This window comes from Pseudomonas sp. Fl5BN2 (assembly GCF_009908205.1).
GTDB lineage: Bacteria > Pseudomonadota > Gammaproteobacteria > Pseudomonadales > Pseudomonadaceae > Aquipseudomonas.
This window is the reverse complement of record NZ_JAAARL010000013.1, coordinates 55,822-113,255: the sequence shown is the minus strand read 5'-3', so window position 1 is coordinate 113,255 and position 57,434 is coordinate 55,822. Positions and strand designations below refer to the sequence as shown.

Sequence of the window (57,434 nt, the reverse complement as noted above, 5' to 3'; positions counted from 1 at the left end):
CTGGGCATTGAGAAACAGTCCGCCGTTGACCCCGATAATTCCGCCGGGGGCAGCAAAGGCGTTGAGCTGTGGGCTGTTGATCAGGATGAACTCGAGGCGCCGGTCGTTGACCTGGCTGGTTTCCACCAGTTTGTAGACGCTGGTTTCGACGTAGTCCTTGAGTTGCGGGTCGTTGAGTTGCGAGACCTGGCTGCGCAGCAGCGCCAGCCAGGCACGGCCCAGTTGGTATTCCTGTTGCGGGGAGACGATGGCTGAACTGGCATCACCGAGTGACGGCAAGTCGTCGGCGAAGCCCGGTGAGGCGAGCAGGCAAGCGAGCGTCAGCAGGGTAGGGCGCAATAAATTCATGCACAAAGCCTTAATCGACAAAGGCTCTACTGTAGCTGGACACCTGGCTGGGGACCAGACAAAGGCAGTGAAAACTCTCGCGATAAAACGTGCTTTGTGGAGAATCGCAGCGTCTATTCCATCAGCGCCATAAAAGCTTGGTTCAATGCTCTGTAGTCGGGCTTCTTTATTGCAGCTCCGCGGACCTTGCAGGGTATTCTAGGCGCCTTGAATATGTGACCGGAGTAACGGCAATGACCGATGTTGTAGCCCATGATGCCGAGCTGGATGCCAGTGGGCTGAACTGCCCATTGCCGCTGCTCAAGGCCAAGATGGAACTCAATCGCCTGGCCAGTGGCGCGGTGCTCAAGGTCATTGCCACCGATGCCGGGTCCCAGCGTGACTTCCGCACTTTCGCCCGGTTGGCCGGTCATACCCTGCTGCGTGAAGAGGACGAGGCTGGGGTTTATCGTTATTGGCTGAAAAAGGCCTGACTGCCGTTCACCGCTTTCATCTAAGGATCATTGATGTTCAAAGTGCTACGTGACTGGATACAACGCTATTTCTCGGATGAAGAGGCGGTGGTGCTGGCGGTCTTGCTGTTTCTGGCCTTCGCTGCCGTCCTGACCCTGGGCGGAATGCTCGCACCGGTGCTGGCGGGCATGGTCCTGGCTTACCTGATGCAGGGGCTGGTGCTGAGCCTGGAGCGGCTGCGCTTGCCCGGAGGGGCAGCGGTAGGGTTGGTGTTCGCCCTGTTCATGGGGTTGCTGCTGGTGTTCATCCTGGTGGTGGTGCCGCTGCTCTGGCATCAGTTGATCACCCTGTTCAACGAGCTGCCTGGCATGCTCGCAAAGTGGCAATCGTTGTTGCTGCTGCTGCCCGAGCGCTATCCGCACTTGGTGTCGGATGAGCAGGTGCTGCAGGCCATCGAGGTGGCGCGAGGCGAGATCGGCAAGTTCGTGCAGTGGGCGCTGACCTTCTCTCTGTCCAGCCTGCCCTTGCTGGTGAACATCATGATCTACCTGGTGCTGGTACCGATTCTGGTGTTCTTCTTCCTCAAGGATCGGGCGATGATCAGCCGCTGGGTCATCGGTTATCTACCGCGGGAGCGAACGCTGATCACCCGGGTGGCCCAGGAGATGAACCGGCAGATCGCCAACTACATCCGTGGCAAGGTCATCGAGATCGTGATCTGCGGTGGGGTGACCTACATTGCCTTCGTCGCGCTGGGCCTCAACTATGCGGCCCTGTTGGCGCTACTGGTGGGGATTTCGGTGGTGGTGCCCTATGTCGGGGCGGTGGTGGTGACGGTGCCAGTGGCGCTGATTGCTCTATTCCAGTGGGGTTGGAGCGATCAGTTCATCTACCTGATGGCGGTCTACGGGATCATCCAGACCCTAGACGGCAACGTGCTGGTGCCACTGCTGTTTTCCGGGGCGGTGAACCTGCATCCGGTGGCGATTATCTGTGCAGTGCTGTTGTTCGGCGGGTTGTGGGGGTTCTGGGGGATATTCTTTGCGATTCCCCTGGCCACCTTGTTCAAGGCGGTGCTGGATGCCTGGCCGAGGAAGGACCCGGTGGTGGCGCCTTTACTCTAGATAATGCGGGGCGGCTGATTCAGCCGCCCCGCTGCTTTCAGGCCTTGTTCAGGGCCTGGGCCGCGGCCAGTACGGCGTCGACATGGCCAGGAACCTTGACCCCGCGCCACTCCTGGCGCAGCACGCCGTCCTTGTCGATGAGAAAGGTGCTGCGGTCCACGCCCAGGTATTCCTTGCCGTAGAGCTTCTTCAGCTTGATCACGTCAAACAGTCGGCAGACGGCTTCATCCTTGTCGCTGATCAGCTCGAAGGGGAACTCCTGCTTGCACTTGAAGTTTTCGTGGGATTTCAGGCTGTCGCGGGAGATGCCAAAGATCTCGGTGTTGGCGGCCTGAAAGGCGGCGTATTGATCACGAAAGCCCTGGCCCTCGGTGGTGCAGCCCGGGGTGCTGTCCTTGGGGTAGAAGTAGATCACCACTTGCTTGCCCTTGAGGTCGGACAGGCTGACGGTCTGGCCACTGGTGGCTGGGGCCTGGAAATCGGCGACGGGTTGGTCGATAGCAACGGCCATGGGAGCTTCCTTACATGGGGTTCTGTGGGCGCCAGGGTTCGATCAGCGCATCGAGGTTCATGGCGTCGGCAAAGTCCAGGAACTGGTCGCGCAACCAGCTGATCTGGGTGCCGGCGGGCAAGGTCACGGTAAACGTGGCGTTGAGCATGGTGCCGCCGGTTTGCGGAGCCTGGTAGGTATCGCAGGTGAGGTTTTCCAGCTCGACTTGATGATCGATGAAGAACTGGCACAGCTCATTGATGATGTCCGAGCGGTACGCCGAGCTGACGTAGGCGACATAAGGCAGGGCTTGGGGACGGTTCTCCAAAGCGGCGCTGCGCACCACGTTGACCGTGAAGGCGTGCTTCTTGGCCAGGAACGGCAGGCCACCTTCCAGGCGTGCCAGGGCGTCCCAGCTGCCGGAAATCTCTAGAACCAGCGCGCTGCACTCGCCATGCCGGGTCAGGCGCGAGGTCACCACGGCGCAGCGATTTTCATGGCTGGCGCGGCACAGGACGTTGGTCAGCTCCATGGGGTTGGCGCCGAGGGCACTGATGACAAGGAATTGTTCGCGAACTGTGGGGGTGGACATGCAGCATTCCTAAAGCGATGAGCGGTCGATACTTTTAACAAGTCGGTGTCGGACAAGTCCGGCAAGCGAATCTTCAAGGCCTTGAACCACAAGCCGGCGCCAGGCCCCGAAACTCTCGGAACACAGGCTGGCAACGCAGGAATGGGGCTTTAGAGATCCAACAGGCAGGCAATAACCCGGTTTACACGCTTATCAGTAGCGATCAAAGCCTGAAGGGTAGCGAAAAGCATCGCTCAGGGGAATGCTCAAGGCGCGGGACTTCGCTTGTGCAAGGAACTTGGCGCCAGTACCATTACCGCTCTCTTTTTCCGGCAGGAGCGGTTGCATGATTGCGGGCAGTATGGTGGCACTGGTCACACCCATGGATGCACAGGGGAATCTCGACTGGGACAGCCTGAGCAAACTGGTGGACTTCCACCTGCAAGAGGGCACCAACGCCATCGTGGCGGTCGGCACTACAGGTGAGTCGGCCACCCTGGATGTCAACGAACACATCGAAGTGATTCGTCGGGTGGTTGCCCAGGTTGCAGGGCGTATCCCGGTGATTGCCGGTACCGGTGCCAACTCGACGCGTGAAGCGATCGAACTGACCACCAACGCGAAGAACGCCGGCGCCGATGCTTGCCTGCTGGTGACCCCGTACTACAACAAGCCGACCCAGGAAGGCCTGTATCAGCATTTCCGCGCCATTGCCGAGGCCGTGGACATCCCGCAGATCCTCTACAACGTACCGGGCCGCACCGCTTGCGACATGCAGGCCGAGACCGTGATTCGCCTGTCCACCGTGAAAAACATCATCGGAGTCAAGGAAGCCACCGGCGACCTGCAGCGCGCCAAGGACATCCTGGCAGGCGTGAGCAGCGACTTCCTGGTGTATTCCGGCGATGACGCAACGGCGGTCGAGCTGATCCTGCTGGGCGGCAAGGGCAATATCTCGGTGACTGCCAACGTAGCTCCGCGTGCCATGAGCGAGCTGTGCGCGGCAGCGATGGCCGGCGATGCTGTCAAGGCCCGAGCGATTCACCAAACATTGATGCCGCTGAACAAGACCTTGTTCATCGAATCCAACCCTATTCCCGTGAAATGGGCCCTGCACGAAATGGGCTTGATGCCGGACGGTATCCGTCTGCCGCTCACCTGGCTCAGTGCAGCCTGTCACGAACCGCTGCGGCAGGCCATGCGCCAGTCCGGCGTCTTGGTTTAATTGAGGAAGTACAACGCATGAAGCGAATGGCCGGACTTTCCGCACTTGCCTTGATTATCTCCAGCACCAGTGGCTGCGGTTGGATCTGGGGCCCGGAAGGCTACTTCCGTGACCGGGGTAGCGATTATCTGCAAGCGCAACAAACAGCACCGATGCAATTGCCGCCGGATGTTCAGACTGCCAAGCGTCTGGATCCGTTGCTGCCGATTCCGCGCAACGTAGCGGATGACAACGTCAAGGGCGAGTACCAGGTACCGCGTCCGCAGCCGCTGTCGGCAATTGCCGATGCCAGCGATTACACCTTGCAGAAAAGCGGGGATTCCCGTTGGGTCATGGCCCAGCATCCACCGGCCGAAGTCTGGCCGGTCGCGGTGCAGTTCTTCCAGGACAACGGTTTCCGCCTGGATCAGCAGCGTCCGCAGACAGGTGAGTTCACCACCAGCTGGCAGCGTTCCGACGAGCTTTCCACTGCTGTGGCCAAGCGCCTGAGCAGTGCCGGTGTTGCCGCCGGCAGCGAGACCCGTGTGCGGGTGCGTATCGAGCCGGGCGTCCAGCGCAACACCAGCGAAGTCTACGTGGTCAGCGCCGAGCGTCCCGCCGGTAGCACTGCCGATGTGGACTTCACCAACCGTTCGCTCAACACCGGCCTGGACGCTGCGCTGGTGGATGACATGCTGGCAAGCATGAGCCGTACCTCCGAGAAGGGTGGTTCGGTTTCCCTGCTGGCGGCACGTGATTTCGATACCCCGAGCCGGGTCAGCCTCAGCGAAGACGGCAGCGGCAACCCGGTGCTGAACCTGGGCGCCGATCTCGATCGCGCCTGGTCCAGTGTCGGCCGCGCCCTGGAGCAGGGCGAGTGGCGGGTTGAGGACATCAACCGCAGCCTGGGCCTGTACTACATCAACCTGGCGGAAAAAGCCGAGAAGAAAAACGACGAGCCAGGCTTCTTCGGCAAGTTGTTCGGCAGCAAGCCGGCCAAGGAAGAGATCGAAGCCCGCGCCGAGCGTTATCAGGTTCGCCTGAGCAAGGTGGGTGAGAACGTACAGGTCACCGTCGAGAAGAACATCAACACCGTGGCGCCTGCCGATGTGGCGCGCAAAGTGTTGGGCGTGATTCAGGACAACCTGGGCTGATCAGATGCGTTTTGCCGTTCTCGGCAGTGGTAGCCAAGGGAATGGCACGCTGATCGCCAGTGCTGACACTTACGTTTTGGTGGATTGTGGTTTCTCCTTGCGGGAAACCGAGCGGCGCCTGCTGCGCCTGGGAGTCGATCCCGCACAGCTGAGCGCCATCCTGGTGACCCACGAACATGCCGACCACGTGCATGGCGTGGGTTTGCTGTCTCGGCGCTACAATCTACCGGTCTACCTCAGCCAGGGTACTTTGCGCGGGATGCGCAAGCCCGTGGAGCCCACAGGGTTTGTCAGCGCTGGTGAGTCATTGCAGATCGGCGCTTTGTGCATCGATGTGATTGCCGTTGCCCACGATGCCCAGGAGCCTACGCAGTTTGTCTTCAGCGATGGTCAGCGCCGTTTCGGCCTGCTGACCGACCTGGGTTCCTACTGTGCTGGTGTGCTGGACGGTTACCGTGGGCTGGATGCCTTGATGATCGAGGCCAATCACTGCCGCGACCGGCTGGCTCGTGGTCATTACCCGTACTTTCTCAAGCAGCGGGTTGGCGGCGATCAAGGACATTTGAACAACCATCAGGCCGCAAGCCTGGTGGCCGAATTGGGATGGCAGGACCTGCAGCATCTGGTCCTGGCCCATCTGAGCAGCAAGAACAACCTGCCGCAGCTGGCCCGGCAATGTTTTGTCGACACCCTTGGGTGCGACCCGGACTGGCTGCAACTGGCCGATCAAGATTCAGGGCTCGACTGGCGTCACATCGCCTAGCCCACCTACTTAGCAAGCGGAGCCCATCATGGAAAAACGTGAAGAACTCTACCGCGGCAAAGCCAAATCGGTTTACAAGACTGATGACGCCGACCGCTTGATCCTGCTGTTTCGCAACGACACCTCGGCGTTCGACGGCAAGCGCATCGAGCAGCTGGACCGCAAGGGGATGGTGAACAACAAGTTCAACGCCTTCATCATGCAGAAACTCGAAGCCGCCGGCGTGCCGACCCAGTTCGACAAGCTGCTGGGCGACAACGAGTGCCTGGTGAAGAAGCTCGACATGATCCCGGTCGAATGCGTCGTGCGTAACTACGCTGCCGGCAGCCTGGTCAAGCGCTTGGGCGTGGAGGAGGGCATGAAGCTCAACCCCTACACCTTCGAGCTGTTCCTCAAGGACGACGCCAAGGGCGACCCGTTCATCAACGAATCCCACGTGGTGGCATTCGGCTGGGGCACTGCCGAGCAACTGGTACGCATGAAAGAGTTGTCGCTCAAGGTCAACGAGGTCCTCAGCAAGCTGTTCGACGATGCCGGCCTGCTGCTGGTGGACTTCAAGCTGGAGTTCGGTGTGTTCAGCGACGGCTCCATCGTCCTGGGTGACGAGTTCAGCCCGGACGGCTGCCGTCTGTGGGACAAGGCTACCAAGAAGAAAATGGACAAGGACCGCTTCCGCCAGGGCCTCGGTGATGTGATCGAAGCCTACGAAGAAGTCGCCCAACGCCTCGGCGTACCGCTGTAATCGACGCAAGCATCTGATAGCACGGAAAAAAATTGCTCGGGGGCTTCGCATCCGGCAAAGGTGCTGTTATGATGCGCGCCGTTGGAGAGATGCCAGAGTGGCCGAATGGGACGGATTCGAAATCCGTTGTACCTTCACCGGTACCTAGGGTTCGAATCCCTATCTCTCCGCCATTATTGAACAAGACTAAGCCCCTGTAATCGTTGAAGATTACAGGGGCTTTTTCGTTTCTGTAGTATTTGTTAGGGCATTTTTAGGGCAAAAAGAGTGCCGCTCTGGTCCGCCCGGCCCCCGAGCATTTTCGATACGTTACCCGCCATGCTCTTGGCGTCCTTGGGTATTCAGCGCCCGTGGTGCTTGCTGATGATCATGGTGGCGGGTAAGCCATGGCATTACTCGGCACCGCAAGTTCCTGCGTCCTATAGAGAGCAGGTGATCTGCATGGTTTTTTCATCTTCTCTGGTTTCGAGCCGGATGCCGGAAGTAGTGGCGGGAGGAGGCGATGCCGGCAGGTATCCTGTCCTTCAAGTTTGCTGACAAGATACGCCAACGTCATTTGAAGGCCGCAAGCAGTGGTGTTGATGTTCTGGCTCTTGCCAGGTACCGCTCCTGCATCAGGGTCAGTACGACGGTCAGGCTCATGAAGGTCACGCTGGCCCAGAAGATGGCCGTGGGGTGCCCTTGGTCCAGCATCCAACCGAAGCCGATGGGCCCGATTGCGCCACCGATGTTGAAACCGGTGGAGACGATGCCGAAGGTTTTGCCTTCAGCCCCTTTGGGCGATGCCGCCCGCACTAGCATGTCGCGCGAGGGTGCGATCAAGCCCGTCAGAAACCCGGTGGCGCCAAGAGCGATGATCAGTGCCAGTTCGCTCAAGCTGGTCGTGGCAACAATGGCTGTCAATACGGCGGCCAGTGCAAAAGCAGTGGCCGCAACCACCCCATGGCGCTGGGTACGATCGGCCAGCGCACCACCGGCCAGTACGCCAAAAGCGCTGGCAAACAGGAACGCCGTCAGCGCCGAATTGGCCCAGGGCAACGTCGCACCTTGCCCTTGCATCAAGGCGGCGACAGAGAATTTCTCAATCGCACTGGTGCTCAGGTTCAACAGCACGAACAGCAAGGTCAGGCTCAGGATCATCGGCGAGAGCAGTGACAGCCGTCGGGTGCTGGCGATATTGAGTACAGGCTCTGGTGCGCGGCGCACGTGGACAACCCGTGCCAGCCCCGAACCGGGTATCAACAACAGCCCCAGCGCGACAAAACCTACCAGCGCAGCGCCAACGAATGCGAGCCTCGGGTCGCTCGCGGTGGCAATTCCCAGCAGAAACACCGGAGCAATGGCGGCGCCCAGAAACCCGGCAAAGGTATGGACAGAGAATGCCTTGCCGATGTGGGCCGGATTGATCTCTTGAGAGAGCAACGCATAGTCGGCCGGGTGGTAGACGGCGTTGGCAACCCCGGCCAACGCCATGCCAATCAGTAAACAGCCGTAGCTTGGGAATAGTGCGATCAGCAGGAAACTGATGCTGCCCAGGGCAACCCCGGCGATCAGCAAGCGCCTGGCCCCGTAGTGATCGACGACAAAGCCCATGGGGGCCTGCACCAGTGCCGTGACGATATTGAAGACGCTCAGGGCCAGGCCCAGTTCCACATAACCCACGTCAAAAAAAACCGGCAGCACGGGAAACAGGGCCGCCAGCACCATGATGTGCAAGTGACTGACAAAGTGCGCCGTTGCTACCTGAGGAAGCAGTCCGACATGAACAATTGACATGGATAAACCTGTTCGATGAGCGTCAACGCTCTGGCAAGAAGTATTTTGCTAAACCGGCTGAGTCGTTGCCTGTCGGCGGTAGAAAAATACAGGGGCGGGCCAGCTCGGCGCTGATCTTAAGCACCTCATGCTCTTGCGTGATAGTCCATTGCTGGCGATGTAAACAGACCACTTTGGTCAGTGGCCGGAGTGACGCACATACGCCGAGGCAGCGCTGCGCTCGCTCATTTGGATGGGCAGGCACTGCCGGTTGTCTCTGCCGTTAATTTGCACCAGGCGAACCGGGCGACATGATCCTTGTGTGGATTGCCGCCCAGGCACAACGCCTGTTGCTGAGCTATGCCCCGAGCTACCGGCTGCCAGACCTTGCCCTAGCGAGTTTTCAGTGCATTGGCCAGGCGCAGCATGGCCGCTTCGATTTCATGAGCGGTCAAAGACGAGTAACCCAATAACCAGCCTTGTTTCTTCTCCTCGCCGGCGTACAAGTGGCTCAGGCCGGAAAGTTGCACGCCGGCGCTGGCTGCTTGGCGGATGGTTTTTTCTTCAGACCAGCCATCGTGCAGCAGGCAGGGAATTTGTAGTCCGCCGGGAGGGCGCAAGGCAGTGACGATGCCGTCCAGGTGCTTGCCGATCGCGTCGAGCATGATGGTTCGGCGCCCGGCATACAGCTTGCGCATGGCCCGGACATGGGCGTTGTAATGGCCGTCCTCCATAAAGCGCGCCAGGGTCAGTTGCAAGATTTGTGGCGTGTGGCCGTCCATCATGCTGCGCGCGTAGGTGAAGGCTTTGATCAACTCGTGAGGCAGTACCATGTAGCCCATTCGCAACCCAGGATAGAGGGTCTTGCTGAAGGTGCCGATGTAGAGCGTACGCTGGTACTTGTCCAGGCCCTGTACACAGGCGGTCGGTTGCCCGTCGTAGTGGAACTCGCTGTCGTAGTCGTCTTCGATGACCCACTTGCCCTTCTGCGCTGCCCAGTTGATCAACTCAAGACGACGTTCCAGCGGCAAGGTCGCGCCGGTGGGGTATTGATGAGACGGCGTGACATAGACGCAATTGGCGCCGCTGCGGTCGGCATACAGCAGGTCGGTGCGTATGCCCAGTTCATCGACATCGATGGGCAGAACCTTGGTCTCGGCGGTCTGAAAGGCCTTCTTGGCGCCGTAGTAGCCCGGGTTTTCCAGCAGAATCGGTTTGCCGACATCCACCAACAACTGGGCACACAGAAAAAGCGCCTGGCGCGTGCTGCTCAACACCATGATCTGGTCGGGGGAGCATTTGGCCCCGCGCTCAAGGTTCAAGTAGGTGGCAATCGCCTTGCGCAGCGGCTCGGCTCCTTGCGGGTCACCGTGCAACAGCACGTTGGCGCGATAGTCCTTCAAGACCTGGCGTTGCAGGCGCTCCCAGACATCGGTGGGAAAGCTGCGGGTTTCCGGCAGGCCGGTGGCAAATGCCTTGATCACCTGCTGATCGTTCACACCGCCACTGTCGAAGATCATCCGCCCGCGCTGGCTCAAGCCCGCCCCCGGTGCTGCCTGGCTGCTTTTGACCTCTTGCGCCTTGATGCGGCGGCGTGCCGCGCCTCGCAATTCGGTTCCCACCGTTTCGCAGACATAGCTGCCGGCCCCTTCGCGCCGCACGATAAAACCGTCCCGATGCAGCTGCACATAGGCGTTCTCCACGGTGTCACGGGCAACGCCGAGTGACTTGGCCAGCACCCGAGTCGCGGGCAGCTTCAAACCGGGGTCCAGGGCGCCGTCGAGGATCAGCTCACGCAGTGCGCGCTGAATCCGCTGGTGCAGATCCAGCAACTGAAACTCAACATCGTTGAGGCGCATTTTCAGCGTTTCCAGCTCGAACGTTTTCGCCATGCGGTCTGCCTTACTTTAATAAATTGGCCTGCAAAGGCAGTCCAGTCTATCCGTAGAATTCACTCCTCGTCATTGCCTTTGTGCCGGGCGAGCAGGCGTGTTGCCAGCGATTTTGAACAGGGCTTAGTCAGCTATGGCCAGCTCACGCTGGCGGCTGTCGAGGTGTCGAGCAACTTCATGAAGGGTTTTGTCCGCATGCATGGCTGAGACAGGGAACGCTTCAGTCGCCGCCGACGGTTCGGAAAGTGGTCTGGTTACCTATGAAAACGTGCCGAGGAAAAACACGCCATTTCAGCCTTATAAATTCCCCCTGATCCGAGGCCAAACACCTCGTTTTGCAAGGAGCAAAGCCATCATGTCTTCTTCAGTATCCCCATCGGCCCTGCGTCTAGGCGACCTTGTGCATCCGGTAATCGCCGGTCTGATTTCAGTCATCGTCAACTATGGCGGCACGTTCATCCTGGTCTTTCAGGCCGCCAAGGTCGCCGGGCTCAGCCCAGAGCTGACGGCGTCGTGGGTATGGTCGGTGTCGATTGGCGTGGGTATTACCGGGCTGTTTCTGAGTTGGGTGAGCCGTGAGCCGATCATTACTGCCTGGTCGACACCCGCCGCGGCCTTTCTGGTCGTTGCGCTGTCCACCACGCCTTACGTCGAGGCAGTGGGTGCGTACATCATTTCGGCTGTCGCCTTCGTGCTGCTGGGGTTGTCCGGTTGCTTCGAAAAAGTCATCCGCCTGATTCCCCCTGGCGTGGCTGCGGGCCTGCTGGCCGGTATCCTGCTGCAGTTCGGTATCGGCGCGTTTGCTGGCATGAGTATTGACCCGGTATTGGTCGGGGCGCTGGTTGCCGCTTACGTTGTGCTCAAGCGCTTTACCGCGCGCTACGCGGTGGTGGGCATTCTGGTGCTGGGGCTGGGGTTTCTTCTGACGCAGGGCCGTGTGGATCTTTCGGGGTTGGCGCTGCAATTCGCGGCACCGGTATTCACCCGGCCTGAGTTCTCGATCAATGCGTTGCTCAGCGTGGCGCTGCCGCTGTTTCTGATCACACTCACCGGCCAGTACATGCCGGGCATGCTGGTGCTGCGCAACGATGGCTTCAGCACCAGCGCCAACCCGATCCTGACAGTCACAGGGCTGGGCTCCGTGCTGATGGCGCCCTTCGGTTCCCATGCCTTCAACGTCGCAGCCATCACGGCGGCCATCTGCACCGGCAAGGAAGCCGCGGAGGATCCGTCCAAGCGCTGGATCGCCGGGGTCGCCGCAGGCGTGTTCTACATCCTCGTGGGGATTTTCGGGGTAACCCTCGCCGCGGTGTTCATGGCGCTCCCGGCCACCTTCATTACGACGCTGGCGGGGCTAGCCCTGCTCGGCACTATCGGCACCAGCCTGGCCAGCGCCATGGCTGAGGTCAAATCCCGCGAAGCCTCGCTGATCACTTTTCTGGCATCCGCCGCGAACATCACCTTGCTGGGGATCGGTGGGGCGTTCTGGGGCTTGCTGATCGGCCTGGCGGCCTACGCCTTGCTCAATGGCCGCTTGCCGACTCGCAAGGCGGAGATCATTCCGGCAGCCGATGCTGTTGTGAAAACCCAAGGAACCCGCCACTGATGATCACTCAACTGCAAGACATCACCACCCTGCACGAGGGTCATGGCCGTTACCCGCAAGCCACCAGCGTCGAGGACTTTTGTCGCAACCTGGCAGCCGTGCAGCAGCGTATCGCCAACGCCTGTCAGCGGGTCGGGCGTGATCCGGCGGGTGTGCGCCTGCTGCCGGTCAGCAAAACCTTTGACGAAGCTCATCTGCGTCTGGCCTACGCGGCCGGCTGCCGGTTACTGGGTGAGAACAAGGTGCAGGAAGCGCAGCAAAAATGGCAGGCCATGACCGATCTGGCCGACCTGCAATGGTCGGTCATCGGCCACCTGCAAACCAACAAGGCCAAGCAGGTGGCGCGTTTTGCCAGTGAGTTTCAGGCATTGGACAGCCTGCGCGTGGCCGAGGCCCTGGATCGTCGCCTGCACATTGAGGGGCGCCAACTGGATGTGTTCGTCCAGGTCAATACCTCCGGCGAAGTCAGTAAATACGGCCTGGCGCCCGAAGCCGTCGCGGACTTTTTGCACGCCCTGCCGGCGTTCTCGGCGTTACGGGTGCGCGGGCTGATGACGCTGGCGCTGTTTTCCGCCGACGTGGCCCGTGTCCGGCCTTGCTTTGTACGGCTGCGTGAATTGCGCGAGCGCCTGCGCCAGCACGCCCCGGCGGGCGTCGGGCTGGAGGAGTTGTCCATGGGGATGTCCGGTGATTTCGAAGTCGCCATTGAAGAGGGGGCGACCGTGGTGCGTGTCGGTCAGGCCATCTTCGGCGCACGTGCCATGCCGGATGCCTACTACTGGCCAACCGCGGATGTCCGTCCGGGAGGCGATGTTCCCCCAGCAACTTGATTCACCCATTACAGGCAGCCATGCGATGTCCAGCGGTTATCTGTTGGCCCTGCGAATGCTGATGCGGTTGATCTGTGAAGGCTCGCAAAACAACGACATTGCAGTGTGTCTCTCTCGGCACTTGCCATGAACCGGCTCACTTTCCCAACCAAGGACTCCTTCATCATGTACGACTCAACGCTGACCCTTAAAGCATTCGACGCCGAGCTGTATGAGGCGATTCATGACGAAGAACATCGTCAGGAAGACCACGTCGAACTGATCGCTTCGGAGAACTACGCCAGCCCTCTGGTGATGAAAATCCAGAGCACCGTGCTCACTAATAAGTACGCCGAAGGCTACCCAGGCAAGCGCTACTACAGCGGCTGCGAGTATGTCGACGTGGCGGAACGGCTGGCGATCGAGCGGGTCAAGACCCTGTTCAACTGCGACTACGCCAATGTGCAGCCGCATGCGGGTGCCCAGGCGAACGCCGCGGTATTCCTGGCCTTGATCAATCCCGGCGACACGGTGATGGGCATGAACCTGGCCCAAGGTGGTCACCTGACCCACGGTAACCCTTCAAACTTCTCGGGCCGTCATTACAAGATCGTTCCTTATGGCCTTGACCCCAAGACCGGCTTTCTCGACTACGACGAGATGGAACGCATCGCCCTGGAAACTCGACCGAAGATGCTGATCGGTGGTTTTTCTGCCTACTCCCGGTACAAGGACTGGGCACGCATGCGGGCCATTGCCGACAAGGTCGGGGCTATTTTCTGGGTCGACATGGCTCACGTCGCGGGACTGGTCGCCGCAGGCGAATATCCGGACCCATTGCCGCACGCACACGTGGTCACCAGTACCACTCACAAGACCTTGCGGGGCCCGCGGGGTGGCTTGATTTTGTCCAAGGGGCAAGACGAAGCGTTCTACAAGAAACTCGATTCTGCGGTATTCCCCGGTGTGCAGGGCGGCCCGCTGATGCACCAGATCGCGGCCAAGGCCGTGGCCTTCAAGGAAGCACTGGCCCCCGAGTTCAAAATCTATCAGGCGCAGGTGCTGAGCAACGCCCGGAGCATGGCCGCCGTGCTGCAACAGCGGGGTTACAAGATTGTCTCCGGTGGCACTGATAATCACATGATGCTGATCGACCTGTCCGACAGACCTTACACCGGCAAGGACGCCGATGCGGCCCTGAGCAGGGCTTACATCACCGCCAACAAAAACTCGGTGCCCAACGACCCACGCTCACCGTTCGTGACCTCTGGATTGCGCATCGGTACCCCAGCCGTCACTACCCGAGGTTTCGGTGTGCTCGAATGCCAACAACTGGCGGGCTGGTTGTGCGACGTACTGGATGCTCTGGAAAGCGGTCGCGGCGACGAGGTCACGCACCACGTGCGCGAACAGGTGGTAGGGCTCTGCCGCCGTCATCCGGTCTATCGTTAATTCTTTACCCCGAGCTATCGCCGTCGAGCTGATTTCCAGAAGACCAAGGGCTGTCCCATGATTCCCATTCAAGACTTACTCGTGTTCGTTGCCGCTGCGCTGCTCATGGTGCTCACGCCCGGACCGAACATGATCTACCTGATTTCCCGCTCGATCTGTCAGGGGCGCAAGGCCGGCATCATCTCTTTGCTGGGGGTGGTAGCGGGTTTCTTCGTGCACCTGTTTGCCGCCGCCGTAGGTTTGACGGCCGTGTTCCTCACTGTACCGATGGCTTATGAAGTGCTGAAGTGGGCCGGAGCGCTGTACCTGATGTGGCTGGCCTGGCAGGCGCTCAAGCCTGGGGCTCGCTCGCCGTTCGAGGCCCGGCAACTGCCGCCGGACTCGTCGAGGAAACTGATCCTGATGGGGTTTCTCACCAGTGCCCTGAACCCGAAAATCGCGGTGTTCTACTTGTCGGTGTTTCCGCAGTTCATCAACCCCGAGCACGGTTCAGTGTTCACCCAGAGTATCGTCCTTGGTCTGACCCAGATCAGCGTAAGCTTTTCGGTCAACCTGCTGATTGCGTTGTTCGCCTCCGGGATTGCCGCGTGGTTCGTCCACAACCCATTGTGGCTGGCGGTGCAGCGCTACGTTATGGGGTTTGTGCTGGCGGGGCTCGCGGTACGTTTAATGCTCGAACAGCGCCGTACCGCGTGATGTGCTGATCGTTACCAGGCTCCAGGTGCACACCGTGTCTCGGCTTTCAGGGTGGGCTAGAAGACTTCGCATCCCAAAGAACTCAACACAAATCGGTTAACGGGAAGCTGGCCTACGAGATTGCGTTGCTCCAAGCAGCCAAGCCCGAATCAGGCCAGCGTGCTCGACGATTTGAGCGACACCGATATCACCACGCTAAGAAGCCGAACTTGAGGCGCTGCAACCGGCAGCAGTCGAAGCCCAAGTTTGCGATCCCTCTTTTCAATACGCCAGCGGCCTTCAATGGGTAATCGGAGCGCTCGCTCAGCTCCCGGTAAAACTCCAGTACCTCCCGGGGCCGGACCACCTGGCAGCGTCGCTCATCAGCCACGCCTTTTATCGCCCCCTTCACTGAACTCTAGCTGTTGAAGCCTCAAGCATAAGTATTCCAAGTTTGTCGGCTCTTACTTGGTGTGCAGTGTGTTGACGGTTATTCGTGGTTTGCAAGTAGGTTAATGACTCTCGCCGGGCATTCAATGACGGTGCCTGCCCGTTATTTTGTAGGTGGTAAGTGCTGCGTTGTGAGTTGTAGGAATTTTCCTGTTGCTCAATCGGAGCATTCCTTTAAATCAAGTCGACGTGGTCTTGATTCAAATCAATCGGCGCTTCGGTATCGTTGCCGCTGCTGACAAACCTGGCTCGCTCTTATCGTTAAAGTTGGTCGTAGTATTAGAGGTCAGCAGTATTAATAAACTTGCAGTGAAAGCGGGTGGGTCTGTTTCTCCTAGGGTGATGGCATAACTTGTCAATCTCTTTAGGTGAAAGGAATTTTGACTCTTGCCCCCTTTGAGCCATTTGAAAAAGGAAATCAGATGAAACATAAGTATCTCCTCTCCATTGCGACTTCCGGCTTGATGCTGGCAGCGTTGACTCCAACTTTTGCTCAGGCCACTGATGGTATTGTCAAGTTCAGCGGCAGCATCTCCGACGTCACTTGCGAGATTAACGGCAAGACCCCCGGCGAAAGTAACGAAATAAACCTTGAACTCGGCACTTTCGCACCGGGTGATTTCAAGAAGGTTTCCGATACCTCCACTCTGAAAGATTTTGAACTGAATCTTACGGGCATCAACTGCACTTCCGATAAAAAGGTCTCCATCGAGTTCGATCAACTCGGTAACGTCGATCCTGCTTCTGGCAACCTCAAGCTGATCGGCAGCAAGCCGGCAACCGGCGTACAGATCCAGGTCTATAACGCCAACGGCACCCAGCCACAGAAAATTGTCTTGGGCCAAGCCGAGGCAGCTCCGCAAGTCGCCACGATCTCGAAGGATAATACCGCGACCCTGAAATACAAGGCTGCTTATGTTGCTACGGCAATACCGGTGGGCGCAGGTTCGGGTATTTCCTACATCCGCTACACCCTGGCCTATCAGTAACAGTCGTTAGTTATTAAGGGGCTGGTCATGACGCCGACAGCGCGTTTTGTAAATCTTCTCGTTATCGGTGTCATGTTTCTGGGGCTGTTCTCTGGGGCTGCGCATGCTGGGATAGTCCTGCAAGGCACTCGGCTGGTTTATCCGGAAGATGCCCGGGAAGTTACATTGAAAATAAGTAACTCCGGCTCTTCAGCTCTTTTGGCGCAAAGTTGGATCGACGAAGGGGATGCCACTAAGTCCCCTGAGGAGATCAAGGTGCCTTTTTTCCTGGCTCCGGCCGTCAGTCGGCTGGAGTCCGGAGGTTCTGCAGTATTGCGCCTGTCTTATTCAAAAGAACCGCTGCCAAAAGATCGTGAGTCGTTGTTCTGGCTGAATGTGCTGGAAACGCCTCCACGTCAGAAAAATGATGAAAACGTACTGCAGTTTGCGTTCAGAACACGCATCAAGATTTTCTTTCGCCCTCAGAACTTGCCTGGCAATGTCGACTCCGCTGGCGAAAAGCTCAAGTGGGAGCTAGTTCGGGCTGGCGGTGCGAAGTCGTCGGTTATCAAAGTGGTTAATCCAACTCCGTACTACATCTCTTTCGGTCGCATGGAAGTTGATCTTGCAGGCCGCCGCTTCGATTTGAAGCCCGGTATGGTCGCGCCCTTTGGGCAAGAGTCTTTCCTCTGGCCGGCTACGGCCCCGACAACTCCGGCAAAGGCTTCTATTCACTATGAAGTGATTAACGATTTCGGTGGCCGTGGGGCACTGGAAAAGCCGCTGCTTTAGTTGGATTTTTCATCCGCTGTAGTTCGAATCCAGCGATTTGGCTTTTGTGGGAGTGTAAGGGACCTCGTTATGTTGAGTATTCAGTGCCGTCGGCACGAATTACCGAGGTGTCCATTTTTATTGTACGGGCGGGGCTTTGCTCCGGTTGCGCAGTCACTTTGTCTGGCGGTCGTGCTGATGGGCAGTTCAATGGCGGTGGTGGGCGAAGAGCGTACTGCGTCCGAGGCGGGAGAGGACCTTGATAATGCCTCCAGCCTGGAGGTGCTGTTCGACAGCGACATGTTGTTCCAAAGCCAGGGAAAGCCCATCGACACTTCGCGCTTTGAGCACCTGGGTTATGTCGCTCCGGGCAAGTACCTGCTTGATCTGGTCGTGAGTGGCCAGTGGCGGGCACTGCAGGAGATCGAGTTCCGCGCCAGCGATGAATCGCCAAACAGCCAGCCCTGCTTCGATCGTTCGTTGTTGCAGAAGTTGGGGATCGATCTGCAGAAGACCGATGCGGCGTTGGGCGCCGGTGTTTCCCATCCACTGATGGGCGAGGGGCTGTTCTGCGGCGACCTGGGTACCTACATCTCCAGAGCAACCACCCTGGTCAAAATCTCGGAGCAGAAGATCGAGCTGTCCGTGCCGCAGATTTTCCTGCAGCCGAACCTGTCGAAAACCTATGTCGATCCTTCGAGCTGGGACACAGGGATTACCGCGGGCGTGCTCAATTACAGCACCAGCCTGTTCAGCTCGCAGAGCGCTGGGCAACGTCAGACCAATGGCTATGCCGGGCTCAATATGGGCTTGAACCTCGGAGCTGTGCGTTTGCGCCACAGTGGCACCGCAACCTGGTCGCCGGACGCTGGCAGCAACTATCAGCGTGGCTATATCTATGCCCAGACCGATTTGCCGACCTGGCGTTCGCAATTGCTGGTGGGCGAAAGCACGACCGATTCCGATCTGTTCGATGCGGTGTCGTTTCGTGGTGTGCGCATGGCCAGTGATTCGCGCATGTTGCCCGATACCCAGCGCTTCTACGCGCCGCAGGTGCGGGGCACGGCCAACTCCAATGCCAAGGTGTCGGTGTATCAGCGTGGATACCTGATCCACGAGACGACGGTTGCCCCGGGGCCGTTCGAGATTTCCGATCTGCAAGCTGCCAGCTTTGGTGGGGACCTGGAGGTGATGGTCACCGAGGCCGATGGCCAGACCAGCCGCTTCACTGTGCCTTTTGCTACCACTGTGCAATTGCTGCGCCCGGGCACCTCCCGCTACAGCTTGACCGCAGGTGAGGTGAATGACCCGGGGCTGGGTGGCAGCAAGCAGTATGTGGCCCAGGGCACCATGCACTATGGGCTGGATAACCAGGTGACCGGTTACGCCGGTACCTCATTCACCGGCAGTTACATGTCCGCCCTGATCGGCAGTGCGTTGAATACTACCGTGGGGGCCTTTGGTGTCGACCTGACTCAGGCCCGCACCGAGATACCCCGAGACGGCAGCATGCAAGGGACCAGCCTGCGTCTTTCCTACAGTAAGAACCTGCCCCTTAGCGGTACTCAATTTTCCTTGTTGGCGTATCGCTACTCCACTCGCGGCTACCTGGGGTTGCATGACGCCGTTGCCCTGCAGGATTACGTCGAGCGTGGTGACAGCGCCGAGTCGTTCGCGCGGGTGCGTGACCGCCTGGATGTGAACATCAACCAGCAATTGAGCGGTACAGGCGGCCAGGTCTATGTCACCGGCTCCAGCCTCAAATACTGGAACCGCAAGGGCCAGACCCTGAACTTTTCCCTGGGCTACGGCAATCAGTGGCGGGGTAACAGTTACTCGTTCACGGCCCAGCGCATGCGGGCCTCCAGCTCCGGAAGACAGTCCGGCCCGGGCTCGGACAACACCTATTTCAGCTTCAGTCTGTCGGTGCCCCTGGGACGTGATGGACAACGTGGAACAACGATCAACTCCTATGCCAGCCATGACCGCAAGTCCGGTGCGCACTACACCAGCGGCATTTCCGGATCACTGGACGAGCGTGGAGATGCCACGTATGCCGTGTCGGCCTCCCATGATCAACGCCAGCGAGAAACTTCGGGCAACGCCAGCCTGAACTATTACCTGCCTGAGGTTTCCCTGAGCTCGAGCTTTTCCCAGGGCCGTGATTATCGCCAAGAGTCCCTGGGGGCTTCGGGAGGCATGATTCTCCATTCGGGGGGGCTGACGCTCTCACAGACCATGAGTGAAACCATGGGCCTGGTGTATGCCCCAAATGCCCAGGGCGCCAATGTCGGGTCCGGCAGAGCTCAGGTGGATCGGCAGGGATACGCCGTGGTAGGCAGTCTGAGCCCCTATCAATTGAACACTGTGGATATCGATCCGAGCGGTATCCCCGACGACGTCGAGTTGCAGCTCAGTTCACGTAATGTCGCACCCGTGGCGGGCTCGGTGGTGATGCTGGCTTATCCGACCCGCCGGGCCAGGGCTTTCCTGGTCGATAGCCAGCAGCCCAATGGCCAGCAATTGCCGTTTGCCGCGATCGCGACCGATGCGCAGAGCGGTGTCGAGCTGGGTGCCGTGGGGCAAGGCAGTCGCCTGGTGCTGCGGTCCGAGCAGGAGCAGGGAACGATCCGGGTGGAGTGGGGCGGTGAGCCCGATGAGCAGTGCCTGATCGACTACCTGTTGCCGCCCCGTGACCAGGCCTCCGCTACCGGTTATGTCCTGCTCCAGCAACCTTGCCGGGCCGTGCCCGCTGACGATGCCCGGGCCATCAAGTCAGGAGCGCAATCGTGATGCGCTTCGCTGCGGTGCCTCGCCAACCCTGTCAAGGGCAGCGCTGGTTGGTTGCCGGGTTGTTGGCGGCATTCAGTGCCTGGGCCCAGGCGGACCTGTCGATTGTCGGTACGCGGTTTATCTATCCCGCCGGCAAGCCGGCCATCAGCATCCGGGTCGGCAATATCGGCCAGGCACCGATTCTGTTGCAGGCCTGGTTGGACAAGGGCGATGCGCAAGCCGATCCCAGTGCGCTGGTGGTGCCGTTCGTGCTGTCGCCGCCGATATCTCGACTCGAGCCCCGGCAGAACGCAGCGCTGCTCCTGCGCTACAGCGGCGAGCCGCTGCCCGGCGATCGCGAGTCGGTGTTCTGGATCAACTTTCTTGAAGTACCGCCCCTGGCGGCCGCGAAGGACAACCTGTTGCGGCTGGCATCGCGGATGCGCATGAAGCTGCTGTACCGGCCTCAGGGCTTGTCCGGCAAGGCTGACGAAGCGGTCCACCAACTGCGCTGGCGCCTTGCGGCGGCGGGGCAGGGTGGCGCTGCGCTGCTGGCCGGCAACCCGACCCCGTACTACGTGTCCTTTGCCGGGCTGGCACTGGGCGGCGGTACCCGTTCGATCACCTTGCAGGGGATCACCGTGGAGCCCTTCGGCTCGGCGCGGATCGCCCTGCCCGACATGCAGGGAATTACCCCGGATCAGGCGGTGGTTCATTACCAAGTGGCAACTGACAGCGGGGAGACGCTGAGTGGAAGTGCGCGGATACAAGACTGAAGTTGCCTTGGAGAAATCATTCAATGGCCAGGTTTCCAGGTGCCCTGACGGGACTCGGCAACACTTGTCCAGAAGCTGTTTGAGTTTGCTTCTGATGCTGCCGGGACTGGCGACTGCTGCGGTAAATGTGCCCAACGTGGGGCAGGCTGCGGTGTATGTGCCCAACGCCGGGCAGGCGATGCGTGACATTGAGGCCACGCAACCGGCCTTGCCGGAGCCGCCGGCGCCGGAACTGGACCTGCCGGCGAAGCCGCCGAGCGCCCCTGCCCAGGCTCCGGATACCTCCGGCATCCGCCTGCAGGTCAACGATTTCGTGATCGTCGGCAATCAGGTGTTCAGCAACGAGACGCTGCAGGCTGAGCTGGCGGACCTCAAGGGTCAGGAACTGGATCTGAACCAGCTGCGCGCGGCTGCCGAGCGTCTGACCACCTATTACCAGAACCAGGGCTACATGCTGGCCCGGGCCTTCCTGCCGGCCCAGGACATCGAGGACGGCGTGGTACGTATCGAGGTCATGGAAGGCCGTTACGGCCGTATTCAAGTGAACAACCAGTCCCGGGCCCTGAATTCAGTGATCACCGGCCCGCTGTCGTTGTTGCAAAGCGATGCCGCGGTGCGCAGTGACGATCTTGAGCGCAGCCTGCTGCTGTTGAGCGACCTTCCCGGGGTCCGGGTCAAGGGCACCCTGAGTGCCGGTGAGCAGCGCGGCACCACCGACCTGCTGGTCAATGCACAGCCCGGACCCTGGGCCAGCGGCACCCTGGAAGCCGACAACTTCGGCGGCTACTACACCGGCGAATATCGCCTGGGGGGCAGCCTCAACCTCAACAACCCCTTGCGCCTGGGCGACCAGCTCAACTTGCGGGTGCTGGGCAGTGATGAGGACCAGCGCTACTACCGCGCCGCCTACAAACTCCCGGTAGGCCCCTGGTCGACCAGCCTGGGCGTGGCCTATTCGCGGATGAACTACGAGTTGAGCCGCGACTTCGAGGTGCTGGAGGCCCACGGCGAGGCCAGCATCGGCAGTGTCTTCATCACCCAACCGCTGATCCGCAGCCGCACCTTCGATCTCAGCGCCCAGCTGCAGTACGAGGACAAGCGCCTGCGGGACGACATCGACCTGTTCGAAGTCAGCAGCCAGAAGCATGTGGAACTCTGGAGCCTGAGCCTCAACGGCAACTCCCAGGACAGCCTGCTCGGCGGCGGGCAGAACTTCTTCTACCTCACCTACGGCAGTGGCCGGTTGAGCATCGACGACCCGATGGACCAGTGGCGCGACCACTTCACGGCCGGCACCAACGGTGGCTTTCAGAAGCTCAACCTGAATGCCGCGCGCCTGCAGTACCTGAGCCCGCGCTTCCAGCTCTACAGCCAGTTCAACGGCCAATGGTCCTCGACCAACCTGGACAGCTCGGAAAAATTCGGCATCGGCGGGCCCTTCGATGTGCGCGCCTATCCCCAGGGTACCGGCAGCGGCGACCAGGGCTGGCAGGCCAGCCTGGAGCTGCGCTTCCTCCCGGCCCCGCGCTGGCAGCTCAAGGCGTTTATCGATCACGGCGCGGTGCAGGTCAACAAGCGCCCCTGGATCCACGATGAGAACCGCCGCCAGCTTTCGGGCGCCGGTGTGGGTGCCAGTTGGAGCGGTCCTTCGCAACAGATCAGCGTGACCAGTGCCTGGGCCCTGGACAACAACCAGGAAGGCAGCGGCCCCGAGCGCACGCCGCGAATCTGGGCCAGCGCGACACAGTATTTCTGAAGGCGCGCGTGCGCTTCGGATGTAGTGCCGCCCTGCATAGGGTGCAGGGCGTTAATCAGCAAAATAAGGAGTCAACGTGAATAAGGTTTATGCATTGGTATGGAACCAGGCCCAGGGCTGCTGGAGTGTGGCCGACGAAGGGGCGCGGCGCCGTCGGCGTTCCGGAACCCGCAAAGGCCTGGTGGTGATGGTGGCCGGGTTGCTGGGCATAGGCGCTTTACCTATGGCCTTCGCGCTGCCGACTGGAGAAAACATAACCTTCGGACAGGCAGACATCCTGACGTTCGAGAATGGCAAACAGATGTCGATCAACCAGCACTCGGACAAGCTGATCACCGAGTGGAACGACTTCAGCGTGAACCGCGGCCAGACGGTGACCTTCAGCCAGCCGACCAAGACCTCGGTCGCCCTGAACCGGGTGATCGGCGTCAACGGCAGTAATATCCAGGGGCAGATCAACGCCAACGGCCGGGTGTTCCTGATCAACCCCAATGGCGTGGTATTCGGCAACAACGCTCAGGTCAACGTCGGTGGCCTGGTGGTCTCGACCAAGAACATCAGCGATGACAACTTCAAGGCCGGCAACTACAAGTTTGCCGGGACCTCACAAGCTGAAATCGTCAACAACGGCGTGATTACTACCACCGATGGTGGCAGTGTGGCCCTGCTCGGCAAGAGCGTGCGCAACGAAGGCGACATCAAGGCGCAAAAGGGCCGTGTGGCCCTGGGTGGCGGCGACGCGTTCACCGTCAGCTTCGACAGCAACAACCTGCTGGACCTGAAAGTCGATGCCGCGGCGATCAATGCGCTGGTCAGCAACGGCGGCCTGCTCAAGGCCGATGGCGGGCAGGTGTTGATGACCGCACGCAGTGCCGGCTCGATGCTGCAGACCGTGGTCAACAACCAGGGCGCCATCGAAGCCAATACCCTGTCGCGCAAGGCCGGCAAGATCACCCTGGACGGCGGTGATGTCGGCGTGGTCAACGTCGGTGGCTCGATGAGCGCCAACGCACTGACTTCGATCGGTGATGGCGGTGTCGTGGAGACCAAGGGCGCCGACACCAAGGTGCAACTGGCCGCCCGGGTCAACACCTTGGCCACCAATGGCAAGGCCGGTACCTGGAAGATCAGTTCCACCGATATCAATGTCAGCCCAACCTCCACCCCCGGCAGCAACAACGTGTATGCCGATACCCTGTCGTTTAACCTGGCTTCCACCAACGTCGAGTTGAGCAGCAAGTCCGGCGACGTTTCGATCGACGGTGACATCAACTGGAGCAGCGGCAATCACTTGAACGTCGCTTCGGCCCGGGACATCAACCTCAATAAAAACCTGAAGGCCAGCGGTACAGGCGCCCGTGTCGAGCTCCAGGCCGATCGGGACATCAAGCTCAATGGTGCGGTAGCGCTGACCGGTGCCAACAGCAGCCTCGGCCTGGTCTACGGCAACAGCTATGTCCTGGGCGATCGCGGCCAGGTCACCCTGTCCGGCAGCGGCGCTTCGTTCGACGTCAATGATGACCTGTACACAGTGATCCAGAACTCCGCGCAGTTGCAGGCGATCGGCACCAACCTCGGTGGCCTGTATGTGCTGGGCAATGACATCAAGGGCACCGGCATCATCAAGACCATTGGTGGCAACAGACAGTTCAACGGAATCTTCGAGGGCCTAGGCAATACCATCAGTGGTTTCACCGTCAATACCGATGGGCCTTACGGTGGTCTGTTCGGTCGATCGTCCGGCAGTATCAGCAACCTCAAGCTGGCGTCGATGAGAATCAACGGTACTACCTCCAACTCAGGCTTCGGAAAAATCGGTGGCTTGGTGGGCGAGAACACCGGCCGCATCGAAAACGTCAGTGGCACCAACCTGGTCGTGAACGCCAACAGCAATCAGACCAACACCGTCGGTGGCCTGGTCGGCGTCAACGCCGGCGGCAGCATCAACCGTGGATCGGTGACCGGTACGGTGACCGGTAACAACAACACCTTGGCCATGGGCGGCCTGGTCGGCGAAAACAATGTTGGCCGCGCCGGTGTGGGGAGCATTACCAATAGCTCCACCAACGTGCAGGTGTTGGGCACCGTACAGCTCAGTGAGGTGGGTGGCATGGGCGGCCTGGTGGGGATCAACAAGGGCGGGGAAATCAAGGGCTCTTCGAGTGCCGGTACGATCGGAACGGGTTTCCGTCCACCCGTTAACCCACCCGTTCGCCCACCTTACATCGACCCGAACCTGGGTGGTTTGGTGGGCTACAACCAAGGCGGCCTGATTGAGAACGCCAGTTCCTCGGTCAATGTCTGGGGTTATGCCGCCAGCCGCATCGGTGGTCTGGTGGGGACCAACAAAAGTGGCACCATCATCGACTCCAGCGCCAGTGGTGCAGTTACGGGTGCAGCGTCCTTGGCCGCAGGTGGCTTGGTGGGCTTCAACCAGAACAGCGAGCTGAAGAACGTCAAGGCCACTGGTACGGTCACTGACTCCACCGGCACCAACATTGGCGGTCTGGTGGGCAAGAGCGAGGACAGCCAGATCCACACCGCGGAAGCGACCGGCAATGTGACAGGTGGTGCCAACAGCAATGTCGGTGGCCTCATCGGACACAACTTTGGCGGCAACACCGAATATGTCGTGGCTCGTGGCAATGCCAGCGGCGGCAACATCAGCAACGTCGGCGGGTTGGTGGGTTACAACGACGGTGACCTGAGTTCGGCCGAAGCCAGTGGTAACGTCCGCGGCGGCGTCACCAGCTTCGTCGGCGGCCTGGTGGGTACCAATGGCGACCTTGTCGATCACCGCATCAATAGCGCATCGGCCAAAGGCGACGTAGTGGGCGGTGATCGGAGTGCGGTTGGCGGCCTGGTCGGTCAGAACAAGTCGTTCATCACCAACTCCCTGGCCGATGGCCAGGTGAGCGGCGGCGTCTCTGCCCTCCTGGGCGGACTGGTCGGCTTGAACACGGGCGATCTGCGTAACTCTTCGGCCTCCGGCAAGATCAACTTCGTTGCGCGCAACGCCCAGACCTACGGTGGCCTGGTCGGGGTCAACTACGGCGACATGCGCTACAACAGGGCGGAGGAGCTGGCGGCGCAAGTGCCAGCGGTCGGCCTGAACGAGGGCGATATCCGCAACTGATGACCGGTACCCACTGATCTGAGGAAGGGCAGTTCCCCGGTGCACCTGGCTGATGCCTGGCGTACCGGGTGCTGACTGATGACGGGTACCTGCTTGTCTCGTTCCTTGATGATCTTTCTTAAGGGTGGCCGGAAGCAGCCGGCCACTGTTGGACAACCCATCTCGTTTGTGCAGGGCATGGCCGTTCACATAGGCGGTGCTCCAACAGTGCAGACAGGGAGAAAGACAGATGATTCGCCAATGGCTGAGGCTTGTAACCGAGCGTAGACCGCTGTCCCTGTGGGTTCATGGCGTCGTGCTTGCAGCGATGCTTTGCGGCTGGGTCGGCACGGAAGCGCGCGCAGCCTCGGTGAACGGTTATGCCAGGGGCTGCGACGTCACCAGCAACGCCGTTACGCAATGGGTGCTGGTCAACCCGTTGAACACCAATACCGCGGTGGGAACCGTGTTATGGCAGCGTACGCTGACCTTGCATACCAGTTTCAACCTGGCTGTCTCCGGCAGACCTCGGGAGCTGGTGACTGCGGGGCATTGGACCCTCGGTACGCCGCAGTACGATGGCGCCGCGCCTACCGATGTCGCCGGCATTGGCCTGCGACTGGATGTTGCTCCTCGAGGGAGCAAGAAAATACGGGTGACCCAGGGCACCTACCCGATTGCCTTGGAAAAAAATGACGACCTGGTCTTTGAGAGCGGTTTACCCAAGCAGACCATGGTCACCCAGGTTGTTCAATCACTGATCCTGACCGTGCAACCGGATCAGTTGCCCACGGGCACCCTCAAAGTGACTCAGGTAACAGGCTCTTCCTACCTGCAGTTGTATGCGTACGACCTGGAAAAAAACGAGTCGACCCTGGGGGCCCAATTGAGCCAGCTCAGCACACCGCTGACCGGCAGTTGCCGCACGAGCCTGGTCATGGGCGGCATGGACTTCAACATGAACATCGAGCTGCCCAAGACCTGCGTGGTGGAAGCCTACAAAGATATCGGAGTGCGCTTGGGGCGCTTCGCCCTGTCGGACTTTCCCCAGGTTAACGCTACCTCGCCTGCGGTTCCCTTCAGTATCGGGTTGAGCCGTTGTTCGATGCAGGCCAAGCCTCGCATCAGCTTTATCGACAAGTCAGGGGGCTCGTCGGTCAGGGGCGTACTGGGCCTGATCAATTCCCAGACTCGGGGGTTCGGCATTGTCATGACCAATGGGCTGACTTCGGAGCGCATCGAGTACAGCGGCCAGAGCTACGAGATGCAGCGCATCGGCGATGGCGCAAGCATTCCCCTGCGAGCCAGCTACATCCGCATTGGCAATGACCGGGAAGTCCAGGCCGGGGGGGCTGCCAACGGGGCCGCAGAGTTCACTTTTACCTTCCCATGATCGCGACCGGTCATTGAGCCGGTTCGTCCGTGGGCGAGTTCTACCCAACACCGTCGTTCAGTTTTGAAGGCCTAGCGAGCGCTTCAGCGGCAGTGCCGTGCTGCAAAGGTTTGCAGTACGTAGACAAATCGATATGGAGTTTGCATGAACAAGATCTATGCGTTGGTATGGAACCAGGCCCAGGGCTGCTGGAACGTCACTCACGAAGGCGCCCGGCGTCGGCGTACCGGTTCCGGCAAGGGCCTGGTGGTGGCTGTTGCCAGTCTCCTGGCATTGACCGGGTTGCCCTCGGCGTTTGCCTTGCCCACCGGCGGGGAGGTGGTGTCCGGCAGTGCCGACATCCTTACCCAGGGCTCGAACATGTCGATCAATCAGCATACGGACAAGCTGACCACGAATTGGAATGACTTCAGTGTTCAGTCCAATCAATCGGTGACCTTCAACCAGCCTTCCAGCACCTCGATTGCCCTGAACCGGGTTGTCGGTGTCAACGGCAGTAACATCCAAGGGCAGATCAACGCCAATGGCCGGGTGTTCCTGATCAACCCCAACGGGGTGGTGTTTGGCCAAGGCTCACAGGTGAATGTCGGCGGCCTGGTGGCTACGACCCGCGACATCAGCGATACCGATTTCAAGGCCGGCAACTACAAGTTCACCGGCGACTCGGCGGCCGAGGTCGTCAACCAGGGTTCCATCACTGCCGCTGACGGCGGTGGCGTTGCGCTGCTCGGGGCCAAGGTGACCAACCAAGGCACGATCACGGCGCAGAATGGGCGTGTTGCACTGGCCGCAGGCAATGGCTTCACCGTCAGCTTCGACGACAACCAACTGCTGGACCTGCACGTCGACAGCGCAGCGCTCAACGCGCTGGTGCACAACACCAAAACCGGCCTGCTCAAGGCCGATGGCGGGCAGGTGCTGATGACCGCCAAGAGCGCGGGCTCGATGCTGCAGACGGTGGTCAACAACCAGGGCACTATCGAAGCCAACACCCTGTCGCAAAAAGCCGGGCGCATTACCCTGGATGGCGGCGACGTGGGCGTGGTCAGTGTCGATGGCTCGCTGCACGCCAGTGCGCTGGACGGCAAGGGCGATGGTGGGGTGGTCGAGACCCGGGGCGCCACCACCCGGGCGCAGCTGACGACCAAGGTCGACACCCAGTCCAGGAATGGCCGCACGGGCACCTGGAAGATCGCCAGCAACGAAGTCAAGGTTGGCTCCTTCTTCAACGCCAACAGCAACACTGCCCATGCCGACACCGTGTCGCGCAACCTGGCCACGACCAATATCGAACTGGCCAGTGGCAAGGGCGATGTAGCGGTGGAAAACGGGCTGCGCTGGTCCAGCGGTAACCAGTTGACCCTCTCTTCGGCCAAAGACATCCGCCTGGATGACCGCCTGTCTGCCACTGGCGCCAATGCCCGGGTCGAACTCAACGCCCAGGGTGGCATCAAGCTCAACCGTCAACTGACGCTGAGCGGCAGCAACAGCAGCCTCGGGCTGAACCACGGTAGCGGGTTTGTCATGGGCCAGAATGGCGGCGTCACGCTGTCCGGCAACGGTGCCCGTTTCGACGCCAACGGCCAAGCCTACAGCGTCATTCAAAACACCACGCAGTTGCAGGCGATCGACCAGGACCTGGCAGGTCGCTACGTCCTTGGCAACTCCATCAACAGCAGTAACCGCCTGACCTCGATCGGTGAGCAGCAGGCCTTCAGTGGCATCTTCGATGGCCTGGGCAACACCCTCAGCGGTTTGACGATCAACAGCAACGGCACCGATGGCGGACTGTTCGCCAGCTCGTCCGGCAGCATCGGCAACCTCAAGCTGGCCTCGTTGACCATCAACGGTGCCATGCCCACCTCCGGTTCCAGTGCTGTCGGTGGCCTGGTCGGACGCAACAGCGGGAGCATTGCCAACGTCAGCGCCAGCGATCTGCGGGTAAATGCCAAGAGCCGACAGGACAACGTGATCGGCGGGCTGGTGGGCAGCAACGTCGGTGGCTCCATCGACGCCTCGTCGATAAGCGGTGTGGTACTGGGCAATAGCTACACCTCGGCGGCCGGTGGCCTGGTGGGCGAGAACCGTCAGGTGGACGGTAGTGGCGGTACAGTGACCAACAGCAGCGCCGATGTCCGGCTCACCGCCAGCATCGCCAGCAATGCCGAGGGCGGAGTGGGTGGGTTGGTGGGCATCAACCATCAAGGACTGATTGCCGATTCCTCCAGTTCGGGAGCGGTTTCCAGTGGCAACAGCTACAGCTACAAGGGCACCAACCTGGGCGGCCTGGTGGGTTACAACCAAGGCGGTCGTATCGAGCGCTCCCAGTCTTCGGCAACGGTATCCGGCACTGGCGCGAGCAACGCCGGAGGCCTGGTCGGTCGCAACGAATCGGGCCGGATCAGTGATTCGGTAGCCAGTGGCAGGTTGCAGGGCAACAGCTTTGCCACGGCTGGTGGCCTGGTGGGGCTGAACCACGACAGCGTGCTGCGCAACGTCAACGCCAGCGGCGCGGTGAATGCGGGGAACAGCCTGCACATCGGTGGCCTGGTGGGGCAGAACCTTGACAGTGACATCGGCCTTGCCGAAGCGTCCGGCCTGGTTCAGGGCGGTAGCAACAGCACTGTAGGTGGGCTTGTTGGTTCCAACGCTGGTGGGCTCATTGCCAACTCCCTGGCCTTGGGCAATGTCACTGGCAAGGATCAAAGCCATGTCGGTGGGCTCATCGGCTACAACGCCGGGGACCTGAAGTCAGTCGAGGCCCATGGTGATGTCAGTGGCGGTGCCAAGAGCGCGGTCGGCGGTCTGGTGGGTACTCATGGCGTTGCCAAGGGTGACAGCCTCATCGACACCGCTTCGGCCAAGGGCAATGTCTCCGGGGGCAGTTACAGCATGGCCGGCGGCCTGGTGGGGCAGAACAATGCGCGGATCGTCAACACGCTCGCCAGTGGCGAGGTTTCGGGCAGCCGGGATGCCCGTCTGGGTGGCCTGGCGGGGGTGGACCTGGGTGACATTCGTCAATCCGCAGCCTTCGGCAATATCAACGTGATTGCTCCCAACTACGCAAGCACGGGCTACGACCGCCCATTGAATCAGGCAGCCAACCTCAACCAGGGCGAGCAGCGTAACTGGTGATCTGCACCTCTTGATCCAAGGAGATGGTCACTCCCTCGGTATGCCGTGCGCAAACACGGCATACCGAGGCTTGCCTGATCCAGGGCTGCTATTGGCCCTGTTCTCTTTTCTGTCCTTTCTGACGGCTGGCGGCAGTCAGCCGTTGCTGCATAGCACTTTTTTCCGAGTGATCCGCTGTGACGGGCGCAATACATGGCCCGAGGCTGCGTGAGTGCTTGGCCGTGTTTCTGCCGGAGCCGTTGTGCCCCAGCAGGTGTTGTGTCGCCTTGCAAAGGTTTGCAGGGTTTTGATCAGTCGATAAGGAATCTTTATGAACAAGATTTATGCGTTGGTATGGAACCAGGCCCAGGGCTGCTGGAATGTGACTCACGAAGGCGCTCGCCGCCGTCGTCGTTCGGGCTCCGGAAAGGGTTTGATTGTGGCGGCAGCCAGTGTCCTTGCCTTGGCGTGCATGCCATCGGCGTTCGCCTTGCCGACAGGGGGCGCGGTGGTGTCCGGGAGTGCGGATATTTCGACTCAGGGCAATCACATGTCCATCAACCAGAACACCGACAAGCTGGTCACCAACTGGAAGGATTTCAATGTCCAGACCGGTCAATCGGTGACCTTTAATCAGCCCACCAATACTTCGATTGCCTTGAACCGGGTGGTTGGTGTCAATGGCAGTATGATCCTGGGGACGATCAACGCCAACGGTCAGGTGTTCCTGGTCAACCCCAACGGGGTGGTGTTCGGCAATAACGCTCAAGTGAATGTTGGCGGCCTGGTGGTCTCGACACAGGGCATCGGCAATGAGCAGTTCAATGCCGGTAACTATCAGTTCTCCGGCACCTCCAAGGCCAGAATCGTCAACCTCGGCAAGATCACCGCCGCTGACGGTGGCAGTGTTGCACTGTTGGCCGCAGACGTTCTCAACAACGGCACCATCACGGCGCAAAACGGCCGTGTGGCATTGGGTGCGGGTGAAGCGTTCACGGTCAGCTTTGACGGTGACAACCTGCTGGACCTGCAAGTTGATTCCGCCGCGCTCAATGCGCTGGTGGCCAACGGAGGCCTGCTCAAGGCCGATGGCGGTCAAGTACTGATGACCGCCAAGAGTGCCGGCGCGATGACGCAGATAGTGGTCAACAACACCGGCACTATCGAAGCCAATACCTTGTCGCAAAAGGCCGGTCGCATCACCCTGGACGGCGGTGATGTGGGCAGGGTCAACGTCGACGGTGCATTGCTGGCCAATGCCCCGGACGAGGGTAACGGTGGTGTGATCGAAACCCGCGGCGGGATGACTTGGGTGCAAAAAAATGCTCGTGTCTCCACCCAGGCCAAAAATGGTCAGACGGGAACCTGGAAGATCGAAGCTGAGCAGGTCGCGGTTGGCGGGTCCATGGCCGACTACTTTGGGATCAATCATGGCGATACCCTGTCGCGGAATCTGGCGACCACCAATATCGAGTTGGCCAGCAGCAAGGGCGATGTCGTGGTGGACGGACCGATCAACTGGAGCAGCGGCAATCAGTTGACCCTCTCTGCGGCCAAGGACATTCAGCTCAATGGCAACCTGGCAGCCAATGGGGCCAAGGCCCGGGTCGAGCTCAATGCCAAGGAGCGCATTGGGCTCAACGGTAAAGTGCAACTCACCGGGAGCGACAGCAGCCTGGGCCTGAACCACGGTGCTGACCTCACCTTGGGTAAAAACAGCCAGGTGACCCTGTCCGGCAGTGGTGCCGGGTTCGACGCCAACGGGGCCAAGTACGAGGTCATTCAGAACGCTGCGCAGTTGCAGGCAATCGATAAGCGCCTGGATGGCCGCTACGTCCTGGGCACTGCCCTCAACGGCTTCGGCAACCTCACGTCGATTGGTGGTGCCGACACGTTCACCGGTGTCTTCAACGGCCTGGGCAACACTATCAGTGGTTTTACCGTCAACAGTAATGGCGCTCATGGCGGTCTGTTCGGTAGTTCCTCGGGCAGCATCAGCAACCTCAAGCTCGCCTCGCTCACCGTCAAGGGACCAGCCAATACCCAGGGTGGTGGCGCAGTCGGCGGTCTGGTTGGAAGCAACAGCGGGAGTATCAGCAACGTCCAAGCCAGCAATCTCCAGGTACGTGCCCTTGATGATCAGGACAACCAGATCGGCGGACTGGTGGGGATCAACCACGGCGGTTCCATCGATGGTTCTTCGGTGAGCGGTTCAGTGGCTGGCAATACCTCAACTTCGGCAGCCGGTGGCCTGGCGGGCCTGAACACCGGCTCCGTGAGCAATAGCCACGCCAATGTTCGGGTCGGGGGCTCCTTGGGCGGTCAGGCACCGGTAGGCATGGGCGGCTTGGTGGGGATCAACCAGGGCGGCTCGATCGCTGACTCTTCGAGCTCGGGAGTGATTGGGTTGGATAATAATGCTTACGCTGCCTCCCGGAACCTGGGTGGCCTGGTGGGCTACAACCAGAATGGCAGCATCCTGCGCTCCAGCGCCTCGGGCACCGTAATTGGGTATTTCAGCAACAACGCAGGGGGATTGGTCGGTTTCAACAACTCTGGTCGGATCACTGACTCGTCAGCCAAGGCAATGGTGGTTGGTTTAGGGATGGACACCGCCGGTGGTCTGGTGGGGCTCAACCAGAACGGTGTACTGAGCAACGTCAAGGCCACGGGCGTGGTGCACACACAATTTGTCGCGAACGTCGGCAGCCTGGTCGGTAAGAACGTGCTGGATAAGTGATGAGGAGCCCCCGCTGATACCGGGGATGTGCACATTCCAGGAACGTCAGTCCAACACCCTGGCGTTCCTGGGACCCGCCACCTCAAGGCGGCTATCAGTCAACAGGCCCTACGCTGCTGGCAAGGTCAAGCCGTCAAGGAAAAACGCCGCTTTCTCTGCACGAGAAAGCGGCGTTTTTTATCGGTAGTTCGCCCGATCATGCATGGAATTGGCGGCCAGCAACTGTCTGCTACATGACCACCTGTGAGCCGGTGTCGCTGATCGACAACTGCTCGAAAGCGCTACGATTATCAGCCAGATGGGGCGCTGTCGATGGCCGGGCGCGAGTCCCAGGTCATCCGCGATGACAGGCTCAGACGCCAAGGCTTTCCAGATCCCGGGCCAGCATCACCAACTGGTGCGCCAGGGAGCTTTCGAGTTTTTCGCTGGACAGCTGGAAGCTCGGAGCACCGCAAGTCAGGGCCATGATGCTGCCGTCGGCCAAGTGCAGCGGCACCCCAGCGCCGTTGACGTTGCGGTCCCACTCGCCCAGCGACAGGCAGAAGCCCAAAGCCTCGTATTCGCGGAAGGAGTCTTCCAGGGATTTTTCCAGGGCCGGCCACTCGTCGCCGAGTTTTTTCGCCACTTCCCCGAGCAGATGGTCACGTTCATGTTTCGGCGTTGCAGCCAGGTAGGCGCGTCCGGCGGCGCTGGTGGCCAGGGGCAGTCGAACCCCAGGTTCCATGCGCAGGCTGGCGACTTCCGGCGGGCGGCTGCTGTCCACGTGAATCATCGACAGGCGGTCGCGGCAGGTCAGGCTGACGGTGGTGTTGGTACGGCGCGCGAACTCATCCATGAACGGCTTGCCGAGCTGGCGCACCCGCAGGCTGGCGGAATAGGCATAACCCAAGGCCAGTACCGCCGAATCCAGTTGGTACTTCTCCAGGTCCTGGTTGTACTTGAGGTAACCCAGTTGCGTCAGGGTGTAGGTCAGGCGCGATACCGTAGGTTTGGGCAAGCCAGTGATGCGTGCGATGTCCTGGTTGCCGCGCACCGCATGGCCGTGGGTAAAGGCCCGCAAGACTTCCAGGCCACGGGCCAGGGCTTCGACGAACTTGCGGTCTTTGGGCGCTTGTTCCGGGATGTCGTTCGGGTCGTGCATGGGGTCTTCCGGTAAGGGCTGGTGCCGGTCGCAATGCCAGTTGACCACACCGCGGGTTCGTGGAAACAAAGGAAAAATGTTATCCCGGAACCGCCACAATTGAAATCTGCTATTCCCTCTCGAAACTCAATTCCGCACGGTTGCCCAGCACCTCGCCAACCTGTGCTCGGTTGCTTGCGCACAAGGGCGTGCGGCCTCAGCGGCTTTCGACACGCAGGCGGCCACGTTTGAAAACCCCCTCGGCACTGGCCAGCAGCCGATCCTCGGCGTCCAGCAGATCACAGCTGGCCATGAAGATCTTCGCTCCGCCGCCGCGCATGCGTGCCACTGCCCGGACTTCAGTTGCCGGTGGGATCGCCGCCATGTAGTTGATGTTCAGGGACAGGGTCAGGGCCAGTCGCCATTGTCCGGGATCGGCATGCCAGGTACCGCTCATGCCCATGGCGGTGTCGGCCAGTGAGGCTATGACCCCCCCGTGAAGATTGCCGGCCTGGTTGAGGTGATGAGGTTCAACGGTGACCGCAATGACGGTTTGCGCCTGCTGGTATTGCTGCAGGCTCAAGCCGAGATGGACCGCGAATCCGCTGAACAGGCTTTGCAGTGTCGGGGCGTCAGATACGGCACTCATAGGCGATGGCTCTTGGGTCAGGTCCTGGCCCGTGTCGTCGAACGCAGGTGTCGTCGATGACCAGGCTGCAGTGATTTTTCTGATTGTGTTGTGCAGGGCGTTTCCACGTTGAAATGCAGAATGTCAGCGAATATTCTACCGGTCAATACGGAATTATATTTCGCACAGCGAAATATAAGTGATTGAAATGGACCGGCGGCTTGGGGCAGGATCGACCCCGATGGTTGCCCGTTGCGGCGAGGCCTGGCGGTCGTACGGGCGCCGGATGACGCTGTCCATGGCTATCCCCTCGTTCATCCCAGGGCTTGAAGGAGTCAGCATGTCCACTACCCGCACTCAGCGCCCACATCACCGTGTCTGGCCCAAGCGCTTGCCCCTTGCATTGACGGTGCCGGCCACCTCGCTGTGGTTCAACCTGGAGGTGGCCGCGCAGCGCTATCCAGACAAAGTGGCCTACCGCTTCTTTGGGCGGGCGCTGAGCTATTCCGCCCTGCGGACCGAGGCCCTGGCCCTGGCCGGCTGGTTGCAGAACGCAGGCGTCGGGCCCGGTGATCGGGTGGCGCTGTACCTGCAGAATTGTCCGCAATTCATCGTGGCCTACTACGCCATCCTGCGGGCGAACGCGGTGGTGGTGCCGGTCAACCCGATGAACAAGGTGGAGGAGTTGAGCCATCAGCTCGGCGATGCCCAGGCGCGGGTGCTGATCTGTGCGGCGGACCTGGCGTCGATCGTCCAGGCGGCGGAAGCCACGCTTGGCCCCGAGCAACAGTTGCGCACGGTATTGGTGACCCGCTACAGCGATGCCATGCCGACGCCGACGCAGATGCAAGCGGCGGAAATGCCCAGCGCCGAGGTCGATGCCTGGTTGCGTGCTGAGCCGCCGCTGCCCGATGGCTACCTGCGTTGGGGCGAGGCCCTCGGGCAGTCCTTGAGCCCCGGCGTGCACAGTGCCCAGGCCGACGACCTGGCCATGCTGCAATACACCTCGGGAACCACCGGCCATCCCAAGGGCTGCATGCACACCCATCGCAGCCTGATGAGCAACGCCGTCAGCGGCAGTTGGACCCAGTCCACCGTCGAGTCGGTGGGCCTGGGGGTGGTGCCGTTCTTCCATATCACCGGCCTGGTGTGTTTTGTCCTGCGGGCGGTGTTCGATGCCACCAGCACAGTGATCATGCCGCGTTGGGATCGGGAGCTCGCCGGCCGCCTGATCTCCTGTCATCGGGTGACCCACTGGACCTGCATCCCGACCATGATCATCGACCTGTTCGGCAGCCCCAACTACAAGGATTTCGAGCTATCGAGCCTGGTGCATATCAACGGTGGCGGGGCAGCGATGCCCCAGGCGGTGGCAGAGCGCCTGCGAGAGGAATTCGGGCTGACTTTTCTCGAGGGTTACGGGCTTACGGAAACCGCTGCCGCCAGCCATGGCAACCCCCCAGAGCGGGCCAAGTTGCAATGCCTGGGCATGCCCTTCTTCGGGGTCGATTCACGGGTCGTCGATCCACATACCCTGGAGGAACTTGCGCCTGGCCAGGTGGGGGAAATCATCACCTTTGGGCCGATGCTGTTCAAAGGCTACTGGCGCAACCCTGAGGCTACCGCCGCGGCGTTCGTCGAGTTCGAGGGCAAGTCTTTCCTGCGCACCGGCGACCTCGGCCATATGGACGAGGAGGGCTACTTTTTTCTCACCGATCGCCTCAAGCGAATGATCAACAGCAGCGGTTTCAAGGTCTGGCCGGCGGAAGTGGAAGCGCTGCTGTTCAAGCACCCGGCGGTGCACGAGGCCTGTGTTATCGCAGCCCAGGATGCCTACCGCGGGGAGACCGTCAAGGCGCTGGTGGTACTGCGCCGCGAGGCCGTGGGCCACACCAGCGCGCAACAGATCATCGATTGGTCGCGCGAGCACATGGCGGCCTACAAAGTGCCGCGGGTGCTGGAGTTCGTCGACAGCCTGCCCAAGTCCGGCTCCGGCAAAGTCATGTGGCGCGTGCTGCAGGACCGCGAGGCCACTAACACCTGAAACAGCGATTCCCTTGATGCGGTAACCACCGACTCCGCCGGAGACGACCATGACTACAAAAATAATAACTGTCCAAGATCCGCACGCCTTGCCCGAACACACCCAGCAGCTTGAATCGTTGTACGCAAAGATTCGCTGGCGCCTGCTGCCATTGCTGATGCTCTGCTACATGATCGCCTTCCTCGATCGGGTCAATATCGGCTACGCACAATTGCAGATGAAACAGACCCTGCCTTTTGGCGATGCGGTCTATGGCCTGGGCGCCGGTATCTTCTTCATCGGCTACTTCCTCTTCGAGGTCCCCAGCAACCTGATGCTCAAACGCAGCGGCGTGCGCAAGACCCTGCTACGCATCATGTTCTGCTGGGGCCTGGTGGCGGCGGCGATGATGTTCGTCAGCACGCCGCTGCAGTTCTACATCCTGCGTTTCTTGCTGGGGGCATTCGAGGCCGGTTTTTTTCCGGGAGTGATCCTGTATTTCACCTACTGGTTTCCAGCACCTCGACGAGGCCAGGTCATCGCTATCTTCATGACCGCCGCCGCAGTCGCCGGGCTCATAGCCGGGCCGGTCTCGGGGAGTATTCTCAAGTACCTCAACGGCGTCGCCGGCTACAGTGGCTGGCAATGGATGTTCGTGCTCCAGGGCTTGCCGGCCAGCGTGCTGGGGGTGGTGGCCTTCTTCTACCTGCAGGACTGCCCGGAGCAGGCCAAGTGGCTCAGCCAGGAGGAAAAACGGCTGCTGGACGACGACATGGCCCAAGACCTGAAAAGCGCCCGGCACAAGTCCCAGGACAGCCTCCGGCAGATGTTTCGCGACCCCAGGATCTACCTGCTGTCCACCGCGTACTTCATGTTCCTCGGCGCCACCTACATGCTGGTGTTCTGGATGCCGAGCCTGATCCAGGGCTGGGGCATCAAGGACTTGATGCAGGTGGGGTTGATTACCGCGATTCCGAATATCGTCGGGATCGTCGGGATGGTGCTGATCGGCCTGCATTCTGACAAGCATCGAGAGCGCCGCTGGCATTTTGTCGGCTGCATGGCCATCGCGGTGTCCGGCCTGGCGATCACTACCTTGTTGAATGGCCATCTGCTGCTGTCGGTTACGGCCCTGGGCTTTGCCTACGTGGGGATCAAGGCCGGGACGCCGATCTTCTTCGCCCTGGTCAGCGAGTATCTGTCGGTCGCCGCCACCGCCGGGGGTATCGCTTTCATCAGCAGCCTGGGCAACCTCGGACCGGCGCTGACGCCCTGGCTCAGCGGGGTGATCAACAGCCATACCGGGGGGCATGTATCGAGCATGTACCTGGGGATCGTGATGTACCTGTTGGCCGGGGCTCTGGTGCTGGTCAGCACCGGCCTTGCCAGGGCCCCCAAGGCCGCAGTGGCCATGGCCGAATCATGAAGCCTTTCGCTAATGGCACAGGAGCCAGAGCATGAGCTTGCCGAAGATCCTTACGCAGCGTTTGCGCTTGCCGGTAGTGGCTGCGCCGTTGTTCATCATTTCCACCCCCGAGTTGGTGATCGCCCAGTGCAAGGCCGGGATCGTCGGTTCGTTCCCGGCGTTGAACGCGCGGCCGGCCGGGCGCTTGTCAGAGTGGATCGAGCAGATCACCCAGGCCCTGGCCGAGCACGACCGGCTGCATCCGCAGCAGCCGGCGGCGCCCTTTGCGGTGAACCAGATCGTCCATCGCTCCAATGACCGCCTGGAGCAGGACATGGCGGTGTGTGTGCGGTACCAGGTGCCGATCATCATCACCTCCCTGGGCGCGCGGCCCGAGATCAACCAGGCGGTGCACGGCTACGGCGGCATTGTGCTGCACGATGTGATCAACAACCGCTTCGCGCGCAAGGCCATCGACAAGGGCGCCGACGGCCTGATTGCAGTGGCGGCCGGCGCTGGCGGGCACGCAGGCAGCCAATCGCCCTTTGCCCTGGTCCAGGAAATCCGCCAATGGTTCGACGGGCCGCTGTTGCTTTCCGGGGCCATTGCCTCAGGGCGTTCGATTCTCGCGGCCCAGGCTCTGGGGGCGGACCTGGCCTACATAGGATCGGCGTTTATCGCCACCGAGGAAGCCAATGCGGTGCCGGCTTACAAACAGATGATCCGCCAGTCGGGGGCGGAGGATATCGTCTACACCAACCTGATCACTGGAGTGCATGGCAACTACTTGAAAGCGTCGCTGGCAGCGGCCGGGTTGGACCCGGAGGACCTGCCCAGCAGTGATCCGACGCAGATGGATTTTGGTTCCGAGCGTCAACGGCCCAAGGCCTGGAAGGAAATCTGGGGCTGTGGCCAGGGCATTGGCGTGCTCGACGCGGTAGTGGCCACCGAGGAGCGGGTGGCGCGCCTGGCCAGGGAGTACCAGGAGGCTTGCCACGCGCTTCGCGCCAGCATGCCTTGAGCGCTAGGTAAGGTTTGGGGGGCAAGGTTTTCCACGAGCTGCCGGCAGATGCCGGCAGCGTCGTGTCGGGGCGATGCAGTGCTGTCGGCTTTGGGCGCTACCAGAGCTTGAGGCTGTAGTCGAGGATCAGGCGGTTTTCATCGACATTGGCTGTGTAGTTGGCGCGATACACCACGTTGCGCCAGCGCACGCCAAGGTCCTTGAGCGGGCCGCTCTGGATCACATAGGCCAGGTCGGTATCCAGTTCCTGCTCGCGGCCTTGCTGCTGGCCGATCCTGAATTCGTTGCTGCGCACATAGCGGCTTATCAAGCTCAGGCCGGGCACACCCAGGGCGGTGAAATCGTAGCGGTAGCGCAGTTGCCAGGAATCCTCCCCAGCGTTGACGAAGCTCTTGTAGGTCGAGGTATTGAAACCATAAGGGTCGGTGCCGCTGAGAAAAGGCATGCCGCTGCGCCCGCTCTGGTTCTGATAGACGAAGCTCAGGGCGTGGCCCCGATAGGCAACGGTTTCCATGACTCCCAGGTGGCGGTTGTCGACCTCGGCCCGGCCCAGGCTTGAACTGTGGAAGTAGCGCAGTTCGGATTTCAGCGAGAGGCTTTTGCCCAGCGCTGCAGTGTGGGTCAGGTTGGTGTAGTGCTGGCGGTAGTTGTCCTTGAGCTCGGCATAAAAATACCCGGCCTTGAGATCGGGGCGGATGCTGTAGTGGGCGCCGCTGTAGGTGAAGCGATTGCTGTCGACCCGGCCGGCGACCTGGCGGCCGTTCCTGGCCAGGGCGAACATCTGCAGGTCTTCGTAATCCGTCGAGTTGCGCTGGCGCACGCTGTCGAACTGACCCAGGGTCAGGCTCAGGTCCTTGATATCGCTGGACACCAGTTGCGCGCCATTGAAGGTCTGCGGCAGCAGGCGGGTGTCGTTGCGAAAGGCCACCGGCAGCAGCGGCTCGTGGGTGCCGATGCTCAACACGCTCTGGGCGAGCCTGGCCTTGGCGGTGACGCCGAAAGAACCGTACTGGTTGGCCACGTCACCATTGCCGTCGACCAGCAGGGCGCCGGTATGGCTGGTGCCACCGCCGGAGTCCAGCTTGATGCCCAGCAAGCCAAGCCCGTCGACCCCCAGGCCCAGGGGGCCATCGGTAAAACCGGATTGGTAACGCAGGGTAAAACCCTGTGCCCACTCTTCGGCCTTGTTCTGCGGTGGTCGCTCGCCATGGAAGTCGCGGTTCATGTAGAAGTTGCGTGCGCCCAGGGTCAGCTGGCTGTCTTCCAGCCATTGCGCCTGGCACATCAGCGGCAGCACGCAACCGCCCAGCAGAGTGGACCAGGGCAGGCAAGTGTTGGCTATCGAATGCATGGTGTTCACCGCTCTTGTTGTTTTTATAGTGAGAAAACCTTGGCTGAGCCGATGCCGGACCGGCTCTGGAAAAAACCTGGATGCAGCCTGCCCTGACCCCGCTACGCGACGAGGGTACTGAACGCGGCAGGGTTGGGGCTCAGCGGGGAGGGGGGCAGAGCAGCGTCAGACAGCTCGCTGCGCCCCGGACCAGGAAGGCGGCGACACCTTCAGCGCTTTCGGTGTGGTCTGGTCGTCGCCGGTCCGGGTGGTTCATGGGGTCAGTGCTTTGCCGAGGGCGATGTAGCGTTGCAGGTGATGATCTTCGTCCCCCAGTTGGTGGTCGATCATGACCAGTCGCTTGGCGTAATGGGCCAGGGGCAGTTCCCAGGTCATGCCGATACCGCCGTGCAACTGGATGCATTCCTCCGCCACCAGGGTGCCGATGCGGCCGATGCTGACCTTGGCTGCCGACAGCGCCCGTTCACGAGTCAGGCGATCGGCGTCCAGGGCCGCTGCGGCGTTGATCACCGCCGAGCGTGCTTGCTCGATCTCCAGCAGCAACACTGCCATGCGATGTTGCAGTGCCTGGAAACTGCCGATCGGTCGGCCAAATTGCTGGCGGGTACGCAGGTAGTCCAGGGTCGCCAGCTTGGCGGCTTCCATAGCCCCCAGGGCTTCCGCGCACAGCGCCAGCACTCCACGGCCGATGGCCCGCTCCAAGGTCGAGTAACCCTGATGCAGGGTGCCCAGCAAGGCGTGCCCAGGCAGGATCACGTTGTGCAGATGCACTTGCGCGACAGGGCCGGCATCAACGGTGGCACAGCCCTGGATCTCCAGGCCGGGAGTGTCCGTCGGCACCAGGAACAGAGAAATGCCCTGGCTGTCGTCGAGGGCTCCGGCAGTGCGCGCCGAGATCACCAGCAACCCGGCCTGCGCGCCGTGCAACACCAGGCTCTTGATGCCGTCCAGGCGCCAACTGGCACCGTCGGCCTCGGCGCGGCAGGCGACCCGGTTGATTTCATAGTGGCTGCCGGGTTCTTCATGGGCCAGGGCGGCGATCAGGCTGCCGTCGATGATGTCCACCAACTCGGCTTTCTGGGCCTCGCTGCCGGCCACGGCGATGGCGTCGCCGGCCAGTAACGCACTGCCCAGCAGCGGCTCCACCAGCAGTCCGCGGCCCATGGCTTCAAAGACCAGGGCCAGGTCGAAACCGTCGCCACCGTAGCCGCCGTCGGCTTCACTGAACAGGGCGCCGATCACCCCTAGCTCCGCCAGTTGGCGCCAGATATCGGCATTGAATCCCAGGGCCGATTGCAGGCCCTGCTGGCGTTTTTCCAGGCTGTACTGCTGTGCGATAAAGCGGTTCAAGCTGTCGGCGAGCATGCGCCGTTCTGCGCTGTATTCGAAGTTCATGTGCGCGCCCTCAGAGCCCGAGAATCATTTTCGAGATGATGTTTTTCTGGATTTCATTGGAGCCGCCGAAGATCGACAGCTTGCGATTGTTGAAGTACTGCGCCGTCGCGCTGCTGGCGAACCCTGGGCCCAGGTCCAGCGTCTCGGGGGTGTCTGGCGCCAGCATGACCCGGGCCGCGGGGCCCATCGCCCGGCGCAGCAGCGAGGTGAGTTCCTGGCGGATTTGCGTGCCGCAGATCTTCAGCATCGAGCTTTCTGCGCCGGGGGCACCGCCGCCGGCCACCGCTGCGATCACCCGCAGGTTGGTGGTCTGCATGTTTGCCAGGTCGATCTCGACCCGGGCCAGGCGGGCGGCGAACTCCGGGTCCTCGAGCAGCGGCCGGCCATTGCGGCTGCGCTGCGCGGCCAACTGCTTGAGGCGCTGCAGCGCCGCCATGGACAAACCGACCCCGGCGATGTTGGTGCGCTCGTAGGTCAACAGGTACTTGGCACAGGTCCAGCCCTGGTGTTCCTCGCCCACCAGGTTGGCCACCGGCACTCGCACGTCGGTAAAGAACACCTCGTTGATTTCGTGGGCGCCTTCCAGGGTGATGATCGGTCGCACCTCGACTCCGGGGCTGGCCATGTCGATCAGCAGGAAACTGATGCCTTCCTGGGGCTTGGCTTCGCGGTTGGTGCGCACCAGGCAGAAAATCATGTTGGCGTGCTGGCCGAGGGTGGTCCAGGTCTTCTGGCCGTTGACCAGGTAGTGATCGCCCTCGCGTACCGCCGTGGTTTTCACCGCGGCCAGGTCCGAGCCCGCGCCGGGTTCCGAATAACCCTGGCACCACCAGTGGCGGCCATCGAGGATGCGTGGCAGCCAATAGTCCTGCTGCTGCGCGGTGCCGTACTTGATCAGCACCGGCCCCAGCATGTTGAGCCCGAACGGCACGATGCGCGGCGCGTTGGCCAGGCCGCACTCCAGTTCGAAGATGAATTTCTCCACGGCGCTCCAGCCCGGTCCGCCAAACGCCACGGGCCAGTGGTTGGCCAGCCAGCCGCGGGCGTTGAGGATCGAATGCCATTGCTCCATGTCCGCCTTGGACAGGTGTTCGCCATTGGCCACCTTGTCCCGCAGGTGCGTTGGCAACTGGTCGGCGAGAAAGTGTCGCACCTGATCGCGGAAGGCTTCTTCTTGTTCGGTGAAATTCAGGTCCATGTCGACGTCCTCAATAGATTTCGAACAGCGCGGCGGCGCCCATGCCGCCAGCGATGCACATGCTCACTACGGCGTATTTCACTCCGCGGCGGCGGCCTTCGAGCAGCACGTGGCCGGCCAGGCGCGCACCGGTCATGCCGAACGGGTGGCCGAGGGCGATGGCCCCGCCGTTGACGTTCAGGCATTCATCGGCGATGCCCAGCCGCTGCTGGCAGTAGAGGGCCTGGGAGGCGAAAGCCTCGTTGAGTTCCCAAAGGCCGATGTCCTCGACCCTGAGGCCGTGCCGGGCCAGCAGCCGGGGCACGGCGAACACCGGGCCAATGCCCATTTCGTCGGGTTCGCAGCCGGCCACGGCCATGCCGCGAAACACCCCCAGGGGTTGCAGGTTGGCCCGGGCTGCTTCCCGCGCTTCCATCAGCACGCAGGCCGAGGCGCCGTCGGACAGTTGCGAGGCATTGCCGGCGCTGATGAAGCGCTCAGGGCCCAGCACCGGTTCGAGTTTGGCCAGGGCCTCGTAGGTGCTGCCACGGCGGTTGCAGGTGTCGGCATCCACGGTGACCCGCTGTTGGCTGACGGCGCCGCTGTGCTTGTCGGTCACGGCCATGGTGGTGGTGCAGGGAATGATTTCCTCGCGGTAGCGGCCGGCCAGTTGTGCCGCTTCGGTCTTGCGCTGGCTCTCCAGCGCAAAGCGGTCCTGGGCCTCGCGGCTGATGCCGTAGCGCGCCGCCACGATGTCCGCGGTTTCGATCATCGGCAGGAACAGTTCAGGCTTGTGCTCAAAGAGCCAGGGATCGATATCCGGGTCGTCGCTGGCGCCGCGCCCGCGGATCTGCGAAATGCTTTCCACCCCCCCGGCAATGATCGCGGGAGCACCGTCCAGCACAATGCGTCCCGCTGCCATGGCGATGGCTTGTAGGCCCGAGGCACAGAAACGGTTGACCGTGGTGCCGGCAATGCTGACGGGCAAGCCGGCGCGGATCACCGCCTGGCGCGCAACGTTGCGCCCGGTGGTGCCTTCACCGTAGCCGCAGCCGAGGATTGCGTCTTCGATCAGACCCGGATCGATGCCTGCCCGTTCGACTGCGGCGCGTACTGCAAAGGCCGCGAGGGTCGGGCCGGGAGTGATGTTGAATTCGCCGCGATGGGCCTTGGTCAGGGGCGTGCGTGCGGTGGCGACGATAACGGCTTCGCGCATGGGGCGTCCTCCTTGGTCAGTGGGTGTGGTTGAGGCTGTCGAAGTTTTCGCCGCGCTCCACCAGTTGCACCAGCAGGGGCGAGGCTTTCCAGAACAACGGATCCTCTTCGGCGAATTCACGGATGTCCGCCAGGACCTGGGGCAGGCCGTACTGGTCGGCATAGTGGAGCGGGCCACCGCGATAGCGCGGGAAGCCGTAGCCGTGGATAAAGGTGATGTCCACGTCCAGCGGACGCAGGGCGATGCCCTCATGCACGACGTTGGCGCCTTCGTTGATCATCGCGGCCATGTAGCGGCGGATGATTTCCGGGTCACTGAACGAGCGTGGGGTGATCCCGGCCCGTGCTCGCTCGGCATCGATGATCGCCAGGACTTGCGGGTCCGGGCTGGCGCTGCGTGGCCCCTGGGCATAGAGGTAATAACCGCGAGCGGTTTTCTGTCCGAACCAACCGCGCTCACAGAGACGGTCGGCGATCTGCACGTAGCGGGCCCGGGGATCGCGGGTGGCGGCCTTGCGCTTGCGGGTCGCCCAGCCGATGTCGCCGCCCGCCAGGTCGGCCACCTGGAAGGTGCCCATGGGGTAACCGAAGTCGCGCAGGGCCTGGTCGATCTGATAGGGCGAGGCGCCGTCTTCCATCATGCAGTCCACTGCCTGGCGATAGACCGCGAGGATCCGATTGCCGATAAAACCGTCACAGACTCCGGCACGTACCGGCACCTTGCGCAGTCTTTTGGCCAGTTCGAAGGCGCTGGCCACTACCTCTGGGGCGACTTTGGCCGGGACCACGATCTCCAGCAGCTTCATGATGTTGGCGGGGGAGAAGAAGTGCAGCCCGATGACCTCGCTGGGGCGCGAGATGCTGTCGGCCAAGGCGTTGATGTCCAGGTAGGAGGTGTTGCTGGCGAGTACCACACCGGCCTTGCACACCCGGTCCAGCTGGCTGAACACGGCCTGCTTGGCCGCCATCTCCTCGAACACCGCTTCGATCACCAGGTCGGCCTGGGCCAGTTCCTGGTAGTCGGTGCTGGCGTTGAAGCGTGCCAGGGTGGCGCTTTTGTCGGCCGCGCTCAGGCGGCCTTTGTCGATCAGTGCGTCGTAGACCTTTTCGACATTGGCGCAGCCTCGGGCCAGCGCAGGCTGGTCGCGCTCGATCATGATCACCCGCAGACCGGCGTCGAGCGCGGCCACGGCGATGCCGGCGCCCATGGTGCCGCCACCGACCACTCCCACCTGTTCAATGGCGCGGGGCTTGGCAGTGCGGGTCTCGGGGGCCTTGAGCACCTCGCGTTCGGCGAAGAAGGCGTGCACCAGGCCAGCTCGTTGCGGGCTCTCCAGGCACTCCTGGAACAGTCGGCGCTCTTCCCGCAGGCCGTCCTCGAAGGGTTGGTCGAGGGCCGCTTCAACCGCGCGAACGATGTTCTGTGGCGACAGCAGGCCGCGGGATTTTTGCGCGGCCTGTTCGCGGGCCGCGTCGATCGCTGCGCGTTGGCTGCTCTGCTGGCTCAGGGCCTGGGCATTCCGGGTACGCCTGACGCCGGCGTGGCTGGCCAGTAACTGCTGCAGGTAGGCCAGGCCTTCGGCCAGGGCATCGTCACTGTCTCCCAGGCGGTCCACCAGACCCAGGTCCAGAGCCTCTTCGGCATTCAAGTGGCGGCCGCTGAGCATCAGCTCCAGAGCGGCCTTGGCGCCGATCAGGCGTGGCAGGCGTTGCGTGCCGCCGGCACCGGGAAGCAGGCCGAGCAGCACTTCCGGCAGGCCCAGCCGAGCGCCGCTGAGCGCCAGCCGATAGTGGGCTGCCAGGGCGATTTCCAGGCCTCCCCCCAGTGCCACGCCATGGATCGCTGCCAACACCGGTTTGTCGCTGTCTTCGATGCGCTTGAGCACTTCCGGCAGCGTCGGCGCCTGAGGCGTTTTACCGAATTCGCGGATATCGGCGCCGCCGCAGAAGTGCCGTCCCGCGCCGAGTATCAGGATGCCTGCGACCGCCGGGTTGTCGGCAGCGCTGTCGATGGCCGCCAGCAGCCCGCGGCGGACCTCCACCCCAAGGGCGTTGACCGGCGGGTTGTTGAGGGTCAGCACCAGGATATCTCCCAGCAACACAGATTCGACGGGGGGCAGGGGGGTGTCGCAACTCATTGCAGAAGTCTCCGGGTGAAGGGCAGTGAGAGGCCGATTGACGCGGCATGGTTTCAAGGTGGCAGCAGGACAGCACAGCAGTCATCAACAGCTCGATTCCGCTGTTTGAATCAGTTGGCGAAAATAATCCTGTCACCAATGAATAATGTGGTCAATACGGAATAGTGTTTCGCAGTGCGAAATAAGAAAATCAGATTTTGCTGAAAAAGCACCCTCTATTGCTCTTTCAGGCCCAAGCGGGATGTTTGACATATTTGATTTGTGATCACATATTGTCGAGCACAAGAACCACAACACAGGTACATCCCATGTCTGAAGGTCCAACCCGTCTTCCCACGTTGCGTCAGGTTTCTCGCGATACCTTGCAGGACCAGGTGTATCGGCAGATCCGCGAAGCCTTGATGAGTGGGCGCTTTCAGCCCGGGCAGAAACTGACCATTCGCGGTCTGGCCGAAGCCCTGGGTTCCAGCCCCATGCCGGTACGTGAGGCCCTGCAGCGCCTGAGTGCGGAAAACGCCTTTGAAGTCACCGAAACCTCCCGTTTGCGGGTACGCATGATGACGGTGGAGCGCCTGCGGGAAATCCGTGATGCCCGGGTAGCCCTGGAAGGGTTGCTGGCGGAAAAGGCCGTGCAGCAATTGCAACAGAGCGACTTGCAAGAAATTACCGAGCTTTGCCGGCAGATGCAGAAGGCCGCGGATGAGGTGGATGTGTCCCGTTACCTGTGGACCAACTTCGCCTTTCACCGGCGCATCTATGCGGTGGCCCGGGCCGAGCTGACCATGGCTGCGGTGGAGAACTTCTGGCTGCACATGGGCCCTTGTTTCGCCTTGGTGGCGCCGGACAAGGCCCACCTGCAACGCTCCATGGAAGCGCACAACCGCATCGTCGAGGCCCTGGCCGCTGCCGATGGTCCCGGCGCACGGGCGGCGGTCACCGACGACATCATGCAGGCCGCGGATTCCCTCGGTCGGTTGCTGGCCAAGAGCACCAAGGCGCAGGCAGTCAAAGGAGCTCGGGCATGAGTGTCTTGCAGCGTTTACAGCCTTATCCAGGTCTGCGGGTGATGATTTCCGGCGGTGCGGCGGGCATCGGTGAAGTGCTGGCTGGCGCTTACCTTGAAGCTGGGGCCCAGGTGCATGTGTGTGATGTCAGCGAAGCGGCCCTGGCGGCGTTTCGTGATCGTTACCCCGCGGCGCTGGCGACCCGCACCGACGTCGCCGACCCAGCACAGATCGAGGCGCTGTTCGCGCTTCAGGTGCACCATTTCGGTGGCCTGGATGTGTTGGTCAACAACGCCGGTATCGCCGGGCCCACTGCGGGGATCGATACGCTCAGCGATGCGGACTGGCAGCGCACCATCGATATCAACCTGACCGCGCAATACCGCTTTGCCCACCACGCGGTGCCCTTGCTCAAGGCCTCGGGCAACGCGCATTTGCTGCACATCGCTTCGGTGGCCGGACGCTTGGGGTATGCCTGGCGTACCCCCTATGCCGCCACCAAGTGGGCGATCGTCGGCTTGATGAAATCCCTGGCTGCGGAGCTGGGGGCCAGCGATATCCGGGTCAATGCCCTGTTGCCGGGGATTGTCGAGGGGCCGCGCATGGACGCAGTGATCCAGGCCCGGGCCGAGCAGACCGGGGTGCCGATCGCCGAGATGCGCCAGCAATACCTGAACAAGATTTCTCTCAAACGCATGGTCAGCGCCGAAGACGTGGCGGCCATGGCGTTGTTCCTCTGTTCGCCGGCGGCCCGCAATGTCACCGGCCAGGCGATCAGCATCGACGGCAACGTCGAGTACCTCTAGCGGCAACCGCCACCCACACCGCTGAGGCTCATCAGCGGTGAATGCCAGCAGCGACACCCTGGGATTTTTTTCATCAAGAATAAAAGTCGGAGTACCGTCATGTCTGAAAAAACGCCTGTGATCATCACCTGCGCCGTTACCGGTGCGATTCATACCCCGTCGATGTCACCGTACTTGCCGATCACCGCGAGGGAGATCGCCGCCGAGGCCATCGCTGCGGCCGAAGCCGGGGCGGCCATCGTGCACTTGCATGCCCGGGACCCGGAGGACGGGCGGCCAAGCCAGGACCCGCAACTGTTCCGCGGTTTTCTGCCGCAGATCAAGGCCGCCAGCGATGTGGTGATCAACCTCACCACCGGTGGTGCACCGACCATGGGCGTCGAGGAACGCCTGCAGCCGGTGCTGGAGTTCAAGCCGGAGTTGGCCTCGCTGAACATGGGTTCGATGAATTTTGGCCTGTACGAAATGCTCAACCGCTTCACCGAGTTCAAGCACGACTGGGAACGCCCGTACCTGGAGGAAAGCGACGACCGGATCTTCCGCAATACCTTCCGCGACATCGCGCACATCCTCAGCGTCTGCGCCGAGAATCGCACGCGCTTCGAGATCGAGTGCTACGACATCGGCCACCTGTATACCGCTGCGCACTTCCTCGAGCGTGGCCTGCTCAAGGCGCCGTTGTTCATCCAGTCGGTGTTCGGCCTGCGGGGCGGCATCGGTGGTCACCCCGAGGACCTGGCGCATATGCGGCGCACCGCTGACCGTCTGTTCGGCGATGACTATCACTGGTCGATCCTTGGCGCCGGGCGCAACCAGATTCCCCTGGCAACCATGGGCCTGGCCATGGGCAGCCATGCCCGAGTCGGCCTGGAGGATTCCCTATGGGACGGTCCCGGCCAGTTGGCGGCGAGCAATGCCCATCAGGTACGGCGCATTCGCACGGTCATCGAAGCCTTGGGCGGCCGTGTGGCAACCCCGGACGAAGCCCGGGCGTTGCTCGGACTCAAGGGCCGTGACCAGGTCGCTTTCTGACCCTTGAAGGCCCAGTGCCGGTGGTCCTGGCTCCAGGGCCGCTGGCGATCCCGCATAACAACTACAAAGGGATATGCCCATGAACACGGCGACCACTGCCGCTCCCCGGGATCAGCAACAGCTGACCCGCCTGATGTTCCTCAAGCTCATGCCGCTGCTGATCGCGGCCTATGTCCTGAGTTTTCTCGACCGCACCAACATCGCCCTGGCCAAGCACCAACTGGATGTCGACCTGGGTATTTCCGCCGCGGCCTATGGGCTGGGGGCGGGGTTGTTCTTCTTGACCTATGCGCTGTCCGAGGTGCCGAGCAACTTGATCATGCACAAGGTCGGCGCGCGTTTCTGGATCGCCCGGATCATGGTCACCTGGGGGCTGATCTCCGCCGCCATGGCCTTCGTCCAGGGCGAGACGTCGTTCTACGTGCTGCGCCTGTTGCTGGGCGTTGCCGAAGCCGGCCTGTTTCCCGGAGTCATGCTGTACCTGACCTACTGGTTCGATCGTCAGCAACGGGCCCGGGCCACCGCCTACTTCCTGCTGGGGGTGTGCCTGGCCAACATCATCGGCGGACCGTTGGGCGCGACGTTGATGAAGCTGGACGGCGTGCTGGGCTGGCACGGCTGGCAGTGGATGTTCATGCTCGAAGGGCTGCCGGCGGTGTTTTTTGCCTGGGTGGTCTGGCGCCGCCTGCCGGATCGCCCGAGCCAGGCCCCCTGGCTGAGCGCCGAAGAAGCCCAGGCCATCGAGCAGCGCCTGGCCCGCGAAGCCGATGAGGGCGCGGGGCAGGGCGGGCACTCGTTCAAGCAGTGCTTCACGCCGCAGATCATGCTGGCGATCTTCGTTTACTTCTGCCATCAGATCACCGTCTACACGGTGATCTTTTTCCTCCCCAGCATCATCAGCAAGTACGGCAACCTGAGCCTCATGAGCGTCGGCCTGCTGACCTCGTTGCCATGGATCGCCGCTGCCCTCGGCGCCATCACCTTGCCGCGGCTGGCCAGCGATCCGCAGCGGGCCCGGCGCCTGCTGGTGTGCGGCTTGCTGGTGATGGCGCTGGGGCTGCTGATCGCGGCGTTTTCCGGGCCGCTGTTCAGCCTGCTGGGGTTCTGTGTGGCGGCGCTGATGTTCTTTGTGGTGCAGTCGATCATCTTCTTGTACCCGGCTTCGCGGCTCAAAGGTGCGGCCCTGGCCGGCGGCCTGGGTTTTGTGAACTCCTGCGGGCTGCTGGGCGGGTTTGTCGGCCCCTCGGTGATGGGCGCGATCGAGCTGAGCACCGGCGATGCCATGAGCGGGCTGAAGGTGATTGCCCTGGTGCTGCTGGTCGCGGCGCTGGCAGCATGGCGCTTGCGCCAGGGGCATGAGGACCAGCGCGGTGATTGTGCGGCGGGCGCGGGGCGGTCGCTGAGAAACCCTGCCTGAGTCGTTTCCGGGGGCGCGTGCCAGGCGGCCGATCTTGTCTGGACGCCAGCCCCCGGGCCTTTCTACACTGAGCTCCGTTTGGGGAATGGGGCATCGCCGATGAATCGCAATGAACTGCGCAAGGCCGACATCAACCTGATGGTGGTGTTCGAGGCGTTGATGCTGGAACGCAACGTCACCCGAGTGGCGGAAAAACTGTTTCTCGGCCAGCCGACCATCAGCTCCGCGCTCAATCGATTGCGGGCGATGTTCAATGACCCGCTGTTCATTCGCGTCGGCCATCGCATGGAGCCCACGGCCCGTGCCGAGCAGATCATCCAGCATCTGTCGCCGGCCCTGGATGCACTGTCCTCGGCCCTGAGCCTGACCCATGATTTCGATCCCGCCAGCAGCACCATGACCTTTCGCATCGGGCTCTCCGACGATGTCGAGTTCGGCCTGCTGCCCCCTTTGCTACGGGCCCTGCGCCAGGAAGCGCCGCAGGTGGTGGTCGTGGTACAGCATGTGGATTACTGGCGCATTCCCGACCTGCTGGCCTCTGGCGACATCACCGTCGGCATCAGCCAGACCCGTGGCCTGCCGGCCAACGCCAAGCGCAAGCTGCTGCGGCATATTCAGCCCAGCGTGCTGCGGGCCGATGCCAGCGAAACCCCGCTGACCCTCGACGAATATTGCGCACGCCCCCATGTGCTGGTGTCCCACACCGCCAACGTTGCCGGTTTTGCCGATGAATGGCTGGCAGAGATCGGCCGGACTCGCCAGGTGGTGCTGTCGGTGCCGCAGTACAGCTCGTTACCGGCCTTGCTGGCGGGCACTGACATGCTTGCCAGCCTGCCGGATTACGCGGCGGCGGCCATGGCCGCTTCCGGGCAGTTGTTCGTCGAACCCTATCCCTTCAAGACCCCGACCCTGGACTTGTCCATGGTCTGGCTCAGCCATGTGGACACCGACCCCGCCGAACGCTGGCTGCGCTCGCGGCTGGAAGCGTTCATGGGCGAACGGGCGGCCCTGGCCCAGCCAAACTCGTCCTGATCTCGACCTGAGGCCACAACCTGTAGTCGCTTACGGGCAGACGCCTGGCATGAGTCCCAGCGCCTGCTTTGCTCTGTGAATCCTCTGTGATCGATGGAGAGTGCCCATGAGTCGTTCCCACTCACTGTTGCGTGGCCGTGGTAGCCATGACAGCGGCAAGGTTGGCATGGTCGAGTTGTTTTTCGACCTGGTGTTCGTGTTTGCCGTGACCCAGTTGTCCCACTCGTTGCTGGCGCATCTGTCCCTGGGTGGGGCGCTGCAGGTGGCCTTGCTGATGGTGGCGGTGTGGTGGGTATGGATCTTCACCTCGTGGATCACCAACTGGCTGGACCCGGAAACCCTGCCGATCCGCCTCGGGCTGTTTGTGCTGATGGTGGCCGGCCTGCTGTTGTCGTCTTCGATTCCCCAGGCGTTTGGTGAGCGTGGCTTGTTGTTCGCCGGCGCCTACGTGTTCATGCAGGTGGGGCGCACAGCCTATTCCTTGTGGGCGGTGCGCGGCGAGCCGCTGAACATGACCCGCAACTTCCAGCGAATTCTGTTGTGGTTGATGCTCTCCGGGGTCTTCTGGATCACCGGTGGCCTGTTGCAAGGGACTTCGCGCCTGGCCTTCTGGGCCCTGGCCCTGGCCATCGAGGTGCTGTCACCGTCGGTGTATTTCTGGGTGCCGGGGCTGGGGCGTTCGACCCTTGAGGACTGGAATGTCGAGGGCAATCACATGGCCGAGCGTTGCGGCCTGTTCGTGATCATTGCCCTGGGCGAGTCGTTGCTGGTCACTGGCGCAACCTTCGCCGAGCTGGCCACCAGCGTCCAGGGCGTGCTGGGGTTTGTGGTCGCGGTGCTCGGCAGCATCGCCATGTGGTGGGTGTATTTCGACAGTGGCGCCGAGCGCGCCCACCACCGCATTGCCCATTCCCAGGACCCCGGACGACAGGCGCGGATCGCCTACACCTACCTGCACCTGCTGATTGTCGCCGGGGTCATCGTCAGTGCCGTGGCCGATGAGCTGGTGCTGGTGCATCCGGATCACGCCAGCTCGGCGGGGGTACTGGTGATCGTCGGTGGTCCCTGGCTGTTCCTGCTGGGTTGCGCCTTGTTCAAGTGGGTGATGAATGATCGATGGTTGCCGCCGCTGTCCCATCTGGTCGGGCTGGCTGCCTTGCTGCTGCTGTTGCCCGCGGCCTGGAGCCAGGTGTTTTCCGCCTTGGCGCTGGGCAGCCTGACGACGTTGGTGATGGTGGTCGTGGCCACCTGGGAAACCCTGGCCCTGCGTGAGCGGGCGACGACGGCAGGGCAATGAGGCCAAGGGATAATTCAATCGCTGCGGCGCGCTTGTGTAGTATGGAGCGCCTTTTCCCCTGACTGACCGGGAGCTCTGCCATGCCGCACCTGTATATGGAATACACCGCCAACCTGCCCCAGCTGGACGTCGACAAGGCGCTGCTGCGGCTCAACCATGGGCTGGTGGCGTCCGGGCAGTTTGCCGATGAGTTCGACATCAAGAGTCGTGCGGTGAAAGTCGAGTCGTTCCGGGTCGGCACCGGCCTGGGTGAACGAGCCTTTGTCCACGTCAAGCTGGCCCTGCTCAGCGGCCGTTCGCCAGAGATCAAGAAGCAGGTGTCCGAGCACCTGTTGGCGGTGTTGCAGGATCTGGCGCCTTGGCCGGCGAACATCCAGGTGCAGTTGTGCGTGGAGATTATCGATATCGACCGCGTCTCCTACAGCAAGGCTGCCATCGGCCGCTAATGGCAACAGCCCCTAGAGCAGGCCCGGTTCGGCGCAGGCCTTGACCACCTGCTCGCGGAACCAGGTTTGCGCACTGTCCTGATCGCTGTCCTGGCTCCATTGCATGTCCAGGGTGAACCCCGGTAAACCGCTGGGGGCCTCGCAATGGTTGAACACCACTTCATTGGCCAGCAGGGCCTGGATCCGCCGGGGCAGGGTGAGGATGAAGTCGGTGCCGGTGATCATCTTCAGCGCCGCGCTGTAGCTGTTGGAGCGGGCAACGATCTGCCGCTTTTGGGCCTGGCGGGCCAGCCAGCCATCCACCATGTTGCTGTCCGAAGTCCAGGGCGTGGGAAACACGTGACGTCGCTCAATGAACGACTGCAGGCTGAAACGCGGCTCCTTGGGCGGTGTCGCGCGCTTGTCGAAGACACACACCAGGTCATCCTCCAGCAGCATCTGTGACTTGAGGTCGGCGTGGCTGCGATGGAAGTTCGGGCCGAAGCAGATCACCAGGTCGATGCTGCCATCGCGCAATTCATCGGCGGGCACATCGGTCTCCAGCTTTTGCACGTTGACCGTCACCGGCAGGTCGGCATAGTCGAAGCCCTTGAGCAGCCGCGGCAGGATCAGCAGCTCGAAGTATTCTGGGGCACACAGGGTGAAGGTCACCGCCTGGCGGCTCGGGTCGAAGGCCGGGGCGCCGCCGTGGCAGAGGTTGATGCTCTCGAGGATTTTCAGCACGTGGCTGTACATGCTGGTGGCCTTGTAGGTCGGGCGCATGCCGGTGCGGGTGTTGATGAACAGCTCGTCCTCGAAGCCGTTGCGCAGTTTCTTCAGGCAGTAGCTGACGGTCGACTGGCTGACGCAGAGGGTTTCCGAAACACCGGTGACACTGCTTTGCTCGTACACCGCGATAAAGACCATGAGGTCTTGCATGTCGAGTTTTCTGAGCACATTGCTGATGAGCATCCTTTCCGTCTCGCTGGGCACCTGGCGCCGGTGGCGCACAAACCGGGTCGATGCTAACGGAACGATGGTCTTGATTAAATGCCCGGGACAGGGGTTGGCGGACAGCATCGGGACATTAATTTCCGATAACACGACCTGCGCCGTTTCTCGCCGGAGAACGGGGCTTGTCCCGGGGGGATTTCAGGCCATGACGGCCCTCGGACGACTGCCGCGCACCAGGCTGAACATACCCAGGAGCACCAGCAGTACCCCGAGCAATTCCCCCAGGTGAGGGGCCTGGCCCAGCCACAGCCAATGGAACAGGGTGAGCAACAAAGTGCTCAGGTAAATGTAGGAAATCACTGTGGAGGGGGCGATGACGCCGATGGCCCGGTGCAGCAGCCAGAAGGTTGCCAGGGTGGCGAACACTGCCAGGTACAGCAACCACAGCAGGTCGTTGCTGCTTAGCGCGGCGGCGCTGCGCCAGCCGCCGCTGGCCAGGCTGGCGACAAACAGAAACAGCGCGCCGAAGAGCATGTTCCAGAAGGTCATGGCTGTCGGGCTGCAGCCTTGCAGGCTGCGGGCCTTGAAGCGTTGGCTGAGGGGCGAGTAGGCGGCCATGGCCAGGCAGCCCAGGGCATAGACCGCCATGGCATACAGCGACGGCAGTTGCCCTGGAGCCCCACCTTTGAGAATCAGCAGCAGTGCGCCGGCACCGGCCACCAGCATCGGTAGCCAGCGCCGTTGCTGGCCGCTGCCGGGCAGCAACCAGCCTTCGAACAGCAGGGTCAATAACGGCACCAGGGTGAACAGGGTCCCGGTGTTGACCGCCGAGGTGTAGCGCAGGGCCTCGAACAGCGAGCCGAAGTACAGCGCCAACAGCAGGCCCAGCACCGCGTGGGCGCGCAACCCGGCGAAGGTCATCGCCGAGGAGCCCTTGAGCCATAGCAGCGGCACGAACATCAGCGCCGAGAACAACAGACGCAGGGCCGTCAGCAGCACCGGATCGATGGCCTGGCTGACTTGGGCGGCGGCGAAGAACGATGCCGCGATCAGCGCTGCCCAGAGCAGCATGCCAAGATGGGCCTGGGTAAAACTCACAGGGTTCATACAGATCTCCCGGGCAGATCGGTCGAAGGGGCTCAGCGGATGTGCTGGGCGTACTGCCGCGGGTTGAAGCGCAGCACCATGAAAATCATCAGCAGCATCACTGCGGTCAGCGACCACCAGGCCCATTCGAAGCTGCCCAGGCGATCGCGGATGATCCCCGCCAGCAGTGGCGACAGGCCGGCGATCAAGTAGCCGATGCCCTGTACGAAGGCGGTCAGGCCGCCAGCACGGCGCGGGTCGGGCAGGTGGTCGAGGGACACGATCAGGCTCATCGGAAACAGTCCGCCAATGCCCAGGCCCAGCAGGCATGGCCAGAGCAGGCTCAAATGCCGGGGGCTGAGGATCAGGCCACAGAAACCGATGATGATCAGGACCAGCAGGGCCACCAGCACCAGGCGCCGATCCTGGCTGCGGTTGGCGATGGCCGGGGTGATCAGCCCGGAAATCACTTCCATGGCGGTGAGAAAGCCCAGCAACAGGCCGGCGTTCTGTTCGCTCCAGCCATTCTCTACGTAGTAGGGCGCAAGCCACGCCAGCACACAGGTGTAGGAAGCGGTCCCGAGGCCAAAGAATACCGCCAGCAGCCAGGCCCGGCGGTTGCCGACAAAGGACTCTCGGCCGGCAGCAGCGGCCGGCAGGCTCGGCAGCGCGCTGCGCTGGGCGTACCAGAACACCAGGGCCAGCAGCGCCAGGGCGGCCCAGATCGCCAGGGCCAGGCGCCAGCTGCCGCTGTGGTTCATCACCAGCGGGGCGAAGGAGGCGGCGATGGCTGCGCCGCCCATGATCGAGGTGACATACAGGCCCATGAACAGCGAGACATTGTCGGCAAAGCGCGACTTGATCAGGGCCGGCATCAGTGCCTGGATCAGCGCAATGCCGATGCCTGCCAGTACCGCGCTGAGAATCAGCTCCGTCGCCGAGTCCATGAACAGCCGCGAGACGGTGGCCAGGCCGATGACCAGCAATGACAGGACCACGGTACGGTGTTCCCCCAGGCGCTGGCTGATGCCCATGCCGAAGAACATCGCCAGGCCCATGGCCATGACTGGCAGCATGGTCAGCAAGGAAGCCAGGCTGAAACTCAGTGGGATATCGCCGCGAATGCCTGAGAGCAGCGGGCCGACGGCGGCCATCGACGGCCGCAGGTTCAACGCTACCAGTACCACGCTGACCATCAGCCAGAGTGCGGGGCGGGATGTTGCACGAACGTTTTCCATAACCAGACCTTGAACCAACAGGGTACTGATTAGGCGGTGGCGTGCAGAGCGGGAGCAAATCAGAAAGTCTGCAGGGCTATTTAAAAACTAAATAAGCGGCAAGCCTTGGCTTGCCGCTTGTCGCTGCTGTCAGAACGGCTTGGTCGGCAGGTACTTGCCGTCCAGGGTGATCACGGCACGAGAGCCGCCTTCAGGATCGTCGACCTTCTTGATGTCCAGCTTGAAGTTGATGGCGCTGATGATGCCGTCGCCGAACTGTTCGTGGACCAGGGCCTTGAGGGTCGAGCCATAGACCTGGAGCATTTCATAGAAGCGGTAGACGGTCGGGTCGGTGGGGATGCCGCCGGCAATGCTGCCCCGCAGGGGAATGCTTTGCAGCAGGCGACTGGCGTCTTGATCAAGGCCCAGCTTGTCGCACACCTGTTCGGCAGCCGGGGCCGGCAGGGCATGCTGGCCCAGCAGGGCGGCGGTGACGAAGGCCAGGCTCAGCCCGGTGCCGTCGGTGAGATCCTGCCACGACAGGTTTTTGCGTGCCTTGGCATCGATGATGGTGTCGGCCAGGGCCAGGCGTGGAGCTTGGGCGAATTGGGATTGCAGCATGGGTTGCTTCCTCTTGGGTAATGAACGGGGGCGGCTCAGGCAGCGGTTGAAGGCTGGCTGGCCAGGGCGCAGGTGTGCGGGTGTGCGGCCAGTGAGACAAAACGCTGGGTGCCGCCGTCGAGGGCGGCAATGGCACCGCTTTCGATGTCATACACCCAGCCATGCAGGTTCAGCCGA

At 61.7% G+C, this 57,434-nt stretch carries 46 protein-coding genes, 1 tRNA gene and 2 pseudogenes (2 of these 49 only partly in view); 30 read left to right on the top strand and 19 right to left on the bottom strand.

What is annotated here, in order from left to right; all coding sequences use genetic code 11:
* Positions 1 to 348, bottom strand: the beginning of a protein-coding gene (locus tag GV819_RS19275; protein ID WP_161757636.1) for a M48 family metalloprotease. Its footprint begins 1,086 nt before the window's first position; the window shows 348 of its 1,434 coding nt (coding positions 1–348); its start codon is at positions 346 to 348; the stop codon falls past the left edge of the window.
* Positions 349 to 581: 233 nt separating this feature from the next.
* On the opposite strand from GV819_RS19275, the gene GV819_RS19270 reads away from it, so the two are divergent.
* Positions 582 to 821: a sulfurtransferase TusA family protein gene (locus GV819_RS19270; protein WP_011059792.1), complete on the top strand. Its 240-nt coding sequence runs from the start codon at positions 582 to 584 to the stop codon at positions 819 to 821.
* Between the two features lie 33 nt (positions 822 to 854).
* Positions 855 to 1,925, top strand: a complete 1,071-nt coding sequence (locus tag GV819_RS19265; protein WP_161757635.1) for an AI-2E family transporter — start codon at positions 855 to 857, stop codon at positions 1,923 to 1,925.
* A gap of 37 nt (positions 1,926 to 1,962) precedes the next feature.
* Here the strand turns inward: GV819_RS19265 and GV819_RS19260 are convergent, their stop codons facing one another.
* Positions 1,963 to 2,436: a peroxiredoxin gene (locus GV819_RS19260; protein WP_161757634.1), complete on the bottom strand. Its 474-nt coding sequence runs from the start codon at positions 2,434 to 2,436 to the stop codon at positions 1,963 to 1,965.
* A 10-nt stretch (positions 2,437 to 2,446) separates the two neighbouring features.
* Positions 2,447 to 3,007: a glycine cleavage system protein R gene (locus tag GV819_RS19255; protein WP_161757633.1), complete on the bottom strand. Its 561-nt coding sequence runs from the start codon at positions 3,005 to 3,007 to the stop codon at positions 2,447 to 2,449.
* Positions 3,008 to 3,332: 325 nt separating this feature from the next.
* On the opposite strand from GV819_RS19255, the gene dapA reads away from it, so the two are divergent.
* The 5 genes from dapA to GV819_RS19230 all read left to right on the top strand — a co-directional run bounded on the left by dapA (position 3,333) and on the right by GV819_RS19230 (position 7,022).
* Positions 3,333 to 4,211 carry a 4-hydroxy-tetrahydrodipicolinate synthase gene (dapA, locus tag GV819_RS19250; RefSeq protein WP_161757632.1) on the top strand — a complete coding sequence of 293 codons (879 nt, stop codon included), beginning with the start codon at positions 3,333 to 3,335 and terminating at the stop codon, positions 4,209 to 4,211.
* A 17-nt stretch (positions 4,212 to 4,228) separates the two neighbouring features.
* Positions 4,229 to 5,344, top strand: a complete 1,116-nt coding sequence (bamC, locus tag GV819_RS19245) for an outer membrane protein assembly factor BamC (protein ID WP_161757631.1) — start codon at positions 4,229 to 4,231, stop codon at positions 5,342 to 5,344.
* Positions 5,345 to 5,348: 4 nt separating this feature from the next.
* Complete coding sequence (locus tag GV819_RS19240; RefSeq protein WP_161757630.1) at positions 5,349 to 6,107, top strand: MBL fold metallo-hydrolase; 759 nt, start codon at positions 5,349 to 5,351, stop codon at positions 6,105 to 6,107.
* A 28-nt stretch (positions 6,108 to 6,135) separates the two neighbouring features.
* Entirely contained in the window at positions 6,136 to 6,849 is a 714-nt protein-coding gene (purC, locus tag GV819_RS19235) for a phosphoribosylaminoimidazolesuccinocarboxamide synthase (protein WP_161757629.1), read from the top strand.
* A gap of 83 nt (positions 6,850 to 6,932) precedes the next feature.
* Positions 6,933 to 7,022: transfer RNA gene (locus tag GV819_RS19230), tRNA-Ser, on the top strand.
* Between the two features lie 379 nt (positions 7,023 to 7,401).
* On the opposite strand, the gene GV819_RS19225 is transcribed toward GV819_RS19230, so the two are convergent.
* Both GV819_RS19225 and GV819_RS19220 read right to left on the bottom strand, forming a co-directional pair.
* The gene (locus GV819_RS19225; RefSeq protein ID WP_434738438.1) at positions 7,402 to 8,619 is read right to left on the bottom strand and encodes an MFS transporter; all 1,218 of its coding nucleotides are present in this window, start codon (positions 8,617 to 8,619) and stop codon (positions 7,402 to 7,404) included.
* A gap of 377 nt (positions 8,620 to 8,996) precedes the next feature.
* A complete protein-coding gene (locus tag GV819_RS19220; protein WP_161757627.1) occupies positions 8,997 to 10,496 on the bottom strand; it encodes a PLP-dependent aminotransferase family protein in 1,500 nt (499 codons plus the stop codon).
* Positions 10,497 to 10,851: 355 nt separating this feature from the next.
* Between GV819_RS19220 and GV819_RS19215 the strand changes: the two genes are divergently transcribed.
* From GV819_RS19215 to GV819_RS19200, 4 genes are all read left to right on the top strand, one after another.
* The gene (locus tag GV819_RS19215; RefSeq protein ID WP_161757626.1) at positions 10,852 to 12,102 is read left to right on the top strand and encodes a benzoate/H(+) symporter BenE family transporter; all 1,251 of its coding nucleotides are present in this window, start codon (positions 10,852 to 10,854) and stop codon (positions 12,100 to 12,102) included.
* On the top strand, positions 12,102 to 12,932 hold the full coding sequence (locus tag GV819_RS19210; RefSeq protein WP_161757625.1) for a YggS family pyridoxal phosphate-dependent enzyme: 831 nt from the start codon (positions 12,102 to 12,104) through the stop codon (positions 12,930 to 12,932). Before GV819_RS19215 ends, GV819_RS19210 begins: the two co-directional genes overlap by 1 nt.
* Before the next feature lie 165 nt (positions 12,933 to 13,097).
* Complete coding sequence (glyA, locus tag GV819_RS19205; RefSeq protein ID WP_161757624.1) at positions 13,098 to 14,363, top strand: serine hydroxymethyltransferase; 1,266 nt, start codon at positions 13,098 to 13,100, stop codon at positions 14,361 to 14,363.
* A 57-nt stretch (positions 14,364 to 14,420) separates the two neighbouring features.
* Positions 14,421 to 15,059: a LysE family translocator gene (locus GV819_RS19200; protein ID WP_161757623.1), complete on the top strand. Its 639-nt coding sequence runs from the start codon at positions 14,421 to 14,423 to the stop codon at positions 15,057 to 15,059.
* Positions 15,060 to 15,312: 253 nt separating this feature from the next.
* Here GV819_RS19200 and GV819_RS33830 read toward each other — a convergent pair.
* Together GV819_RS33830 and GV819_RS19195 are read right to left on the bottom strand one after the other, a co-directional pair.
* Positions 15,313 to 15,414 (bottom strand): annotated as a pseudogene (locus GV819_RS33830) (DUF932 domain-containing protein); the annotation flags it as partial.
* A 274-nt stretch (positions 15,415 to 15,688) separates the two neighbouring features.
* Positions 15,689 to 15,919, bottom strand: coding sequence for a hypothetical protein (locus GV819_RS19195; RefSeq protein WP_161757622.1), 231 nt, complete (start codon positions 15,917 to 15,919; stop codon positions 15,689 to 15,691).
* On the opposite strand from GV819_RS19195, the gene GV819_RS19190 reads away from it, so the two are divergent.
* From GV819_RS19190 to GV819_RS19150, 9 genes and pseudogenes are all read left to right on the top strand, one after another.
* Entirely contained in the window at positions 15,911 to 16,477 is a 567-nt protein-coding gene (locus GV819_RS19190) for a fimbrial protein (RefSeq protein WP_161757621.1), read from the top strand. The two genes, GV819_RS19195 and GV819_RS19190, sit on opposite strands and share 9 nt — an antisense overlap.
* A gap of 27 nt (positions 16,478 to 16,504) precedes the next feature.
* Positions 16,505 to 17,248, top strand: coding sequence for a fimbrial biogenesis chaperone (locus GV819_RS19185; RefSeq protein WP_161757620.1), 744 nt, complete (start codon positions 16,505 to 16,507; stop codon positions 17,246 to 17,248).
* Between the two features lie 177 nt (positions 17,249 to 17,425).
* Entirely contained in the window at positions 17,426 to 20,020 is a 2,595-nt protein-coding gene (locus GV819_RS19180) for a fimbria/pilus outer membrane usher protein (protein ID WP_161757619.1), read from the top strand.
* Complete coding sequence (locus tag GV819_RS19175; protein ID WP_161757739.1) at positions 20,020 to 20,775, top strand: fimbria/pilus periplasmic chaperone; 756 nt, start codon at positions 20,020 to 20,022, stop codon at positions 20,773 to 20,775. The genes GV819_RS19180 and GV819_RS19175 overlap by 1 nt, the downstream gene beginning before the upstream one ends.
* A complete protein-coding gene (locus GV819_RS19170; protein WP_161757618.1) occupies positions 20,750 to 22,531 on the top strand; it encodes a ShlB/FhaC/HecB family hemolysin secretion/activation protein in 1,782 nt (593 codons plus the stop codon). The genes GV819_RS19175 and GV819_RS19170 overlap by 26 nt, the downstream gene beginning before the upstream one ends.
* 76 nt (positions 22,532 to 22,607) lie before the next feature.
* Entirely contained in the window at positions 22,608 to 25,667 is a 3,060-nt protein-coding gene (locus GV819_RS19165) for a GLUG motif-containing protein (RefSeq protein ID WP_161757617.1), read from the top strand.
* A 229-nt stretch (positions 25,668 to 25,896) separates the two neighbouring features.
* Positions 25,897 to 27,039, top strand: coding sequence for a fimbrial protein (locus GV819_RS19160; RefSeq protein WP_178124991.1), 1,143 nt, complete (start codon positions 25,897 to 25,899; stop codon positions 27,037 to 27,039).
* Positions 27,040 to 27,183: 144 nt separating this feature from the next.
* Positions 27,184 to 30,174, top strand: coding sequence for a GLUG motif-containing protein (locus GV819_RS19155; RefSeq protein ID WP_161757616.1), 2,991 nt, complete (start codon positions 27,184 to 27,186; stop codon positions 30,172 to 30,174).
* A gap of 310 nt (positions 30,175 to 30,484) precedes the next feature.
* A pseudogene (locus GV819_RS19150) lies at positions 30,485 to 32,881 on the top strand (filamentous hemagglutinin N-terminal domain-containing protein); the annotation flags it as partial.
* A 364-nt stretch (positions 32,882 to 33,245) separates the two neighbouring features.
* Here the strand turns inward: GV819_RS19150 and GV819_RS19145 are convergent.
* Together GV819_RS19145 and GV819_RS19140 are read right to left on the bottom strand one after the other, a co-directional pair.
* Positions 33,246 to 34,034 (bottom strand): IclR family transcriptional regulator, encoded by a 789-nt coding sequence (locus GV819_RS19145; RefSeq protein ID WP_161757614.1) that lies wholly within the window; start codon positions 34,032 to 34,034, stop codon positions 33,246 to 33,248.
* A 196-nt stretch (positions 34,035 to 34,230) separates the two neighbouring features.
* Positions 34,231 to 34,662 carry a PaaI family thioesterase gene (locus tag GV819_RS19140; RefSeq protein ID WP_161757613.1) on the bottom strand — a complete coding sequence of 144 codons (432 nt, stop codon included), beginning with the start codon at positions 34,660 to 34,662 and terminating at the stop codon, positions 34,231 to 34,233.
* Between the two features lie 319 nt (positions 34,663 to 34,981).
* On the opposite strand from GV819_RS19140, the gene GV819_RS19135 reads away from it, so the two are divergent.
* The 3 genes from GV819_RS19135 to GV819_RS19125 are packed head-to-tail and all read left to right on the top strand — an operon-like array spanning position 34,982 to position 39,090.
* The gene (locus GV819_RS19135) at positions 34,982 to 36,685 is read left to right on the top strand and encodes a long-chain fatty acid--CoA ligase (RefSeq protein WP_161757612.1); all 1,704 of its coding nucleotides are present in this window, start codon (positions 34,982 to 34,984) and stop codon (positions 36,683 to 36,685) included.
* 49 nt (positions 36,686 to 36,734) lie between these two features.
* Complete coding sequence (locus GV819_RS19130) at positions 36,735 to 38,090, top strand: MFS transporter (RefSeq protein WP_161757611.1); 1,356 nt, start codon at positions 36,735 to 36,737, stop codon at positions 38,088 to 38,090.
* Positions 38,091 to 38,121: 31 nt separating this feature from the next.
* Positions 38,122 to 39,090 (top strand): NAD(P)H-dependent flavin oxidoreductase, encoded by a 969-nt coding sequence (locus GV819_RS19125; protein ID WP_161757610.1) that lies wholly within the window; start codon positions 38,122 to 38,124, stop codon positions 39,088 to 39,090.
* Between the two features lie 97 nt (positions 39,091 to 39,187).
* Here the strand turns inward: GV819_RS19125 and GV819_RS19120 are convergent, their stop codons facing one another.
* The 5 genes from GV819_RS19120 to GV819_RS19100 form a co-directional block, all read right to left on the bottom strand.
* The gene (locus tag GV819_RS19120) at positions 39,188 to 40,441 is read right to left on the bottom strand and encodes an OprD family outer membrane porin (protein WP_178126041.1); all 1,254 of its coding nucleotides are present in this window, start codon (positions 40,439 to 40,441) and stop codon (positions 39,188 to 39,190) included.
* A gap of 252 nt (positions 40,442 to 40,693) precedes the next feature.
* Entirely contained in the window at positions 40,694 to 41,836 is a 1,143-nt protein-coding gene (locus GV819_RS19115) for an acyl-CoA dehydrogenase family protein (protein WP_161757609.1), read from the bottom strand.
* Between the two features lie 10 nt (positions 41,837 to 41,846).
* Positions 41,847 to 43,034, bottom strand: coding sequence for an acyl-CoA dehydrogenase family protein (locus tag GV819_RS19110; RefSeq protein WP_161757608.1), 1,188 nt, complete (start codon positions 43,032 to 43,034; stop codon positions 41,847 to 41,849).
* Positions 43,035 to 43,044: 10 nt separating this feature from the next.
* Positions 43,045 to 44,229 (bottom strand): acetyl-CoA C-acyltransferase, encoded by a 1,185-nt coding sequence (locus tag GV819_RS19105; protein WP_161757607.1) that lies wholly within the window; start codon positions 44,227 to 44,229, stop codon positions 43,045 to 43,047.
* Between the two features lie 16 nt (positions 44,230 to 44,245).
* On the bottom strand, positions 44,246 to 46,366 hold the full coding sequence (locus tag GV819_RS19100) for a 3-hydroxyacyl-CoA dehydrogenase NAD-binding domain-containing protein (RefSeq protein ID WP_161757606.1): 2,121 nt from the start codon (positions 46,364 to 46,366) through the stop codon (positions 44,246 to 44,248).
* A 308-nt stretch (positions 46,367 to 46,674) separates the two neighbouring features.
* On the opposite strand from GV819_RS19100, the gene GV819_RS19095 reads away from it, so the two are divergent.
* The 7 genes from GV819_RS19095 (at position 46,675) to GV819_RS19065 (ending at position 53,400) form a co-directional block, all read left to right on the top strand.
* On the top strand, positions 46,675 to 47,391 hold the full coding sequence (locus GV819_RS19095) for a GntR family transcriptional regulator (RefSeq protein ID WP_161757605.1): 717 nt from the start codon (positions 46,675 to 46,677) through the stop codon (positions 47,389 to 47,391).
* The gene (locus GV819_RS19090) at positions 47,388 to 48,176 is read left to right on the top strand and encodes an SDR family oxidoreductase (RefSeq protein ID WP_161757604.1); all 789 of its coding nucleotides are present in this window, start codon (positions 47,388 to 47,390) and stop codon (positions 48,174 to 48,176) included. Before GV819_RS19095 ends, GV819_RS19090 begins: the two co-directional genes overlap by 4 nt.
* Positions 48,177 to 48,275: 99 nt before the next feature.
* The gene (locus GV819_RS19085) at positions 48,276 to 49,208 is read left to right on the top strand and encodes a 3-keto-5-aminohexanoate cleavage protein (RefSeq protein ID WP_161757603.1); all 933 of its coding nucleotides are present in this window, start codon (positions 48,276 to 48,278) and stop codon (positions 49,206 to 49,208) included.
* Positions 49,209 to 49,287: 79 nt separating this feature from the next.
* Positions 49,288 to 50,625 (top strand): MFS transporter, encoded by a 1,338-nt coding sequence (locus tag GV819_RS19080; protein WP_178126040.1) that lies wholly within the window; start codon positions 49,288 to 49,290, stop codon positions 50,623 to 50,625.
* A gap of 99 nt (positions 50,626 to 50,724) precedes the next feature.
* Complete coding sequence (locus tag GV819_RS19075) at positions 50,725 to 51,657, top strand: LysR substrate-binding domain-containing protein (protein ID WP_161757601.1); 933 nt, start codon at positions 50,725 to 50,727, stop codon at positions 51,655 to 51,657.
* Between the two features lie 106 nt (positions 51,658 to 51,763).
* Entirely contained in the window at positions 51,764 to 52,954 is a 1,191-nt protein-coding gene (locus GV819_RS19070; RefSeq protein ID WP_161757600.1) for a low temperature requirement protein A, read from the top strand.
* 80 nt (positions 52,955 to 53,034) lie between these two features.
* Positions 53,035 to 53,400 (top strand): 5-carboxymethyl-2-hydroxymuconate Delta-isomerase, encoded by a 366-nt coding sequence (locus tag GV819_RS19065; RefSeq protein ID WP_161757599.1) that lies wholly within the window; start codon positions 53,035 to 53,037, stop codon positions 53,398 to 53,400.
* A gap of 12 nt (positions 53,401 to 53,412) precedes the next feature.
* Here GV819_RS19065 and GV819_RS19060 read toward each other — a convergent pair whose 3' ends face one another.
* The 5 genes from GV819_RS19060 to GV819_RS19040 form a co-directional block, all read right to left on the bottom strand.
* Positions 53,413 to 54,351, bottom strand: a complete 939-nt coding sequence (locus GV819_RS19060) for a LysR family transcriptional regulator (RefSeq protein ID WP_161757598.1) — start codon at positions 54,349 to 54,351, stop codon at positions 53,413 to 53,415.
* 180 nt (positions 54,352 to 54,531) lie between these two features.
* Positions 54,532 to 55,440: a DMT family transporter gene (locus GV819_RS19055; protein ID WP_161757597.1), complete on the bottom strand. Its 909-nt coding sequence runs from the start codon at positions 55,438 to 55,440 to the stop codon at positions 54,532 to 54,534.
* 32 nt (positions 55,441 to 55,472) lie between these two features.
* Entirely contained in the window at positions 55,473 to 56,657 is a 1,185-nt protein-coding gene (locus tag GV819_RS19050; RefSeq protein ID WP_161757596.1) for a cyanate transporter, read from the bottom strand.
* A 129-nt stretch (positions 56,658 to 56,786) separates the two neighbouring features.
* A complete protein-coding gene (gene cynS / locus GV819_RS19045; protein ID WP_161757595.1) occupies positions 56,787 to 57,257 on the bottom strand; it encodes a cyanase in 471 nt (156 codons plus the stop codon).
* Positions 57,258 to 57,292: 35 nt separating this feature from the next.
* On the bottom strand, positions 57,293 to 57,434 hold the 3' portion of the coding sequence (locus GV819_RS19040; protein WP_161757594.1) for a carbonic anhydrase. Its footprint extends 518 nt past the window's final position; 142 of the gene's 660 nt are visible here — the last part of the coding sequence; the start codon falls outside the window, past its right edge; its stop codon occupies positions 57,293 to 57,295.

What these genes read in the sequence shown, in the direction of transcription:
- GV819_RS19270 (WP_011059792.1), top strand. Translation starts at nt 582, where the DNA reads ATGACCGATGTTGTAGCCCATGATGCCGAGCTGGATGCCAGTGGGCTG.
- GV819_RS19265 (WP_161757635.1), top strand. Translation starts at nt 855, where the DNA reads ATGTTCAAAGTGCTACGTGACTGGATACAACGCTATTTCTCGGATGAA.
- GV819_RS19260 (WP_161757634.1), bottom strand. Translation starts at nt 2,436, where the DNA reads ATGGCCGTTGCTATCGACCAACCCGTCGCCGATTTCCAGGCCCCAGCC.
- GV819_RS19255 (WP_161757633.1), bottom strand. Translation starts at nt 3,007, where the DNA reads ATGTCCACCCCCACAGTTCGCGAACAATTCCTTGTCATCAGTGCCCTC.
- dapA (WP_161757632.1), top strand. Translation starts at nt 3,333, where the DNA reads ATGATTGCGGGCAGTATGGTGGCACTGGTCACACCCATGGATGCACAG.
- bamC (WP_161757631.1), top strand. Translation starts at nt 4,229, where the DNA reads ATGAAGCGAATGGCCGGACTTTCCGCACTTGCCTTGATTATCTCCAGC.
- GV819_RS19240 (WP_161757630.1), top strand. Translation starts at nt 5,349, where the DNA reads ATGCGTTTTGCCGTTCTCGGCAGTGGTAGCCAAGGGAATGGCACGCTG.
- purC (WP_161757629.1), top strand. Translation starts at nt 6,136, where the DNA reads ATGGAAAAACGTGAAGAACTCTACCGCGGCAAAGCCAAATCGGTTTAC.
- GV819_RS19220 (WP_161757627.1), bottom strand. Translation starts at nt 10,496, where the DNA reads ATGGCGAAAACGTTCGAGCTGGAAACGCTGAAAATGCGCCTCAACGAT.
- GV819_RS19215 (WP_161757626.1), top strand. Translation starts at nt 10,852, where the DNA reads ATGTCTTCTTCAGTATCCCCATCGGCCCTGCGTCTAGGCGACCTTGTG.
- GV819_RS19210 (WP_161757625.1), top strand. Translation starts at nt 12,102, where the DNA reads ATGATCACTCAACTGCAAGACATCACCACCCTGCACGAGGGTCATGGC.
- glyA (WP_161757624.1), top strand. Translation starts at nt 13,098, where the DNA reads ATGTACGACTCAACGCTGACCCTTAAAGCATTCGACGCCGAGCTGTAT.
- GV819_RS19200 (WP_161757623.1), top strand. Translation starts at nt 14,421, where the DNA reads ATGATTCCCATTCAAGACTTACTCGTGTTCGTTGCCGCTGCGCTGCTC.
- GV819_RS19190 (WP_161757621.1), top strand. Translation starts at nt 15,911, where the DNA reads ATGAAACATAAGTATCTCCTCTCCATTGCGACTTCCGGCTTGATGCTG.
- GV819_RS19195 (WP_161757622.1), bottom strand. Translation starts at nt 15,919, where the DNA reads ATGTTTCATCTGATTTCCTTTTTCAAATGGCTCAAAGGGGGCAAGAGT.
- GV819_RS19185 (WP_161757620.1), top strand. Translation starts at nt 16,505, where the DNA reads ATGACGCCGACAGCGCGTTTTGTAAATCTTCTCGTTATCGGTGTCATG.
- GV819_RS19180 (WP_161757619.1), top strand. Translation starts at nt 17,426, where the DNA reads ATGGGCAGTTCAATGGCGGTGGTGGGCGAAGAGCGTACTGCGTCCGAG.
- GV819_RS19175 (WP_161757739.1), top strand. Translation starts at nt 20,020, where the DNA reads ATGCGCTTCGCTGCGGTGCCTCGCCAACCCTGTCAAGGGCAGCGCTGG.
- GV819_RS19160 (WP_178124991.1), top strand. Translation starts at nt 25,897, where the DNA reads ATGATTCGCCAATGGCTGAGGCTTGTAACCGAGCGTAGACCGCTGTCC.
- GV819_RS19155 (WP_161757616.1), top strand. Translation starts at nt 27,184, where the DNA reads ATGAACAAGATCTATGCGTTGGTATGGAACCAGGCCCAGGGCTGCTGG.
- GV819_RS19145 (WP_161757614.1), bottom strand. Translation starts at nt 34,034, where the DNA reads ATGCACGACCCGAACGACATCCCGGAACAAGCGCCCAAAGACCGCAAG.
- GV819_RS19140 (WP_161757613.1), bottom strand. Translation starts at nt 34,662, where the DNA reads ATGAGTGCCGTATCTGACGCCCCGACACTGCAAAGCCTGTTCAGCGGA.
- GV819_RS19135 (WP_161757612.1), top strand. Translation starts at nt 34,982, where the DNA reads ATGTCCACTACCCGCACTCAGCGCCCACATCACCGTGTCTGGCCCAAG.
- GV819_RS19130 (WP_161757611.1), top strand. Translation starts at nt 36,735, where the DNA reads ATGACTACAAAAATAATAACTGTCCAAGATCCGCACGCCTTGCCCGAA.
- GV819_RS19125 (WP_161757610.1), top strand. Translation starts at nt 38,122, where the DNA reads ATGAGCTTGCCGAAGATCCTTACGCAGCGTTTGCGCTTGCCGGTAGTG.
- GV819_RS19120 (WP_178126041.1), bottom strand. Translation starts at nt 40,441, where the DNA reads ATGCATTCGATAGCCAACACTTGCCTGCCCTGGTCCACTCTGCTGGGC.
- GV819_RS19115 (WP_161757609.1), bottom strand. Translation starts at nt 41,836, where the DNA reads ATGAACTTCGAATACAGCGCAGAACGGCGCATGCTCGCCGACAGCTTG.
- GV819_RS19110 (WP_161757608.1), bottom strand. Translation starts at nt 43,034, where the DNA reads ATGGACCTGAATTTCACCGAACAAGAAGAAGCCTTCCGCGATCAGGTG.
- GV819_RS19105 (WP_161757607.1), bottom strand. Translation starts at nt 44,229, where the DNA reads ATGCGCGAAGCCGTTATCGTCGCCACCGCACGCACGCCCCTGACCAAG.
- GV819_RS19100 (WP_161757606.1), bottom strand. Translation starts at nt 46,366, where the DNA reads ATGAGTTGCGACACCCCCCTGCCCCCCGTCGAATCTGTGTTGCTGGGA.
- GV819_RS19095 (WP_161757605.1), top strand. Translation starts at nt 46,675, where the DNA reads ATGTCTGAAGGTCCAACCCGTCTTCCCACGTTGCGTCAGGTTTCTCGC.
- GV819_RS19090 (WP_161757604.1), top strand. Translation starts at nt 47,388, where the DNA reads ATGAGTGTCTTGCAGCGTTTACAGCCTTATCCAGGTCTGCGGGTGATG.
- GV819_RS19085 (WP_161757603.1), top strand. Translation starts at nt 48,276, where the DNA reads ATGTCTGAAAAAACGCCTGTGATCATCACCTGCGCCGTTACCGGTGCG.
- GV819_RS19080 (WP_178126040.1), top strand. Translation starts at nt 49,288, where the DNA reads ATGAACACGGCGACCACTGCCGCTCCCCGGGATCAGCAACAGCTGACC.
- GV819_RS19075 (WP_161757601.1), top strand. Translation starts at nt 50,725, where the DNA reads ATGAATCGCAATGAACTGCGCAAGGCCGACATCAACCTGATGGTGGTG.
- GV819_RS19070 (WP_161757600.1), top strand. Translation starts at nt 51,764, where the DNA reads ATGAGTCGTTCCCACTCACTGTTGCGTGGCCGTGGTAGCCATGACAGC.
- GV819_RS19065 (WP_161757599.1), top strand. Translation starts at nt 53,035, where the DNA reads ATGCCGCACCTGTATATGGAATACACCGCCAACCTGCCCCAGCTGGAC.
- GV819_RS19060 (WP_161757598.1), bottom strand. Translation starts at nt 54,351, where the DNA reads ATGCTCATCAGCAATGTGCTCAGAAAACTCGACATGCAAGACCTCATG.
- GV819_RS19055 (WP_161757597.1), bottom strand. Translation starts at nt 55,440, where the DNA reads ATGAACCCTGTGAGTTTTACCCAGGCCCATCTTGGCATGCTGCTCTGG.
- GV819_RS19050 (WP_161757596.1), bottom strand. Translation starts at nt 56,657, where the DNA reads ATGGAAAACGTTCGTGCAACATCCCGCCCCGCACTCTGGCTGATGGTC.
- cynS (WP_161757595.1), bottom strand. Translation starts at nt 57,257, where the DNA reads ATGCTGCAATCCCAATTCGCCCAAGCTCCACGCCTGGCCCTGGCCGAC.